Source organism: Aeromonas rivuli (assembly GCF_000820045.1).
Lineage (GTDB): Bacteria > Pseudomonadota > Gammaproteobacteria > Enterobacterales > Aeromonadaceae > Aeromonas > Aeromonas rivuli.
Window position 1 is genome coordinate 1 of the sequence record NZ_CDBJ01000032.1, and the last position, 56261, is coordinate 56261.

The 56261-nt window shown below is 58.8% G+C and carries 56 protein-coding genes (1 of these 56 running past the window's edge); 34 read left to right on the forward strand and 22 right to left on the reverse strand.

All coding sequences use genetic code 11. The features are described 5' to 3' along the window. Positions 1–540: 540 nt before the first annotated feature. From erpA to clcA, 3 genes are all read right to left on the reverse strand, one after another. Positions 541–891, reverse strand: a complete 351-nt coding sequence (erpA, locus tag BN1130_RS06995; RefSeq protein WP_042041083.1) for an iron-sulfur cluster insertion protein ErpA — start codon at positions 889–891, stop codon at positions 541–543. Positions 892–967: 76 nt separating this feature from the next. Further along, the gene (locus BN1130_RS07000; protein WP_042041084.1) at positions 968–1669 is read right to left on the reverse strand and encodes a DUF6776 family protein; all 702 of its coding nucleotides are present in this window, start codon (positions 1667–1669) and stop codon (positions 968–970) included. 52 nt (positions 1670–1721) lie between these two features. Then, positions 1722–3116, reverse strand: a complete 1395-nt coding sequence (clcA, locus tag BN1130_RS07005; protein WP_042041085.1) for a H(+)/Cl(-) exchange transporter ClcA — start codon at positions 3114–3116, stop codon at positions 1722–1724. Between the two features lie 209 nt (positions 3117–3325). Here clcA and hemL point away from each other — a divergent pair, with 209 nt between their 5' ends. Beyond that, a complete protein-coding gene (hemL, locus tag BN1130_RS07010) occupies positions 3326–4615 on the forward strand; it encodes a glutamate-1-semialdehyde 2,1-aminomutase (protein WP_042041086.1) in 1290 nt (429 codons plus the stop codon). A gap of 258 nt (positions 4616–4873) precedes the next feature. Then, a complete protein-coding gene (locus BN1130_RS07015) occupies positions 4874–5689 on the forward strand; it encodes a hypothetical protein (RefSeq protein ID WP_042041171.1) in 816 nt (271 codons plus the stop codon). Positions 5690–5979: 290 nt separating this feature from the next. Here BN1130_RS07015 and BN1130_RS07020 read toward each other — a convergent pair whose 3' ends face one another. The 5 genes from BN1130_RS07020 to hrpB all read right to left on the reverse strand — a co-directional run bounded on the left by BN1130_RS07020 (position 5980) and on the right by hrpB (position 14850). Then, a complete protein-coding gene (locus BN1130_RS07020) occupies positions 5980–8394 on the reverse strand; it encodes a hypothetical protein (RefSeq protein ID WP_052448204.1) in 2415 nt (804 codons plus the stop codon). 375 nt (positions 8395–8769) lie between these two features. Further along, positions 8770–9408 carry an START domain-containing protein gene (locus tag BN1130_RS07025; RefSeq protein WP_232301950.1) on the reverse strand — a complete coding sequence of 213 codons (639 nt, stop codon included), beginning with the start codon at positions 9406–9408 and terminating at the stop codon, positions 8770–8772. 119 nt (positions 9409–9527) lie between these two features. Next, on the reverse strand, positions 9528–9926 hold the full coding sequence (gloA2, locus tag BN1130_RS07030; RefSeq protein ID WP_042041088.1) for an SMU1112c/YaeR family gloxylase I-like metalloprotein: 399 nt from the start codon (positions 9924–9926) through the stop codon (positions 9528–9530). Positions 9927–9970: 44 nt separating this feature from the next. After that, positions 9971–12286, reverse strand: a complete 2316-nt coding sequence (gene mrcB / locus BN1130_RS07035; protein WP_042041089.1) for a penicillin-binding protein 1B — start codon at positions 12284–12286, stop codon at positions 9971–9973. Between the two features lie 119 nt (positions 12287–12405). Next, positions 12406–14850, reverse strand: coding sequence for an ATP-dependent helicase HrpB (gene hrpB, locus BN1130_RS07040; protein ID WP_042041091.1), 2445 nt, complete (start codon positions 14848–14850; stop codon positions 12406–12408). Positions 14851–14938: 88 nt separating this feature from the next. Between hrpB and thpR the strand changes: the two genes are divergently transcribed. From thpR to BN1130_RS07085, 9 genes are all read left to right on the forward strand, one after another. Then, positions 14939–15472 carry an RNA 2',3'-cyclic phosphodiesterase gene (thpR, locus tag BN1130_RS07045; protein WP_042041092.1) on the forward strand — a complete coding sequence of 178 codons (534 nt, stop codon included), beginning with the start codon at positions 14939–14941 and terminating at the stop codon, positions 15470–15472. Then, complete coding sequence (gene sfsA, locus BN1130_RS07050) at positions 15462–16220, forward strand: DNA/RNA nuclease SfsA (RefSeq protein WP_042041093.1); 759 nt, start codon at positions 15462–15464, stop codon at positions 16218–16220. Before thpR ends, sfsA begins: the two co-directional genes overlap by 11 nt. A 101-nt stretch (positions 16221–16321) precedes the next feature. Further along, a complete protein-coding gene (dksA, locus tag BN1130_RS07055) occupies positions 16322–16771 on the forward strand; it encodes an RNA polymerase-binding protein DksA (RefSeq protein WP_005897845.1) in 450 nt (149 codons plus the stop codon). Between the two features lie 132 nt (positions 16772–16903). Next, complete coding sequence (gene gluQRS / locus BN1130_RS07060; RefSeq protein ID WP_042041094.1) at positions 16904–17800, forward strand: tRNA glutamyl-Q(34) synthetase GluQRS; 897 nt, start codon at positions 16904–16906, stop codon at positions 17798–17800. An 82-nt stretch (positions 17801–17882) separates the two neighbouring features. After that, positions 17883–19361 (forward strand): polynucleotide adenylyltransferase PcnB, encoded by a 1479-nt coding sequence (pcnB, locus tag BN1130_RS07065; RefSeq protein ID WP_042041175.1) that lies wholly within the window; start codon positions 17883–17885, stop codon positions 19359–19361. Then, positions 19361–19861, forward strand: coding sequence for a 2-amino-4-hydroxy-6-hydroxymethyldihydropteridine diphosphokinase (gene folK / locus BN1130_RS07070; RefSeq protein ID WP_084218162.1), 501 nt, complete (start codon positions 19361–19363; stop codon positions 19859–19861). Before pcnB ends, folK begins: the two co-directional genes overlap by 1 nt. Positions 19862–19872: 11 nt before the next feature. After that, a complete protein-coding gene (gene panB, locus BN1130_RS07075) occupies positions 19873–20667 on the forward strand; it encodes a 3-methyl-2-oxobutanoate hydroxymethyltransferase (RefSeq protein WP_042041096.1) in 795 nt (264 codons plus the stop codon). Positions 20668–20770: 103 nt separating this feature from the next. Further along, complete coding sequence (gene panC / locus BN1130_RS07080) at positions 20771–21628, forward strand: pantoate--beta-alanine ligase (RefSeq protein ID WP_042041097.1); 858 nt, start codon at positions 20771–20773, stop codon at positions 21626–21628. 13 nt (positions 21629–21641) lie between these two features. Beyond that, positions 21642–21995: a putative quinol monooxygenase gene (locus BN1130_RS07085; RefSeq protein ID WP_042041098.1), complete on the forward strand. Its 354-nt coding sequence runs from the start codon at positions 21642–21644 to the stop codon at positions 21993–21995. A 57-nt stretch (positions 21996–22052) separates the two neighbouring features. On the opposite strand, the gene BN1130_RS07090 is transcribed toward BN1130_RS07085, so the two are convergent. From BN1130_RS07090 to hpt, 3 genes are all read right to left on the reverse strand, one after another. Then, positions 22053–22826, reverse strand: coding sequence for an ABC transporter permease (locus BN1130_RS07090; protein WP_042041099.1), 774 nt, complete (start codon positions 22824–22826; stop codon positions 22053–22055). 100 nt (positions 22827–22926) lie between these two features. Continuing rightward, entirely contained in the window at positions 22927–23844 is a 918-nt protein-coding gene (locus tag BN1130_RS07095; protein WP_042041100.1) for an ABC transporter ATP-binding protein, read from the reverse strand. A gap of 89 nt (positions 23845–23933) precedes the next feature. Further along, positions 23934–24464: a hypoxanthine phosphoribosyltransferase gene (gene hpt, locus BN1130_RS07100; protein ID WP_005897830.1), complete on the reverse strand. Its 531-nt coding sequence runs from the start codon at positions 24462–24464 to the stop codon at positions 23934–23936. A 199-nt stretch (positions 24465–24663) separates the two neighbouring features. Here hpt and BN1130_RS07105 point away from each other — a divergent pair, with 199 nt between their 5' ends. Continuing rightward, a complete protein-coding gene (locus tag BN1130_RS07105; protein ID WP_042041101.1) occupies positions 24664–25275 on the forward strand; it encodes a TetR/AcrR family transcriptional regulator in 612 nt (203 codons plus the stop codon). Positions 25276–25374: 99 nt separating this feature from the next. On the opposite strand, the gene BN1130_RS07110 is transcribed toward BN1130_RS07105, so the two are convergent. Both BN1130_RS07110 and mpl read right to left on the reverse strand, forming a co-directional pair. Continuing rightward, the gene (locus tag BN1130_RS07110) at positions 25375–25983 is read right to left on the reverse strand and encodes a flavin prenyltransferase UbiX (RefSeq protein WP_042041102.1); all 609 of its coding nucleotides are present in this window, start codon (positions 25981–25983) and stop codon (positions 25375–25377) included. Next, the gene (mpl, locus tag BN1130_RS07115; protein WP_042041104.1) at positions 25980–27350 is read right to left on the reverse strand and encodes a UDP-N-acetylmuramate:L-alanyl-gamma-D-glutamyl-meso-diaminopimelate ligase; all 1371 of its coding nucleotides are present in this window, start codon (positions 27348–27350) and stop codon (positions 25980–25982) included. The genes BN1130_RS07110 and mpl overlap by 4 nt, the downstream gene beginning before the upstream one ends. Before the next feature lie 285 nt (positions 27351–27635). Between mpl and ppa the strand changes: the two genes are divergently transcribed. Beyond that, positions 27636–28166 (forward strand): inorganic diphosphatase, encoded by a 531-nt coding sequence (gene ppa, locus BN1130_RS07120; RefSeq protein WP_042041105.1) that lies wholly within the window; start codon positions 27636–27638, stop codon positions 28164–28166. Positions 28167–28316: 150 nt separating this feature from the next. Here ppa and BN1130_RS07125 read toward each other — a convergent pair whose 3' ends face one another. Then, a complete protein-coding gene (locus BN1130_RS07125) occupies positions 28317–28652 on the reverse strand; it encodes a hypothetical protein (protein WP_042041106.1) in 336 nt (111 codons plus the stop codon). A 152-nt stretch (positions 28653–28804) separates the two neighbouring features. On the opposite strand from BN1130_RS07125, the gene BN1130_RS07130 reads away from it, so the two are divergent. The 8 genes from BN1130_RS07130 to BN1130_RS21595 all read left to right on the forward strand — a co-directional run bounded on the left by BN1130_RS07130 (position 28805) and on the right by BN1130_RS21595 (position 37581). Further along, positions 28805–29683 carry a hypothetical protein gene (locus BN1130_RS07130; RefSeq protein ID WP_042041176.1) on the forward strand — a complete coding sequence of 293 codons (879 nt, stop codon included), beginning with the start codon at positions 28805–28807 and terminating at the stop codon, positions 29681–29683. Between the two features lie 185 nt (positions 29684–29868). Then, positions 29869–30411, forward strand: coding sequence for a YtfJ family protein (locus BN1130_RS07135; RefSeq protein WP_042041107.1), 543 nt, complete (start codon positions 29869–29871; stop codon positions 30409–30411). Positions 30412–30772: 361 nt separating this feature from the next. Continuing rightward, positions 30773–31399, forward strand: coding sequence for a DUF2796 domain-containing protein (locus BN1130_RS07140; RefSeq protein ID WP_042041108.1), 627 nt, complete (start codon positions 30773–30775; stop codon positions 31397–31399). 4 nt (positions 31400–31403) lie between these two features. After that, complete coding sequence (locus BN1130_RS07145; RefSeq protein WP_042041109.1) at positions 31404–32093, forward strand: ABC transporter ATP-binding protein; 690 nt, start codon at positions 31404–31406, stop codon at positions 32091–32093. Next, the gene (locus tag BN1130_RS07150) at positions 32087–33334 is read left to right on the forward strand and encodes an ABC transporter permease (protein ID WP_042041110.1); all 1248 of its coding nucleotides are present in this window, start codon (positions 32087–32089) and stop codon (positions 33332–33334) included. Before BN1130_RS07145 ends, BN1130_RS07150 begins: the two co-directional genes overlap by 7 nt. Before the next feature lie 23 nt (positions 33335–33357). Beyond that, entirely contained in the window at positions 33358–33831 is a 474-nt protein-coding gene (locus tag BN1130_RS07155; protein ID WP_005901309.1) for a DUF3299 domain-containing protein, read from the forward strand. Positions 33832–34013: 182 nt separating this feature from the next. Beyond that, the gene (locus tag BN1130_RS07160) at positions 34014–34865 is read left to right on the forward strand and encodes a TIGR03899 family protein (protein ID WP_042041111.1); all 852 of its coding nucleotides are present in this window, start codon (positions 34014–34016) and stop codon (positions 34863–34865) included. A 640-nt stretch (positions 34866–35505) separates the two neighbouring features. Further along, the gene (locus tag BN1130_RS21595; protein WP_042041112.1) at positions 35506–37581 is read left to right on the forward strand and encodes a pentapeptide repeat-containing protein; all 2076 of its coding nucleotides are present in this window, start codon (positions 35506–35508) and stop codon (positions 37579–37581) included. Positions 37582–37869: 288 nt separating this feature from the next. On the opposite strand, the gene cysC is transcribed toward BN1130_RS21595, so the two are convergent. The 5 genes from cysC to cysG form a co-directional block, all read right to left on the reverse strand. Next, positions 37870–38460, reverse strand: coding sequence for an adenylyl-sulfate kinase (gene cysC, locus BN1130_RS07170; RefSeq protein ID WP_042041114.1), 591 nt, complete (start codon positions 38458–38460; stop codon positions 37870–37872). A gap of 161 nt (positions 38461–38621) precedes the next feature. Then, positions 38622–40346 (reverse strand): SLC13 family permease, encoded by a 1725-nt coding sequence (locus BN1130_RS07175; RefSeq protein WP_042041115.1) that lies wholly within the window; start codon positions 40344–40346, stop codon positions 38622–38624. A gap of 4 nt (positions 40347–40350) precedes the next feature. Further along, positions 40351–41772, reverse strand: a complete 1422-nt coding sequence (gene cysN / locus BN1130_RS07180; protein WP_042041116.1) for a sulfate adenylyltransferase subunit CysN — start codon at positions 41770–41772, stop codon at positions 40351–40353. Positions 41773–41783: 11 nt separating this feature from the next. Continuing rightward, positions 41784–42728, reverse strand: a complete 945-nt coding sequence (gene cysD / locus BN1130_RS07185) for a sulfate adenylyltransferase subunit CysD (protein ID WP_224432938.1) — start codon at positions 42726–42728, stop codon at positions 41784–41786. Between the two features lie 67 nt (positions 42729–42795). After that, positions 42796–44235, reverse strand: a complete 1440-nt coding sequence (cysG, locus tag BN1130_RS07190) for a siroheme synthase CysG (RefSeq protein WP_042041118.1) — start codon at positions 44233–44235, stop codon at positions 42796–42798. 194 nt (positions 44236–44429) lie between these two features. On the opposite strand from cysG, the gene BN1130_RS07195 reads away from it, so the two are divergent. Next, positions 44430–45344 (forward strand): SPFH domain-containing protein, encoded by a 915-nt coding sequence (locus tag BN1130_RS07195; RefSeq protein ID WP_042041119.1) that lies wholly within the window; start codon positions 44430–44432, stop codon positions 45342–45344. Further along, complete coding sequence (locus tag BN1130_RS07200; protein WP_042041121.1) at positions 45341–45796, forward strand: NfeD family protein; 456 nt, start codon at positions 45341–45343, stop codon at positions 45794–45796. The genes BN1130_RS07195 and BN1130_RS07200 overlap by 4 nt, the downstream gene beginning before the upstream one ends. 97 nt (positions 45797–45893) lie before the next feature. Here the strand turns inward: BN1130_RS07200 and BN1130_RS07205 are convergent, their stop codons facing one another. After that, on the reverse strand, positions 45894–46304 hold the full coding sequence (locus BN1130_RS07205) for a CBS domain-containing protein (RefSeq protein WP_042041122.1): 411 nt from the start codon (positions 46302–46304) through the stop codon (positions 45894–45896). Positions 46305–46544: 240 nt separating this feature from the next. Here BN1130_RS07205 and BN1130_RS07210 point away from each other — a divergent pair, with 240 nt between their 5' ends. Genes BN1130_RS07210 through BN1130_RS07220 form a run of 3 tightly spaced genes read left to right on the forward strand, consistent with a single transcriptional unit; the run spans position 46545 to position 49757 of the window. Continuing rightward, complete coding sequence (locus BN1130_RS07210) at positions 46545–48458, forward strand: ABC transporter ATP-binding protein (protein WP_042041123.1); 1914 nt, start codon at positions 46545–46547, stop codon at positions 48456–48458. Positions 48459–48462: 4 nt separating this feature from the next. Then, positions 48463–48894 carry a DUF2390 domain-containing protein gene (locus tag BN1130_RS07215; protein ID WP_042041177.1) on the forward strand — a complete coding sequence of 144 codons (432 nt, stop codon included), beginning with the start codon at positions 48463–48465 and terminating at the stop codon, positions 48892–48894. Continuing rightward, entirely contained in the window at positions 48888–49757 is an 870-nt protein-coding gene (locus BN1130_RS07220) for a 23S rRNA (adenine(2030)-N(6))-methyltransferase RlmJ (protein ID WP_042041124.1), read from the forward strand. The genes BN1130_RS07215 and BN1130_RS07220 overlap by 7 nt, the downstream gene beginning before the upstream one ends. Before the next feature lie 73 nt (positions 49758–49830). Here the strand turns inward: BN1130_RS07220 and BN1130_RS07225 are convergent, their stop codons facing one another. Further along, positions 49831–50037 (reverse strand): hypothetical protein, encoded by a 207-nt coding sequence (locus tag BN1130_RS07225; protein WP_042041125.1) that lies wholly within the window; start codon positions 50035–50037, stop codon positions 49831–49833. A gap of 180 nt (positions 50038–50217) precedes the next feature. On the opposite strand from BN1130_RS07225, the gene BN1130_RS07230 reads away from it, so the two are divergent. The 8 genes from BN1130_RS07230 (at position 50218) to BN1130_RS07270 (ending at position 55394) form a co-directional block, all read left to right on the forward strand. Next, positions 50218–50580, forward strand: coding sequence for a DUF2061 domain-containing protein (locus tag BN1130_RS07230; protein WP_042041126.1), 363 nt, complete (start codon positions 50218–50220; stop codon positions 50578–50580). A gap of 401 nt (positions 50581–50981) precedes the next feature. Further along, positions 50982–51410: a VOC family protein gene (locus BN1130_RS07235; protein ID WP_042041127.1), complete on the forward strand. Its 429-nt coding sequence runs from the start codon at positions 50982–50984 to the stop codon at positions 51408–51410. A 275-nt stretch (positions 51411–51685) separates the two neighbouring features. Continuing rightward, on the forward strand, positions 51686–52024 hold the full coding sequence (locus BN1130_RS07240) for a hypothetical protein (protein ID WP_042041128.1): 339 nt from the start codon (positions 51686–51688) through the stop codon (positions 52022–52024). Positions 52025–52174: 150 nt separating this feature from the next. Next, entirely contained in the window at positions 52175–52522 is a 348-nt protein-coding gene (locus tag BN1130_RS07245; protein ID WP_042041129.1) for a hypothetical protein, read from the forward strand. A 121-nt stretch (positions 52523–52643) separates the two neighbouring features. Further along, on the forward strand, positions 52644–53150 hold the full coding sequence (locus BN1130_RS07250) for a hypothetical protein (protein WP_042041130.1): 507 nt from the start codon (positions 52644–52646) through the stop codon (positions 53148–53150). 392 nt (positions 53151–53542) lie between these two features. Beyond that, positions 53543–53974 carry a MerR family transcriptional regulator gene (locus BN1130_RS07260; RefSeq protein WP_042041132.1) on the forward strand — a complete coding sequence of 144 codons (432 nt, stop codon included), beginning with the start codon at positions 53543–53545 and terminating at the stop codon, positions 53972–53974. Between the two features lie 54 nt (positions 53975–54028). Then, positions 54029–54634 carry an NAD(P)H-dependent oxidoreductase gene (locus BN1130_RS07265; RefSeq protein WP_042041133.1) on the forward strand — a complete coding sequence of 202 codons (606 nt, stop codon included), beginning with the start codon at positions 54029–54031 and terminating at the stop codon, positions 54632–54634. 169 nt (positions 54635–54803) lie between these two features. Then, positions 54804–55394, forward strand: coding sequence for an MliC family protein (locus BN1130_RS07270; protein ID WP_042041134.1), 591 nt, complete (start codon positions 54804–54806; stop codon positions 55392–55394). Between the two features lie 60 nt (positions 55395–55454). Here the strand turns inward: BN1130_RS07270 and putP are convergent, their stop codons facing one another. Further along, positions 55455–56261 carry the 3' portion of a sodium/proline symporter PutP gene (gene putP, locus BN1130_RS07275; protein WP_042041135.1) on the reverse strand. The gene runs 702 nt beyond the window's last position, so the window shows 807 of its 1509 coding nt (coding positions 703–1509); the start codon falls outside the window, past its right edge; the stop codon is at positions 55455–55457.

Here is a 56261-nt window from a genome sequence, read left to right on the forward strand (position 1 = left end):
ATCAAACTCTTCAATTTAAGTTTGTTTGCATCGCTACCGAAGTAGTTCAGCGGCTCAATGAATTGCTGAAATAAACTGTTCGGCTTGTTATTGCTAACAAGTCGTTTTGGTCACTTCACCAGACATTGAAAATCAAAAATTAATTTTGATGCTCGATGCTGTGAGTGCCCACACAGATTGCTTGATTCAAATTGTTAAAGAGCAGGGTCTGAAACTATAACCCTCACCGGATTGCTTTGCAAGCCGAACCAGCCGCGCACTGCGCCGTGCTGATGGGGTCGCATTATAGGGGGCAAGTCTGTGATGACAAGCATAATTTACATGTTTTTTTGATAAAGCCTAAAATCGTTTAAATCATCACCTACCAGTGTCTGCATTTACGCCACAGGGTGTCAATGGAGCATCATTGTTGGGGCTGTGACCATCATTGTCGAGAGAGCGCTACAGCGCCACTCCTTCTTACTCCTCCTTAAGTTTCCCTCTATTGAAGAGCCGCAATAGAAAAGGGCCCTTGAGGGCCCTTATCATCATGCTTAATGCTTATATAGAGAAACTGGAGCCGCAACCACAAGTGGTGGTGGCGTTAGGGTTGGTCACCAGGAAGCGAGAACCTTCCAGACCTTCGCTGTAATCGACGCTGCCGCCGACCAGGTATTGCAGGCTCATGGGATCGATCACCATAGTGACACCGCTCTTCTCAACCACGGTATCGCCATCATTGATCTTCTCATCGAAGGTAAACCCATACTGGAAACCGGAGCAGCCACCGCCCGTGATATACACCCGCAGCTTGAGCTCGGGATTCTCTTCTTCGGTGATCAGGGTCTTCACCTTGTTTGCTGCCGCATCCGTCATCTGGATTGGCAACTGGGCCTCTGCTACTGCACTCATCACTGACCTCACAACCATTGGAACTGCGAAATTATCTAATACCCGACCATTTAGTTCAAGTATTCACCAAGCTAGGCTACCCGGATGTGGCGGACGGCGCCAGCTCAGTCGGAGGCGCCAACATGGGTTTCAGGACCTCGTTCCATTCAACCAGCAGCTCCTGTGCAGGCTGACGCCCCTCTTTGGAGATGGTGACCCGGATCCGGTCGGGCACAAACCCATCTGGCAGTTGCCAATCTCCCTCCAGAAGCTGGAAGTAGCGCAAGGAGTAGCGGCCCGCGCCGGCCTTCATCTGCAGATCCCGTCCGTTCAGGATCTTCGGTTTGTCATTCTGGCTTCCTTCAACCCGGATCTGTACCTGGCCGCGAAACAACTCGCGCTGTTTGGCTGGCTGAGTCAGCGCCAGTCGATAGTGATAACGGTTTGGAACGCTGCTCCCCTGTACCGTAAGATTGTCGATGACCACACCACTCTGCTCCCCTTCAGGGCGCATGATCCGCTCAAAGAAGGCGAGCTGGCGTTTCAACTCCTGAGATTGTGCCTCCTGGGACTTGAGCTGTTGCTGCAACTGTTCAAAAGCCGCTTGCTGAGTGGCAATCTGGGTCTGCTTGACCCCAAGTTCAGATTCGAGTTTGCCAATGGCCTCGGCCTGACGTGCCAGGGTCTGTTGCTGTACCTCGAGCAAGCTGCCCTGAGCCAGCTCCTGACGATTGCCAACAACGTATCCCGCCAGCGCTCCCAGAGCCAAGACGGCGAGCAGTATCCATTTCTGTTTCATGCGCGCACCACCTCGCCCAGTTGATTCATGTTCTGACTATATATAGAGATATTCAGGCCGCCGCACTGTTTTCACCACGGCGTTGTCGTGCCGCCAGACGCAAGGTCCGCTCCAGAATTTGTGAATAGATGGGGCGGCCGCCCAACCACTGAGCCACTATCGTCGCCCCTATGGTGGTGATCATCATCGGCAGGATGAGCTGATAGTTGTCGGTCATCTCGGTAACCAACACTATCCCCGTCACGGGGGCTCGCACCGTCGCGGCGAATAGTGCCCCCATGCCAGCGATGGCGAAGGCCCCTGGTTCTATGCCTAGCTCGGGGAAGGCGGCGTGGAAGATATAGCCAAATACCAGGCCAAAGAGAGTCCCCAGAGCCAGGGTCGGTGCAAACACCCCCCCAGGAGCCCCTGAGCAGAAGCAGATCAGGGTTGTCACCAATCGCACCGAGAAGATGAGAAACAGGGTGGCCATGGCATAGTCCCCTGACAGCAGATGAGGGATAAGCTCTGTGCCGCCCCCCGTGACCGATGGCACGAAAATCGCCAGCACCCCGAAGGTACCCGCTACCAGCATGCCGATCGCCACGAAACGATGGCGCTTGTTTTGATGCAGGGCCAGATAGCCATCCTGGCAGGCCAGTACCAGCTTGTTGAACACGAAACCCAACACCCCAAACGCCGCCCCCATGAAGAGAAACAACCAGAGTGCCTTCAGATCCGGCGCATCATAGTGCGGCAGGGCGATGACAGGGTGCTGCCCCTTCATGTTCTGCAGGGTCAGGGTCGCCATCACGGCCGAGATGCTGACCGCCTTGATGGCAAGAAAGGAGTAGCGAAACTGGGGGCGCATCTCTTCCATCACGAAGAGTATGCCGGCCAGCGGCGCATTGAAGGCGGCCGCCAGTCCACCTGCGGCACCTGCGGCCAGCAAGGCGTGACCATGCTCCTTGGGGAGGCGGAAGATGTCGGCCACCATCTTGCCGAGGTTTCCCCCGATCTGCACCGAGGGGCCTTCGCGGCCAAGCACCATGCCGGAACTCAGGGTACAGATACCGCCGAAGAACTTGACCGGCAGCACTCGCCACCAGCGCACAGGGCGCAGATCGTCCATGGCCCCCTCTATCTCGGGAATGCCGGATCCGCCCGCTTCGGGGGCGAAGGCATGGGTCAGGAAGTAACCCACCATGCCAAGCAGCGCACTGATGCCAAACCCCATGAACAACAGTTGCCACCAGGGGCGATCGGCCAGAAAGGTGCCGCGCTGCATGACCACCCAATTCACACCGCTTTCGAACAGGCCACACACCAATCCGGCCAATATGCCGACCACGGCCGCCAGCAAGAGTACCCAGAGCGGCATCTTGTCTTGTTGAATGAGTCGTCGCACCATCCAGCTATGGGAGGATGCCCCTGCCGAACCCGCCGCAGAATGAGTGTCTTGTGCCATGAGAGAAACCATCGTCAGCCGTTAGATGAAACCCGGGGCTGCTGCCCACCAATGGGGCTTTCTGCTATAGTCGGCCCGTTTAAATGTCACTGGGCCGCCAAGTGCGCCGGGTACGAGAGTCATGAGCATACCTTGCCAGGGGCAGACTGCCGAGTCTGGATCCGCCTCTCCCCCCTCAGTGACGGTCAAAATCCCATTAAGGATGATCCATGTCAAAATCAGATCAGCTGTTTGAACAGGCCTGCCAAACCATCCCGGGCGGCGTCAATTCACCGGTGCGCGCCTTCAACGGCGTAGGCGGCACCCCCCGTTTTATCGAACGCGCCGACGGTGCCTATCTCTATGACGTGGATGGTCAATCCTATGTCGACTACATAGGTTCCTGGGGCCCCATGCTGCTCGGCCACAATCATCCGACCATCAAGGCTGCGGTCATCAAGGCCGTCGAGAAGGGTCTCAGCTACGGCGCGCCCACCGAGATTGAAGTGCTGATGGCCCAGAAGGTACGCGAGCTGGTGCCCTCCATGGAGCAGGTGCGCATGGTCAACTCCGGCACCGAAGCGACCATGAGCGCCATCCGTCTGGCCCGTGGCTATACCGGCCGCGACAAGATTGTGAAGTTTGAAGGTTGCTACCACGGGCACGCCGACTCTCTGCTGGTCAAGGCCGGTTCCGGCGCCCTCACCCTGGGCCAACCCAACAGCCCGGGCGTCCCTGCGGATTTCGCCAAGCACACCCTCACCTGCGTGTTCAACGATCTGGACTCGGTTCGCGAAGCCTTCAACCAGTACGGCAGCGAGATTGCCTGCATCATCGTGGAGCCAGTGGCGGGCAACATGAACTGCATTCCGCCCCTGCCCGGTTTCCTGCAGGGGCTGCGCGCCATCTGCGACGAGTTTGGCGCCTTGCTGATCCTCGATGAGGTGATGACAGGGTTCCGTGTCGCCCTCGGCGGTGCCCAGGCCCACTACGGCATAGATCCGGACCTGACCACCCTTGGCAAGATCATCGGTGCCGGTATGCCGGTGGGCGCCTTCGGTGGCAAGAAGAAGGTGATGCAGCACATAGCGCCGACCGGCCCTGTCTACCAGGCTGGCACCCTGTCTGGCAACCCGGTTGCCATGGCCGCCGGTCTCGCCATACTGGATCTGCTGCAAGCCCCTGGCCTGCATCAGCAGCTGGCAGAGAAGACAGCCGCCGTCGCCGAGGGCCTCAAAGCCGCAGCGGCCAAACACGGTATCCCCCTCGCCATCACCTATGTCGGCGGCATGTTCGGTTTCTTCTTCACCGAAGAGACCGAGATCAGCCGTTTTGAACAGGTGACCCGCTGCGACATGGCACGCTTCAAGCGCTTCTATCACCTCATGCTGGATGAGGGCGTCTATCTGGCGCCCAGCGCCTATGAGGCTGGCTTCCTCTCCATGGCTCACGGTGAGCAGGAGATAGCACACACGTTGGCGGCGGCGGATCGCAGCTTCGCCAAGCTGGCGCAGGCATAAATCCGGCCACATGATGCAAGGGGCCCACCGGGCCCCTTTCTCTTTGATGGCCCAAGACCCAAGCAGCACATCCCCGGCCCTGCGCCTGCCCTCTTTGCACCAATCTGGTGCCAAAGCCGCCCCTTTCCCCAAGTTGCCTCACGATTTCATCATCAAACTGCCACCAGGGGGTCATTTCTACCCGTCAGTCTGGGCCCATAACTTGCAAGACTAGCTGGCAATATGCGCCATCCATTCGGCATCACCCTGGAGGTCCCCATGGCTAACATGAGCCCTATCGATCTCATCCGCCGCTATCAGGAGTACGAGCCCGAGCTGCGCCTGCTGTTGCTGGGCTTGATCCAGCATTCGGACAAGGCGTTGGCACGCTACCCCTTCGTGCTGAGCACCCGGCCGCAGAGCGGCCCCATTGCCATTTTCCCTCCCTACCCCACCGCACAGGGGGAGTTGCACCTGCACGTACAGGGGGAAGGCATCCTCATCACCCTTAGCCTGCAGGAGCTGATCGCCTGGTTGATGGGGGACAAACAGCGCCGCAAACTCACGCCATGGTTCAAGGGGGTCTATGTACTGCTCAGCCTGGCGCTGTTTCTCATCGTTGCCAGCCTGATCTGGCATGGATTGCATGAGCTCTACCTGCTCGCCTGCGGCGAGAGCAGCAACCGGCTTGGGGCCTTCAGCGCCATCATCTTCCTGACCCTGGCATTGGCGGTATTCGATCTGGGTAAAACCATCTTGGAGGAGGAGGTGCTGCTCCATAAGGACATCTTTCGCCACAGCGCCATTCGCCGCACCATCACCCGCTTCATTGCCGCCATCTTGATCGCCGTCTCCATCGAGGGACTATTGCTGCTGTTCAAGGGATCCCTCGGCCAGACCGAACTGCTCTGGCCCGCGGTGGGCGTGATGGTCTGCGCGGTGGGGCTACTGGTGGGCCTTGGCTTATATGTCTTTCTCGGTGCTCGCGCCGAAGCGGCCCTGGTTCAGGCCAGCCAGCGTCCCTCTCCCCCCCATGAAACCTCTGACGGCAGGCGCTTTGTCCAACGCCATGACGCGCGCCGCCACGACCCCTAGCAGAGAGGCCACTCATCCTTCCTTGGGGAACATAATGCAGAGAAGAATCCGAACGGCTCTGCTATTACTTGTTGTCGGGGGCCCGTCCCTCGTCTCATCGGCTTAGCCCTGGTCATTTCGCGACGACCAATGTCACCGATGAGCGCTAAACCCAAAGCGAGTCGGTCTATGCCGACTCGCTTTTTATCACAGCCCCAGGCGACAGAATAAATAGCAGGGTGGGGATCCTGTTGCACAGAAAAAGCCCCGGCATGAGCCGAGGCAAAGGATATGAATGGGCTAGCAACAGATCACTCTGTGGTGATCTGGACTGTCGCATCCGCACTGACGGTACTGCCCTCCTCATCGGCAAATTCAATGATCACCGCATCACCACTGGTGATGTCAGCCGTAAAGGCATTGAACTGCTCAGGGGTATAGATCGGTGCGAATTCGACGCTGAACGCGCAGCTAAACTCAGCATCCGGCGCCAGAGTCAGGCTATAGGCAGGTTCCGGGCAAGCCCCCGGAACGAAGACTCCAAACTCTCCACCAGCATTTCTGATGAGGAAGCCGGTCGCCCCGATGAGGGTACCATCCTCCACCGTCATTCCCAGCAGTTTGAGGGAGGTCAGGTGAATGTCTTCGAAGGTAGTATTTTTCACCTTGATGAAGACTGTGGCCTTCAGGGCAAAGTTGGCTGCCATGGCTGGCGGCACGTTGAGGAAGTTGACCGTGGCCATATCCTCGTTGGAAGCTACCTCCTTGTCATTGGGGGCCTTGGCCTTGACTTGCGCCGTATTGATCAAGGTTGCCTCACCCGTGGCATTGCCGGTGACATCCGCCACCAGGGTACATGAGTAGGGTGCACCATATGCCACCACAGTCGTGAAGTCGCACTCGTCACTGCGCTGGGTCGCCGATTTACTGGCGCGAGCACTGGCAAAGAGCACGTCATCGCTGAAGTCGCTGAGCGTCAGCGCCTCCTGAGTCACGTTATTGGTGTTGGTAATGGTGAAGCGATAAACCACCTTGGCACCGGGTTCGTTGACATTGGCCTCCTCTGCAAATCCCGCCACCGCATTGAGATCATTGCCTGTGACAGCCGCCACCTCTTTGACCAGCACGATGGATGGTGTTGCCAGAGTGATCGCCGCCATGGCGCTGTCTCCAGCCGGCCGCTCCTCGTTATCCTTGCCTGCCACCGTCACAGTGTTGGCATAGGTATCCCCCTGTCCAATCGAGACATTGGTGACGTATTGGCAAGTGAAGCTATCCCCTTTTGCAAGGGTCTTGCCGCTCCCATCGCTACAGGCAGGGTTGCCCGAGTTGTCAGACAGCAGGTCCGCAATGGCAGTGTCTACTAGCGAACTCAACAAGACGGCATCGACCGGGCTGTTGTTGGTGATGACGACCTCATAGGTCACATTCCCCGATTCATCAATGAACCAGGCCCCTCCTACTTTATGCAGACCTGGACCCGACATCGGGACCTTGGTGATCTTCAAGACCGGGTCTACGTTGAGCATCTTGACAGTGACGACACCGGAGCAGTTACCGCTGTCATTGCTCGGGTCAGCATCCGTCATATCACACAGACTGTTACCTATGGGCGTACCCTGGATATCCTGAGTATTGGCACGGATAAAGTCCTGGTAGAGCTCGGGTGAGCCATCGTCTGGCAAATCTTCATCTGCCACCTTCATGACCAGCACACAGGATAAACTGGGTGAGGCCGTGGTCAGGGTTCGAGGTAGCGCCAGATCGTCACAGGTGTTGTCTGCATCGGTGCCCAGCAGGGTCAGAGTATCGACAGTGACATCCGTGGTACTGCTCAGATTGAAGTCGGCAAAAATCGCTGCGTCCGTGCTGGAGCGCACGATGTCATGCAGGCTAGTCACCACCAAATCCGCCGGCCCCGAGTCCTTGGTCATGGTCAGCTCGTATTTGAAGGTGCCTTCCGGCTCACTCCCCTGATCCGACCCTAGCAGTGTCTTGCTGAGGGTAGGAGGCTTGGGTTTGATGAAGACCGCTATGTTGAAGGAGTCACAATTACACTTGGATTTGTTGTTGGGCACCTGGCCCACCACAGGATCCGCCGCCAAGGTACAGTTATTGCGGGAGATGTTGTCCCAGGCCGCGCAGTAACTGAAGTCGGCTCGGTTATCACCATCCGCATCCGCGCACTGCATAGTGATCGGCTCGTTTTGCAGGACATATTTACCATTGACCAGCCCCGCCTTCTTGATGTCGCCACACTGGTCGCCATCGAGCTGGGACGCTCCCTCTTCACCGGGTTTAGGGATAACCAGACTGCAATTCTGTGCACCGGCCCCCTGCACCAACTGCGGGCTAGTGTTATTGAGCGGCAGATAGAAGGTGGTGTCCCAACGCTCGGAGGCATTGGCACTGACAGTCACATTCGCATTGAAGGTAAACACCTCACCCAGGGTACATTCCTGAGCAGGATTGACAGGCACCACCTGCGTGATAACCACATCGTTTGCCGTACAGTTGAGAGATTCGCCCAACGCATTGGACAATCCCTTTCCACCTGCCTTGATATAGGCATCGGCCATACACACCTGTTTATTGAGATTAACCCCTGCGGCTGTCACCTCGGCATCACTGTTGGTCCAGATATTGGCAGTGACGGGATAGCACATCAGCAGGGCTGCGGCACAGGTGGTCCGCAGTAGGGTGAACGATTGGGTTAAACCCTTCATAACTAGGTCCTTGACGACTGTCTGTACCAAGCGCAGGAGAGTACATAGACAATAGGCCCCCCCGACCGTGATCGGGGAAACAACGTTATGACAGGCGATCTTCACTGGCCGCCTTGCGACCCGACTTGCATCAGGCCAAGGAGGAGAGGTGACTGACCATAGCGGTACAACCAAGACTCCTCCATGCCGGGACTTGCCCGAGCATGGTAAGCACTCTAGGTCAGAATCGCAGGAGGGTGAGTCAGCTCGCTAATCTCTTTGAGTCTTATTCTGAATAAATGACTTAGGATTCAATTTATTAACATGGATGCAATATTATTGCATCAGTGGTTAGCTTTTTATATTCAAACGAATTAAGTGATAAAAACCACATCATCATTGATAGTCAGCACAATAAGCTTCAATTGCATTCATCTGTGACTTTTTGGACCGCTCCATGAGCCCCTTGATCGCCGTGAAACTGTCAAAGGCGGCCTGGGCGGCAACCCGGTTGACCACCCAGCCCGGCAAATTGCCACCGGGATGGGTGTAAGTTTCGAGGCTAATTCGACTCTCTCCCTGCTTGAGCGATTCGGCCCGCCACACCCCATGGCTGGCGCGGATCCGCATCAGCCCCTTGTTCGGCGGCAGAGCATCGGGTTCGGCCCATACCCGCAGGGTGAAGCCGCACCCGGACAACCAGCTCAGTCGGGAACGGGTGATGAGCTCTCTGTCCTCGGCAGGCCAGGGCGCCGCCAATCGGGTGTAGACCAGATCCTCCTCCGGACTGGGGCGAGCAAGCAGCCGCACCTCGCGACTGCCCGGCAACCAGAGTGTGTGACGCGCCGTGTCACGTAGCACCGCCAGCAACGCCACGGGTCTGGCTTGAACCTGCATGTCCAGCTTGAATGCCTGGAAGGGGCCCGGTGGATTGGGGCGGCTCCAGAGCGTGACGCCCCCCTGCTCCCGCTGTAGCGCCCAGTCAGGCTCGGCGCAGGCAGCGCCGCTCAGCAGAAGCAGCAACAAGGCACCCACTCCATCTCTTGATGTCCATCTCATCATCCGCTCCTCCCGAGCTACGGCACTGTTGTTACTCCAGTGTGGGGGTCCCTCGCCCATTCGCCCCAAGCATTGGCTCAAGGCTCATTGCATTGTCAGCCCGGTTCAACCAGTTCGAGGGGCAGGCCATCGGGGTCTGCGAAGAAGGTGAAGCGACTGCCGGTCAGCTCGTCCACCCGCACCGGCTCCACGGCCACCCCGTGCAGCTCCAGATGGGCGATGACGGGATCGAGCGCCGCCACCCTGAACGCCAGGTGGCGCAGGCCGCATGCCTCGGGGCGGTTCGGTCTGGCTGGCGGCGCCGGGAAACTGAACAGCTCAATCTGGCTGCCGTCCGGCAATGCCAGATCCAGCTTCCAGGATTGGCGCGCCTCCCGCAGGGTCTCCGCGATGATGGGCAGCCCCAGGATCTCATGATAGAAACGCCGGGAAACCTGATAGTCGCTGGCGATGATGGCCAGATGATGGATACCGCCAAGCAGGGCAGATGTCATGAGCACTCCGAAAAAAATGGGCTGCCATTGCAGCCCATCACAGGTTAGTTGAAGAAACCGCTGAACCACTGATCCAGGGCATTGGCCGGGTTGCCGCCGCCACAGCTGGCGGGGGGAGGCAGGCCAGCCGTTTTAGCTGGCACCTGCAAGCTGCCGGGACAGTTGGCAGATACCCGGGTGCCGCTGGTACGTGCGAAGCTGGCCCAGCTCACCCCTTTGGGCATGTTGAGGGTCAGGCTGTTGACACCACGCTGGTTCAGATAACCGCTGAACAGCTGGAGTGCGCCGCTCGAACCGGTCAGGCCAGCCGAGGTGTTGTCATCGCGACCGACCCAGATGCTGACCAGTTCACTGTTGTCCATGCCGGCAAACCAGGAGTCGCGCAGCTCGTTGGTGGTCCCCGTCTTGCCCGCCATGACGATACCCGGGAAACGCGCGCTCAGGGAGCGCGCCGTACCCTCGCTGACCGTCTTGGTCATGGCGAACAGCGTCAGCCAGCTGGCATCCTGATCCGCAACCCGTTTGGCGCTCTGGCCATGCTGATAGATCAGTTTGCCATCGCCCCCGACCACGGCCCGGATAGCCGATAGCGGCTGGGTCATGCCCTGGTTGGCGATCGGCAGATACATCTGGTTCACCTCCAGAGGGGAGAGTGCCACCGCCCCCAGCACCAGGGAGGGATAGGGCTGGATCTCCTGCTCGACGCCAAGCTTGTGCAAGGTGTCGACCACCTTGTCCAGCCCCACCTGCAACCCCAGATTGACGGTCGGGACGTTGAGGGAGTGGGCCAGCGCCTCCATCAGCGGCACGCTCTGGCGGAATTTGCGGTCATAGTTTTGCGGCGTCCACAGTTGGCCATCCTGGCCACGAATGCGGATAGGCTGATCCTTGAGCGGCGTACCCAGGGTCAGGCCATTGGAGAGACCGGTGAGGTAGACCGCTGGCTTGACCAGGGATCCTATCTGGCGACGGGCATCGATCGCCCGGTTGAAGCCGGCAAAACGGGGATCCCGCCCGCCCACCAGGGCAACCACTTCGCCCTTGTGCCAGTCGGAAACCACCATGGCGGCCTCCAGCCGCTTCTTGCCACGCTGCTTCTCTATCTGGGTCAGACCAGACTCCACCGACTGCTCGGCGGCGTGCTGGGCGATAGGATCCAGGCTGGTGAAGATCTTGAGACCGGACTGGCTGAGCAAATCGGCACCAAAGCGGGTCTGCACCTCGCGCTTGAGCAGATTCATGAAGGCCGGGGTACGGCCATAACTCATCTTGCCCCGGGTGATGATGCCGAGCGGCTGCTTACTGGCCAGCTCGAATTCCGCCTGGGTCAGGCTGCCGTGCTCGCTGAGCAGCTTGAGCACCAGATCCCGGCGCGTCTTGGCCCGCTCCGGGTAACGCCAGGGATCATAATAGGAGGGCCCTTTCACCAGACCGACCAGCAGGGCAACCTGATCTATCTCCAGCTCGTTGACCGGCACGCCAAAGTAGAAATAGGAGGCGAGCCCGAAGCCATAGACCCCTTGCGAGAAGTTCTGACCGAGATAGACCTCGTTGAGATAGGCCTCCAGGATCTCATCCTTGCTGTAGCGATAGTCGATGAGCACCGCCATGTAAGCCTCTTGCAACTTACGCCACAGGCTGCGCTCCCGGGTCAGGAAGAAGTTCTTGGCGAGCTGCTGGGTGAGGGTACTGCCCCCCTGCACAGTGCGCCCGGCCAGCACGTTCGCCGCCATGGCGCGCATGATGGCCACCGGGCTGACGCCGCCGTGCTGATAGAAGTCGCGATCCTCTGTGGTCAGCAGCGTCACCAGCAGGCTGTCCGGCACCTCGGCAATCCGCACCAGCAGGCGATCCTCGCGCCCCTCGGGATTGAGTCTGTCCAGCAATACGGGGTCCATCTGGGCATAACCTAGCTGGCGCTGATTCTCCATGGACTGGATCTTGTCCAGGCGCGGTCCGTTGAAGGTGAGCCGCATGGCCCGGGCCTTGTCGGCACCGTCATAGAAGTCAAACGGACGACGCACCAGCTCTATGCTGCTGCCATCCACCCGATATTCACCAGGGGAGTGAGGTTGGCGCACCGGCTTGTAGCTCAACATCTTGAGCTCGCGCATCATCTGATCACGGGAGAGTCGCTGCCCCGGGTAGAGCTCCAGGGGACGGCTATAGACCATGACCGGCAGTTGCCACTTCTCGCCATCGAAGCGATCGCGCACCTTGGTGTCCAGATAGATGCCAAACACCACCAGGAAGGCGGCGGCCACCAGCGAGAGTTTGACTCCCAGCCAGAACAGGGTGCGCCACAGGGTGCTTTTGGGCGCAGCCTTCTTCGGGCTACGCTTGCGTTTTTGGGTTGCCATGAATCCTCATTCTTCTTATCACCAGCCCTCACATCCGGGGTATGGCGCCTGTCTGTCACAGGCCCGCTGGGCGGGCCCCGTTGAGATTATGTTACCAGCCTCCTCTCTCATCGGAGGGGCTACTGCTGCATTCGCTTCTTGGTGACGCTGGTCGGCATCGCCTCCAGCGGGTTATCCGGCCAGTAATGGCGCGGGTAACGGCCCTTCATCTCTTTCTTCACCTCCCCATAGGAACCCACCCAGAACGCCGCCAGATCGGCGGTGATCTGCAGCGGGCGACGCGCCGGGGAGAGCAGTTCCACCACCAGGGCCACCCGCCCCTCGGCGACCCGGGGCGTGCTGGCCTGGCCAAACATCTCCTGGATCCGCACCGGTATGACGGGCGCCTGACCCGGCTCATAGCGAATGCGCACCCGGCTGCCGGTCGGGGCGGTGAAGTGGCTGGGTAGCGCATCATCCAATCGCTTGGGCAGGGGCCAGGGCAGAGCCTGACGTAAAATATCGTTCAAATCCAATTTCTTGAGTTGCTCAAGCCGCGTCATACCATTGAGGGCTGGCAGCAACCACAGCTCCAGCCCGGCCAGCAAACTGGCCTCGTCCATCGCGGGCCAACCCGCTTCGGGCAACCAGTCGGCGGCGCAGCGCAGCCGGGCCAGCAGGCCTTCACTCGCCTCATTCCAGGGCAATACATGCAGCCCCTTGCGCCGGATCCCCTGCAGCAGGCAGCGCCCCTTCTGCTCATCGGACAGCTCGGTCAGCGGTCGCTGGCCGAGTACCAGCTCCCCGATCACCTGTTGCCGTTCGGCTCGCACCCGCTCCTCACGCTCATCCCAGTCGAACCAGTCCCGGGTCGAGACCAGCTCGGGCAGTTGGCGCGCCAGCTCATCCAGATTGACCGGCTCGGCAATGAAAATACGACTGCCCCGCTCGTTCTGACCCAGCTCGACGGCAACGAGCGCCGCTTGCCCCTGGCAGGAGTGTCCCTCGACCAGATCGCAGCTCAGGCCACCACTTAATTGATAGCGACTGCCGGATCGCAATTTACCGATGCGATCCGGCCAGGCCAGGGCGCAGAGCAGACCCAGCCATTGGCCCTGGGCGCTGGCGGGCCGCAGCTCCAGTCGCTTGAACCAGCGCTCGGCCTGGGATCTCAGTCCCCCCTGGCGGCGCGCGAACAGTACGGACAGGCGTTCGGATCCTCGCAGATCTTCCTCCAGCAGCGCTACCAGATATACCGCATCGGCGACAATCCCTGACAGACCATCCGCCGCCAGTGCCTTGGCGGCGAGCAGCATCCGAGCCAGACGAGGATGGCAGCCCAGGGCGGCCATGGCGCGCCCTGCCGGGGTGAGCTGTTGCTCACCCGGTTTGAGTGCGCCCAGGGTCTCCAGCAACCGCTGGGCTGCCGCCAGTGCCGAAGGCGGCGGCACATCCAGCAGCGGCAGGGCTTCGACCCTGGCTCCCCACTGGGCCGCATCCAGCAGCAAACCGGTCAGCTCCTGGGTCAAGATGTCCGGGGGGCTCTGCTCGGGGAGACGCTCCTGCCCTTCGCTGCTCCACAGTCGGTAGCAGATCCCGGGACCGAGCCGGCCGGCCCGGCCCGCCCGCTGGGTGGCCGATGCCTTGGCTATCTGCCGGGTCTCGAGGCGGGTGACGCCACTTCTCAGGTCGAAGGAGGCGCGCCGCTCCAGTCCGCTGTCGATGACCATCTGGATACCCTCTATGGTCAGGGAGGTCTCGGCCACATTGGTGGTGAGCACCAGCTTGCGCTGACCGGCCGGGGCCGGGGCAATCGCCGCCTGCTGCTGCGCCATATCGAGCCGACCATAGAGGGGGGCAAGACGCACTCCATCTGGCACCCTCTCGGCGAGCCAGAGCGCCAGTCGCTCTATCTCCCCCTGTCCCGGCAGGAACACCAGGGCGCTGCCCGGATGGGTCGCCAGGGCTTCCAGCACCACGGTGCCAACCTGGGGTTCCAGCCACTGCTGACGGCTGATGGGTCGGTAGTGATACTCGATGGGAAAACCCCGTCCCTCAGAGCGAATGACAGGGGCATCCGGCAGCAGGGTCTCCAGTGCCAACCCGTCCAGAGTGGCCGACATCACCAGCAGCTTGAGATCCTCCCTGAGCCCCTGCTGACTCTCGATGGCAAACGCCAGGGCGGTGTCGGCATGCAGACTGCGCTCGTGGAACTCATCGAAGATGACCAGCGAGATCCCCGTCAGCTCGGGATCCTGCTGCAACATGCGCGTCAATACCCCCTCGGTCACTATCTCCAGCCGGGTCTGCTTGCTGACCCGGCTCTCTCCCCGCACCCGCAGGCCGATACGCTCACCGACCTGCTCGCCGAGCTGGGCGGCGAGGAAACTGGCGATGTTGCGCGCAGCCAGGCGCCTGGGTTCGAGCATGATGATGCGCCCGGACAGCCGATCCTGGCGCACCAGCTCCAGTGGCAACAGGGTCGACTTGCCCGCACCGGGAGGGGCCTGCAGTATCACGCTGTTGTGCTCGCCAAGGGCGGCAAAGAGCGCGGGCAACACTGAAACGATGGGGAGTTGAGACAAAGCGACGAAAACCTTCTGTAACTGGCTTAAAAACGCCGCCTATTCTGCCATAGAATGGGGCCCTGGCATCAGCGTGAAACCCAAATGCATGTCCCGACTCTTCTTTGCCCTGCCCCTGGATGAACTGGCACCCCGGCTCATCACCTGGCGTGACGGGCGTCCCTGGCCCGGCCAGGCCGTGCCACAGGCCAATCTGCACCTGACCCTGGCCTTCCTCGGCGAGGCCGATGAGCAGCAATGCGCCCACTTGCTGGCCATGGCCGAACGTCAACACTGCCCGCCACTGAGCATCACCCTGGATCGTACCGGCTGGTTCGGGCGCGCCAAGGCCGCCTGGGTCGGCCCTGACGCCTGGCCCAACGAACTGACCGTGCTGGCACGGGCGCTGCGTCGCCATGGTGAACGTATCGGTCTGGGTAATGGTGAACAGGGGTATACCCCCCATATCACGCTGTCGCGCAAGGCGAGCGAGGCACCTGCCGCCACCCCGGCCCCCGCCTTCCTCTTGCAGGCCACAAGGTTCTGCCTCTATCAATCGGTCAGCACTGAGCAAGGGGTTAGCTACCAACCCCTGGCCTGCTGGCCCCTGACACCGAGAGTGAAAACCACTGATGGAATTTAATCCGCCCCTGCAATCGGGCCTGCTGCTGCGCCGCTACAAGCGCTTTCTCACCGACATCCAGCTCGATGATGGCAGCGAACTCACCATCCACTGCGCCAATACCGGCGCCATGACCGGCTGCGCCGATCCCGGCACCCGGGTCTGGTACTCCACCTCGGACAACCCCAAACGCAAGCTCCCCCACAGCTGGGAAATCGCCCAGAGTCCGGCGGGTCACTTCATCTGCGTCAACACGGCGCGGGCTAACCAGATAGCGCGGGAGCTGATCGAAGGGGGCGCCATTTCTCCCCTCTCGGGCTATGACACCCTCAGACCCGAGGTGAAATATGGCGAAGAGAACAGCCGGATCGATTTCTTGCTGCAAGATGCCGCCAAGGCAGATTGTTACGTCGAGGTAAAATCGGTCACCCTGCTCGATGAGCGAGCGGGTGCTGGCATGGGGTATTTTCCCGATGCGGTCACGGCGCGCGGCGCCAAGCATTTGCGTGAATTAATCGCCATGAGGGCGGCAGGACATAGGGCAGTGCTGCTATTTATGGTGTTGCACTCCGGTATTGCCAGCGTTGCAGCAGCAGCCCACATAGATCCGCACTATAGTCAGCTTATTGAACAGGCACAGCTGGCAGGGGTTGAAATATTATGCTATCGCCCCCATCTTGGGGTGCAGCGCATGGAGCCACAAGGATTCATCCCGTTTGAATCCTGCTCATGCGACCCGACTGCGGCTGATAAAAGTGGGATTGGATAACATATTTGGCACTGCTTGTTTGCCTAGCCGTTACCCTTCTGCTATAGATGTCGCCCTCAATTTATGGATGGCACCATTAGGTGCTAAATAGGAGACAGGGCATGCCAACAGGCGAAATCAGGAAATCTCTGGGCCCCCTGGCCGTTGCGGGAGTTGCGCCTTACCAGGAAAAACCCGGTGAGGAGTACATGAATGACCAACAAAAGGCTCATTTCCGCAAAATCCTGGGAGCCTGGCGCAATCAATTGATGCAGGAAGTCGACCGCACAGTTGATCACATGAAGGACGAGGCAGCCAACTTCCCGGATCCCGTGGACCGCGCAGCACAGGAAGAGGAATTTGCCCTCGAACTGCGTACTCGCGACCGTGAGCGCAAGCTGATCAAGAAGATCGAGAAGACCTTGCTGCTGCTGGACGACGATGACTTCGGTTATTGCGAACATTGCGGCATCGAGATCGGCATCCGCCGCCTCGAAGCACGTCCCACCGCCGATCTTTGTGTGGACTGCAAGACGCTGGCCGAGATCAAAGAGAAACAGATGGCCGGTTAATCCGCCATTTGAACCACTCGGGGCCATTCCCCCGAATTGGTAGAAAAGGGAGCACTCAGCTCCCTTTTTTATTGAGCTTTGGCGGGCCCAGGGCGAGAATGGCGCTTCCATGTCCATCTCGTCTCTGCCGTCATGCCCCTGAACAGCCCTACGCCCTCCCCTTATGTGGGACGTTTTGCCCCCTCCCCGTCCGGTCCGCTGCACTTTGGCTCCCTGATTGCGGCCCTGGGCAGCGTGCTGCAGGCTCGTTCCCGGGGGGGACGCTGGCTGCTGCGCATCGAAGACATCGATCCACCGCGGGAGATGGCCGGGGCAACGAGCCTGATCCTGCACGCCCTGGAGGCCTATGGCCTGCACTGGGATGGGGAAGTGGTATATCAGAGTCGGCGTCATGCTCGCTATGATGAGGTCATCGCCGCGCTCTACCAGGCGGGAGATCTCTACTGGTGCCGCTGCACCCGACGCGAGATAGCAGCGTGCGGCGGCCTCTATAATGGCCACTGCCGCACATTGGGGCTGACCCCTGCGGGCTGCGCCGCCCGGCTCCGCCAGCGTCATCCGGTATACGGCTTTGAGGATGGCCTGCTCGGCGCCATCACAGTGACCCCGGCCCTGGCGGAGGAGGATTTCATCATCCACCGCCGCGATGGTCTCTATGCCTACAATCTGGCGGTGGTGGTCGATGACATGGATGCGGGTATTACCGAGATAGTGCGTGGGGCCGACTTGCTCGAGCCAACGGTGCGCCAGGTGGCCCTCCACAGAGCGCTGGGCAGTGAGCCTCCCGCCTGGGTTCATCTGCCCCTGGCGGTGTTGGCCGATGGCAACAAGCTCTCCAAGCAGAACCATGCGCCAGCCCTGAGCCTGACCGAGGTACGCCCCACTCTGCTGCAGGCCTTGCACTTTCTCGGCCAAGGGCCACCAGATGAGCTGGCAGCCTGTTCCATCACTGAGATAATCCAGTGGGCCATCGCTCACTGGCGGCTGGACAGGGTGCCCAAACAGCCGCAACCGGCACCGGGCTGCTAGCCCCCGACCACATGGTTTTTCATTTGGTCAAGGCTGAGCTATGATAGGCCGCTATTTTTTGGCCTCCCGTCAATTTGAAGTCATGAAGAGGTGTACCATTTTTTCCCAGATCGCAAACTTTTGCCGCAAGGTGCTCGGCAAGGAAGAAGGCGACGAGTCGATGACGACTCAAGAGCCTGTCCACACTGCCACCCAGCGGAGTGCCGGACCAAGACGCACGCTGAGCCGTGACCAGCACCCCATCTCGCGCAAAGAGATCAGTGAGAATGCCCTCAAGGTTCTCTATCGCCTGAACAAGGGCGGCTATGACGCCTACCTGGTCGGCGGGGGTGTCCGGGATATTCTGCTTGGGAGGACGCCAAAGGATTTCGACATCGCCACCAACGCGACCCCGGAACAGATCAAGGCGCTGTTTAGCAACTGCCGCCTGATCGGCCGCCGCTTCCGTCTGGCCCACATCGTCTTCGGACGCGACGTGATCGAGGTCGCCACCTTCCGTGGCCATCACCATCAGGTCAACAACAGTCGCCATGTCTCCGCCCAGAGCGATGAAGGCATGCTGCTGCGCGACAACGTCTACGGCACCATTGAAGAAGATGCCGAGCGCCGTGACTTTACCGTCAACGCCCTCTATTACAGTGCCAAGGATTTCACCCTGCACGACTTCGAGGGCGGTATCGATGATCTCGCCGAGCGCAAGCTGGAGCTGATCGGCGACCCCGAGACCCGCTACCGGGAAGATCCGGTGCGCATGCTGCGCGCCGTGCGTTTCGCCGCCAAGCTGGATATGCACATCAGCCCGCGCAGTGCCGCCCCCATCAAAGAGCTGGCCTCGCTGCTGCAAGATATCCCGGCCGCCCGGCTGTTTGAGGAGACCCTCAAGCTGTTCCTGGCAGGCGACGGCCTGGCGACCTACAAGCTGCTCCGTGAATACGGCCTGTTCCAGCAGCTGTTCCCCCAGGTCGCCACCCTGTTCACCCCGCACGGCAACTCGCCGTTCGAGCAGTTCATCGAGCATGCCCTGACTGACACCGACACCCGGGTGCGCGAAGAGAAGCGGGTCACTCCCGCCTTCCTGTACGCCGCCCTGCTGTGGGGCAGTGTCGAGGCCCGTGCCCGCGTGCTGGAAAACGAGAGCGGCCTGCCCTGGCATGACGCCTTCATGCTGGCCATCAACGAGGTGCTGGATGCCCAGGTGCGGATCATCGCCGTGCCCCGTCGCTTCACCACGGATGTGCGCGACATCTGGGCCCTGCAGCAGCGCCTGACCCGCCGTCAGGGCCGCCACCCCGAGCGCGCCATGGAGCATCCCAAATTCCGTGCCGCCTTCGACTTCCTGTTGCTGCGCAACCGGGTTGAGCGTGGCCTGGGCGAGCTCGCCGGCTGGTGGGAGCGCTATGTGGAGTCCAATCCGGATGTGCGCCCGCAGCTGCAACGGGAAGCGACCCGTGGCGGTGACAGGCCGCAAGCGGACAAACCTCAGGGTGAAGGCGAGAAACGCAGCAGCAACAGCCGTAACCGCCGTCGCCCCCGTCGTCGCAAGCCCAAAGCGGCCGAATGATGACCCAGGAGGTCTTCGTTGCCATCGGATCCAATCTGGCCGACCCGCTAGGCCAGGCTCGCCGCGCCGTGGTGGCGCTGGCGGCCTTGCCTGGATCTGCGCTGCAACAAGCCTCCTCTTTTTACAGCAGCCGCCCCATGGGCCCTGCGGATCAGCCTGACTACGTCAATGCCGTGGTCAGACTGACGACCCGGCTCGCGCCCCTGGCCTTGCTGGATCAGTTGCAAAGAATCGAGTTGGAACAAGGACGTGTGCGCAAAGACGAGAGATGGGGGCCCAGAAGTCTGGATCTGGACCTGCTGCTCTATGGGGCAGAGTGCCTGCAGAGCGAGCGCCTGACCGTCCCCCACTACGGCATGAAGGAGCGGGAGTTCGTGCTGCTGCCCCTGTTCGAGATTGCGCCCGCTCTGGTGCTGCCTTGCGGCACCCCGCTCAACGATCTGGTTGCCCGCTGCCCCCGCAATGATCTCGCCATCATAGCGTCGGCCGCGAGCCTGTAGGAGCCATCCAAGTGAGCAATATCACCACCGCCAGCCTGCTGAAGATGAAGCAGGACGGCCAGAAATTTACCGCCATCACCGCCTATGATGCCAGTTTCGCCAAGTTGTTCGACGACGAGGGCGCCCATGTGCTGCTCATCGGTGACTCCCTTGGCATGGTACTGCAAGGGGGCACTGACACCCTGGGCGTGACCATGGATGACATGGTCTATCACACCCGCAGTGTCGCCCGCGGCACCGAGAAGGCGCTGGTGGTGGCCGACATGCCATTCATGAGTTATGCCACCCCGGAACAGACCTATGCCAACGCCGCCCGGCTGATGGCCGCCGGTGCACGCATGGTCAAAATGGAAGGGGGCGACTGGTTGTGTGACAGCATCCGCCACCTGACCCGCAATGGCGTGCCTGTGTGCGGACACCTCGGCCTCACCCCCCAGTCGGTGCATGTGTTTGGTGGCTTCAAGGTGCAGGGGCGCGATGAGTTCCATGCCCAGGAGATCTATCGCCAGGCACTCGAACTGCAAGCGGCGGGCATCCAGTTGCTGGTACTGGAGTGCGTTCCTGTTGCCCTGGCAGAGCGCATCACCAAGGCGTTGCGCATCCCGGTGATCGGCATAGGGGCTGGCCCCTCGACCGATGGCCAGATCCTGGTGATGCACGATGCCTTTGGCATCACCTCCGGCTATGTGCCCAAGTTCACCAAGAACTTCCTGGCCGAGACCGGCGATTTGCACGCCGCCGTGCGCCTCTACATCCAGCAGGTCAGCGACGGCAGCTTCCCCGGTCCCGAGCACTGCTTCAACTGATCCGGGTCGCATGATGACAACGGGGGCCCTGGCCTCCGTTTCCGCATCCATGCCTAACTGATTTAGCATCTATCTCTTTGATTCATCTGAGGGTAAACCGTCGATGTTGGTTGTTAACAATCCCGCCATTCTCCGTGACCAGATAAGCCAGTGGCGCCGCGAAGGGTTGGCCATTGCATTCGTCCCCACCATGGGCAACCTGCACCAGGGTCATCTCACCCTGGTCGATAAGGCCCGCAACCATGGCGAAAAAGTCGTGGTCAGCATCTTCGTCAACCCCATGCAGTTCGACAAGGCCGAGGATCTCGCCAACTATCCCCGCACCCTGGAGCAGGACTGCGCCGCGCTGGAAACTGCCGGTGTGGACATGGTGTTCACGCCGACGCCGGAGATCATGTACCCCCAGGGGCTCGCCAGCCAGACCTTCGTCGAGGTGCCCGGCATCTCTTCCCTGCTGGAAGGGGCGCTGCGCCCGGGTCATTTTCGCGGGGTCAGCACTGTGGTGACCAAGCTGTTCAATCTGGTTCAGCCGGACGTGGCCTGTTTCGGCCAGAAGGATTACCAGCAACTGGCGCTCATTCGCAAGATGGTGAGCGACATGGCCATGCCCATCGAGATAATCGGGGTACCGACGGTACGGGCCGAGGATGGCCTGGCTCTCTCATCGCGCAACGGCTATCTCAATGCCGAGCAGCGCGCTCTGGCCCCCGAGCTTGCATGCACCATGCACTGGATAGCCGAGCAGATTGCCCAGGGAAACCGGGATCTGGCCGCCCTCATCGCCACCGCCAGTGCCCGCCTCGACGCAGCCGGTTTTCGTACCGATGCCATCGACATCGTCGATGCCGATACCCTCGAGCCTGCGACCGACACCAGCCAGCAGCTGGTGATCCTGATGGCTGCGTATCTGGGCAAGGCTCGCCTCATCGACAACTGCGTCGTCCCTCTCACTCACCCCTGATCAGGAGAACCCCATGTCCAAGAAGGTCTATTGCATCGCCCAGTTCCTGCCCAAGCCCGGCCAGGAGCAGGCGCTGTTTGCGGTGTTGCAGGGGCTCGAACCCAATACCCTGCGCGAAGATGGCTGCCTGCAATACATTGTCACCCGCCAGCTGGCCAGCCCCTTCGCCGAGGGGGAGAGCTTTCCCATCGCCTTCAACGAGATCTGGCGCGACAACGCCAGCTTCGAGGCCCACTGCCAGCGCGCCGAGATCAAGGCCTTCTTCGAGCGCTACTGCCTCGCCGAGGATGGCCTGGCGGCCAAGTGGAATGTCTGCATCTACAGTGACGAGCCGGCGGACTATGACGCCCCAGCCCTCCGAGGCTGAACGCTCGCACATGAAAAAGGCGCCCGAGGGCGCCTTTTTGTTGCCAGGAACTGCGCCTCAGTGGCGCAGACCCGTACCGCGGGAGATGAGCCACCAGGCCAGCCCGTAGAGGGCGACAATGAAGGCGATAATGATGAGATAGGCGGTGCCGAGCGGCACGTCGGAGATGCCGAGGAAGCCGTAACGGAAGGCGTTCACCATGTAGATGATCGGGTTTACCTGGGAGACCCCCTGCCAGAAGGGCGGCAGCAGGCTGATGGAGTAGAAAACGCCCCCCAGATAGGTGAGCGGCGTCAGGATGAAGGTCGGGATGATGCTGATGTCATCGAACGACTTCGCGAACACGGCGTTGATCAGCCCCCCCAGGGAGAACAGGATCGAGGTCAGCAGCACGGTGAAGCAGACGCTGAACAGGTGGTGGACCTGCAGCGGCACGAAGAACAGGGAGACCAGGGTGACGATGAGACCGACACAGAGACCGCGGGCCACACCGCCGCCCACATAGCCGGCGATGATGATGTAGTTCGGCACCGGCGCCACCAGCAACTCTTCCACGTTGCGCTGGAACTTGGCGCTGTAGAAGGAGGAGGCGACGTTGGAGTAGGAGTTGGTGATGACCGACATCATGATGAGGCCGGGCACGATGAACTCCATGTAGCTGAAGCCCCCCATGTCGCCGATCCGCGAGCCGATCAGATTGCCAAAGATGACAAAATAGAGGCTCATGGTGATGGCTGGCGGCACCAGGGTCTGGATCCAGATCCGGGTAAAACGGCTCACTTCCTTGGCCAGGATGCTCTTGAAGGCGATGTAATAGGTCATGGGATTCATGCTCTACGACCCTCTTCTACGATCAAGGCGATATGATTGTTCTTGCAAGTCATGCTCTTATAACCCTCTGCAACCAAGGGAATGCAATCGTTCTTGAAACTCATGCTTTGCGGCCCTCTTCTACCAAATTGACGAACAGCTCTTCCAGCCGGTTTGCCTTGTTGCGCATGCTCAGCACCTCTACTCCTTGGGCGGAGAGCTGACTGAACAGACTGTTGAGGGACTGGCTCTTCTCCAGCTCCACCTCCAGGGTGTGCTCATCCTGCATGCGGCCATTGAACTCGGGTAAGTCCGGTACCTGGCTGCCTGGCACCAGATCCAGCAGGAAGGTCTCCCGTCCCAGCTTGCCGAGCAGGTTTTTCATGCTGGTATTTTCGATGAGGCGGCCCTTGTCGATGATGCCGATATTGCGGCACAGCATCTCGGCCTCTTCCAGATAGTGAGTCGTGAGAATGATGGTGACGCCCTGCTCGTTGAGCTGCTTGAGGAACTGCCACATGGAGCGGCGGATCTCGATATCCACCCCGGCGGTCGGCTCATCCAGGATCAGCAGCTTGGGCTCATGCATCAGGGCGCGGGCTATCATCAACCGGCGCTTCATGCCGCCGGAGAGGGTACGGGCGGCCATGTCACGCTTGTCCCACAAGTCGAGCTGGCGCAGGTATTTCTCGGCGCGCACCTTGGCTTCGGCCCTGGGCACCCCGTAGAAACCGGCCTGGTGGGTGACAATCTGGCTCACCTTCTCGAACTGGCTGAAGTTGAACTCCTGGGGCACCAGGCCGAGCTGAGCCTTGGCCATCTCCAGACTGCTGTCTATGTCGTGGCCAAATACCTTCACCTTGCCGGCGCTCTTGTTGACCAGGGAGCTGATCACGCCGATGGTAGTGGACTTGCCCGCCCCGTTCGGGCCGAGCAGTGCGAAGAAGTCCCCCTGTTTGACGGTCAGATCGATGCCTTTAAGGGCTTCGACGCCCCCCTGATAGGTCTTTTTCAGTCCGCTGATTTCCAGTGCGTTCATGACAACCCCTGATGGCCCATCGCCACCTCGAATCTATGAGACAGAAAAGGCGGCCGAGGCCGCCTGCTGGCATGAGCAATGTAGCTACATCACTCCTGCGGTACCACCTTGCCGATGAAAGGCAAGTTACGATACTTCTGGGCGTAATCGATGCCGCAGCCTACCACGAATTCGTCAGGAATAGAGAAGCCGATCCAGTCTACCGGTACGTGCACCTCACGGCGGGACGGTTTGTCCAGCAGGGTGCAGATGGCCAGGGACTTGGGCTCGCGCAGGGAGAGAATTTCGCGCACCTTGTTCAGGGTGTAGCCGGTATCGATGATGTCTTCGACGATGACGATGTCCTTGCCCTTGATGTCATCATCCAGGTCTTTGAGGATACGCACGTCACGGGTGCTGTGCATGCCGGAGCCGTAGCTGGATGCGGTCATGAAATCCAGGGTGATGGGCAGTTCGCACTGACGGCAGAGATCCGCCAAGAAGACGCAGGAACCACGCAGCAGGCCAATCATGACCACCTCATCCGAACCTTGATAACGGGCGGTGATCTCTTCACCCAGCTTGGCAATCCGGGCGGCCACTTCGGCCTCGGAAATCATCACCTCGACGTTGTGTTTCATCACATACTCCATAGTGGTCAGCCATGGCTGACCATTCATTGATTACAAAACCCTTGATTCTACCACCCAGGGCGGGAGGCGTCAGGCATACGTGATGCTTTTATCGGCTTATTTTAATTGTTAGAGTTAGCAGGCCCTCGGGCATTATCGGTGACCATACTATAAACACCATAATCAATAACTATTAGATGAAAAAATCATGGAACCACGCGCAGAAATCAGACGGAGAACCCGGCTTTCACCGGAGGCCCGTCGTACTCAACTCATGGAATGTGCCATTGAGGTATTCTCCCGTCGCGGCATTGGCCGTGCGGGTCATGCCGAGATAGCAGAACAAGCCAAGGTGTCAGTTGCCACCGTTTTCAACTATTTCAACACCCGTGAAGAACTCGTGGATGAGGTGCTCACCGAGATAGAGCAGTTCGTGCACCAGATGCTGGAACAGGCCTATGCGGGCAATCGCCCGGTGCGTGACTGCATTCACAGTCATGTGCAGCTGTTCGTGGATGCGGCCTATGACAGGCCGGATCACGCCAACATCTGGCTGGAGTGGAGCTCCTCGGTACGGGAAGAAGTCTGGCCCCGTTATGCCCTGCTGCTCGACAAGGCACTGGAGCGTATCACCCCTGTGCTGCAGACCGCCATGGACAAAGGGGAAATCCAGAGCGTGCTGAGCGCCCAGGATCTGGCCCGCTCCCTGACCGGTTTTGGTTACGTCATGATGCAGATGATCAACTCGCCCCAACGCCCGGTGCGCGACGAGGTGACTGAGTTTCTGTTCAAGTACGTGACGGCGCCCCTTCAGCCCTGAGCACAACTCACTACGAAAAAACGGCGCCCTGGGCGCCGTTTTGTTGTGGTGAACATTCAGATCATCGAGGGGCAAGCCGCAGCGCCTCTCATCGGATATTCACGGATTACCGTAACCCCAGCGGGCGGTCAGGGTATGTTCAATGGCCAGATGGTCCAAAATGCGCGCCACCATGAAGTCCACCAGATCCTCGATGCTTTTCGGCTCATGATAGAACCCCGGTGCGGCGGGCATTATGGTCACGCCGAGGCGGGCAAGGCTCAACATGTTCTCCAGATGGATGGCGGAGAAAGGGGTCTCGCGGGGCACCAGTATCAGCTGGCCCCGCTCCTTGATCACCACGTCCGCCGCCCGCTCCAGCAGGCTGTCGGACGCCCCATGGGCAATGGCCGAGACGGTGCCCATGGAGCAGGGACAGACCACCATCTGCTTGGGGGCCGCCGAACCGGATGCCACAGGAGAGAACCACTCATCCTTGCCGCAGGCGACAATCTGCCCCTCTTTGGCACCGAAGTCGCTGCACAGCTTGAGGGAGAGTGCCTGGGGAGAGGCGGGCCAATCGGTGCCCTGCTCCGTCTTGAGCACCACCCGCGCCGCCGAGGACGCCAGCACAAACACCTGATAGTCAGCCTGCACCAGACACTCGAGCAGGCGCAAAGCATAAGGGGCACCGGAGGCACCGGTCAGGGCCAGGGTGATGCGCTTCATGCTTGAGCCTGCCGCGCATGGAGACGGGCCAGCAACTTGTCGTGAATGCCGCCGAATCCGCCGTTGCTCATGATGAGGATATGGTCACCGCTCTGGCTCATGTCCAGCAAGGCATCGAGCAGTGTATCGATCTGGTCAAACACCCGGGCCGGCACCTGCATGTGGGCCGTCACCTCCCCCAGATCCCAGCCGATATTGGCTGGCTGGAAGAAGAGCACCTCATCCGCCCCCTCGAAACAGGCCGCCAGCTCCTGCTTGTGGACACCGAGTTTCATGGTATTGGATCGCGGCTCCAGCACCGCCAGGATGCGCGCCTTGCCTACCTTGGCGCGCAGCCCCCCCAGGGTAGTGGCGATCGCGGTCGGGTGATGGGCGAAGTCATCATAGACGCTGATACCCGCGACCATGCCCTTCAACTCCATCCGCCGCTTGGGGGATTTGAACTGGCAGAGGGCGGCAATGCCGTGCTCGACCACGACCCCCGCATGGCGGGCGGCGGCGATGGCCATCAGGCCGTTGTTGACGTTGTGATCACCGATGCACTCCCAGTGCACTTCGCCCTGCTTGACGCCATCGAGCCAGACCTCGAACACGGAACCATCTGCCGCCAGTTTGACCGCTCGCCACTTGGCGTCGTCCTGACCCACCAGCTCCACTTCGCTCCAGCAGCCCATGTCGCGTACCGCCGTCAGGTTGGCATCGGCCTGGGGGAAGAGGACGCGGCCGTTACAGGGCACCATGCGCATCAAGTGATGGAACTGGCGCTGGATCGCGGCAAGATCCGCAAAGATGTCGGCGTGGTCAAACTCCAGGTTGTTCATGATCAGGGTACGCGGCCGGTAGTGAACAAACTTGGAGCGCTTGTCGAAGAAGGCACTGTCGTACTCGTCCGCCTCGATGACGAAGAAGGGAGCCGAGCCCAGACGAGCCGAGACCGGGAAGTTACCGGGCACACCGCCGATGAGAAAGCCGGGCTCGAGCTTGGCATATTCCAGCACCCAGGCCAGCATGCTGGCGGTGGTGGTCTTGCCATGGGTACCAGCGACGGCCAGTACCCAGCGGTCCTGCAACACATGCTCCAGCAACCACTGGGGGCCTGAGATATAGGGCAGATTGCGGTTGAGCACATACTCCACGCAAGGGTTGCCGCGGCTCATGGCGTTGCCTATCACCACCAGATCCGGGGCGGGTTCGAGCTGGGACGGATCATAGCCCTCGGTCAGCTCTATGCCCTGCTGCTCGAGCTGGGTGCTCATGGGGGGATAGACGTTCGCATCGGAACCCGTGACCCTATAACCCAGCTGCTTGGCCAGTACAGCCACGCCACCCATGAAGGTGCCGCAGATACCGAGGATGTGAATGTGCATACCGCTTCCCGTTCCAGTAGAGAGAGCGAGCATTCTAGCAAGATGACGCCAATTTGGCAGAGGCAGGCGCAGATAGTGCGACAAGCCCGAGCACCCAAGGTGAAAAATGGCGATTCTGGCTGCGAAATGTGCGCTCAGTGGTCCCCTGCCGGGGATGTATGAGTGGGGAATCGGGTCCCCAACCGGTCAAACTGGCCGCAATGGCGCGCATATATGGTCATTTGACGGGACATCGCTATAATATCGGCCTGCAAACTTGACTCGAATATCATTGAAGGAACCCTCATGAGCCTGAACCTGGTACCGGCCGGCAAGAGCCTGCCCGAAGATATCTATGTTGTCATCGAGATCCCCCAGAACGCCGATCCGATCAAATACGAAGTCGACAAGGACAGCGGTGCCATCTTCGTTGACCGCTTCATGTCCACCCCCATGTTCTACCCGTGCAACTACGGTTACGTGAATGCGACCCTGTCCCTGGATGGGGATCCGGTCGATGTGCTGGTTCCGACTCCTTACCCGCTGCTGGCTGGCTCCGTGATCCGTTGCCGCCCGGTTGGCGTGCTGAAGATGACCGACGAGTCTGGCGAAGATGCCAAGATTGTTGCCGTACCGCACTCCAAGCTGACCAAGCAGTACGATCACATCAAGGATGTGAACGACCTGCCCGAGCTGCTGAAAGCCCAGATCCAGCACTTCTTCGAGCGCTACAAAGAGCTGGAAGCCGGTAAATGGGTCAAGGTTGAAGGTTGGGGCGACAAAGCCGCCGCCGAAGCCGAGATCGTCACCTCTGCCGAGCGTTACGCCGCTCAATAAGTCGCGAATCACGCAGCTTATGCACGAAAAAGGCGCCCAGCGGGCGCCTTTTTGTTTAGTGATATCCGTTCAGCACAACACTGGTGCTATCCGCCTTCATGACGGGGATTGCTCTGGCTGGTCAGTGACCCATCCCTGTGGCTTGTCGACTCAGGGGGTCTTGCCCCTCTGGCCAGCACCAGCCCCCCTATCTTGAGGATCGCCCTTGATATAGATATCACGCCCGTTCTGGTGATAGGCGCGATAGTAGTCATCCCCACAACGATAACCGCCCCCATGCTGGCGAGAGAGTTCACAGTTGACCGGTAACACCTCCAGCCATTTCAGCGCCTCCTGATAGCGCAACCACTCCTGCCACTCGTGCTCCCGAGCCAGCTGATCGCGCAGAGCAAACGCATCTATCTTCTCATCGCCCTTGGTGATGATTATCTGACCGGCCCAGAGCGGCAGGCTGCACAACCATAACAATCCCCATAATCGGCTCATGACAGTTTCCCTTGTGACTTATTTTCGCAATTAAATTTAAAACTCAATCAAACTGTTAGCAAAAGTTCATCTTAAAACTTCCCCGAACATAGCTCAAAAACGTATCAAGTCACCTAGTTGTTAATCAGGGTCAACCGACGGGGTGCATCATGATGAAATCCATACCAAAGCTGGTACCTTGCATGATGCTGGCTGGCTCCTTGCACGCGGGAGAGGTCAAACTCGACTGGCAGTGGCAATCCGCCGACGGCAAGCAGCAACATTTCCAGCTGCAAACCGATGACAAGGCCCTGGCAAAGAGCCAGCACGAGATGGTGCTGCTCGATGCTTCCCTCAATCATCCGATAGAGACGCTGTACGCCTATATCAGCCCCAGGCTCTACAACAGCCTCAGCCAGATCAACCAAAATAGCCCCGACACGGCCACCAAGTTCCTCAGCCTGGAACAGGCCTTCACAACCCGGGATAACAGCCCTGAATCGCGGGAATTCTGGCAAGCTTATGAACAATATCAGGAAGATGCCTTCGAGAAGATGATGGTGCTGCCCTGTGTCCATCCCGCCAACATCAAACTGCCCTGTGTGAGGCCCAATTACTCCCAGCTGTTTTACCATTTCAAGGATTCGCTCAAGCCCCTGGCGAATCAGTTTGCCGCACCGGAACTTGCCGCCTCAGTCAGACTCATTCAGGAGTGGCTCAACGTTATCCCCAGCCCATCAGAGCAGATGGATCACTTCAATCCTCCCCTGCAGGCACTCAAGGGCAACCAGGCCGACAGCGATGAGAAGGCGCTGTTGATGGCCAGCCTGCTCACCGAGTTGGCCCCTCAATTCATGCTCAGCATCATCTATCCCGATACCAGCATCGGCAGCGTCTCCCCCGCGTGGCTCGCCATCACGGCAGACAGTGGCCTGCCGGGGGATGTGGTGGTCATCAACAACCAGAAACATGTGCTGCTCACCGGCTCCCCCATGATGGTGCAGCAGATGGCGATGGCACGTATTCCACTCGTCAGCGAACCACTCTACTGAGCAAGAGATCCAACCAGTCTGGATGAATCCCGCCGCTATCATGACTCTGGTGCGTCCTAAGGGCTCACAGCGCTAACTCTTCGATTATTTAACACTTTTTAAACAGATCCGATCAGTTTAGGATGAGGAGAACCCATTTCCTCAGCCATAAAATCGTTATAACATAACAAAGGAGTGTCATCCGGATGAAACATCTCGTGCTTACTCTGGCGCTGCTGCCGACCCTGGCCCTGGCTCATAACCTCAAAGAGGCGACCCCAGTCCCTCTGGTGCAGATCGCCGAGCAGGGTGAACTGCTGGTCAGCGGCCAGGACATCGTCTATCGGCCCTGGCAGAGCAAACAGCTGGCCGGCAAGGTGTTCCTGATCCAGCACATCGCGGGTCGTTCCAGCGCCAAGGAGCTGAACGCCCCCATGATAGAGGCAATCAAGAAGGCCAGACTGCCCCATGACAGCTACCAGACAGTGACCATCATCAATAGCAATGATGCCATCTGGGGCACCTCCGGCTTTGTGAAGAGCAGTGCCGAGGATAGCAAGAAGGAGTTCCCCTGGTCAGCCATGGTGCTGGACAGCAAGGGCATGGCTCGCAACGCCTGGGAGCTGACACCGGAGAGCTCAGCCATCGTGCTGCTGGATAAAGAGGGCAAGGTGCTGTTTGCCAAAGATGGCCAGCTCACTGCTAATGAGATCACCACAGTGATGGAGCTTATCAAGTCCCATCTCTGAATCAGACGGGGCCCCTTGGGCCCCTTATCAAGGGTTTATGGGTCGCGTTACCATTAGAGTCTGGATACTGCTGTTTAGCTGGTTGTGGCTACAACCCGCCCTCGCCCAGCACCCGCTCGAAGCCGACCTGCCGAATCACAGTCACCACTGCCTGATCTGCGCCCTGCACCTGGATGGCAAACTTGCCATACCCGCCAGCCCGCTCGCACTCATCCCATCGCCCCCTGGCACCGAGTACACTCCCCTTCCCATCCTCAACCCCAGCCTGCCATCGGCACCAACCCAGCCCATTCGCGGCCCACCCTCATCCTTTTTCTGTTAAGCCATAACCCTCTTATCTTATTGTTTTAAAGGATGAATAATGAAAGCTGTAACTTTGTTGCTGGCGCTGGCCACCTTTGGCGCCCAGGCCAATCACGAACATGAAGAGAGCCACAGCCATGGCGCCCATGAACATGGCCATGGCCTGCTCAATTTTGTCGTCGATGGCAATCAGCTGATGATTGAGCTGCAAGCCCCGGCCGCCGACCTGGTCGGTTTTGAGCACGCCGCCACCACGGCCGAGGAGAAGGCGCAATATGCCAAGGCCCTCGCCCAGCTCAAGCAGCCGGAGACCCTGTTTGGCATAGCCCCGGCCGCCGCGTGCCAGTTGGCGCATCAGGAGATCAAGGCCCCCCAACCGGAAGAGGATCATGAAGGGCATGACCATGACGCCGCCCACGACGAGGATCATGCAAACCACGACCATGATGCAGACCACGAAGAGCATGAAGGTCACGACCATGACGCCGCTCATAAGCACGATGGCCATGCCGATCTCGGCGCCATCTATACCTACAACTGCACGGCCCCGGCTCGACTCAATGGCCTGACTGCCAAGCTGTTCTCGGTATATCCCAGCCTCAGCAAGCTGACGGTGCAGGGCATCTTGCCCAGCGGCCAGACCGCCGCCGAGCTGACTCCTACCGCCAACACAGTGAACTGGTGATCCCATGACGACTGCCGTGGTTGAGATCAAAGATCTCGCATTCGCCTGGCCGGGTCAGGATGCCGTACTCGAACTGCCCTCTCTACGGATAGAACAGGGGGAGCGTGTCTTCATCAAGGGCCCCTCAGGTTCGGGAAAATCGACCCTGCTTGGCCTGCTGGCGGGGATCCAGATAGCCAACCAGGGCAGACTCGAGGTGCTGGGCCAGCCATTGGCCCAGCTCTCAGGTCGGGCGCGGGATCGCTTCCGCGCCGACCATTTGGGTTATATCTTCCAACAATTCAATTTGTTGCCTTTTTTGAGCGTGCTGGACAATGTCACCACAGCACTCACTTTCTCGCCACAGAAGCGCGCCAGACTCCAGGGTTCGCCCGAACAAGAGGCGCGTCGCCTGCTCGGTGAACTGCAACTGCCCGGCGATGCCCTGACGCGACCTGTCCATGCCCTGAGCATCGGCCAGCAGCAGCGGGTTGCCGCCGCTCGCGCCCTGATCGGCTCACCCCAGCTGGTGATCGCCGACGAACCCACCTCGGCGCTCGATACCGACAACAGGGCCGCCTTCATCCGCCTGTTATTCGAGGAGTGCGACAAGCAGGGCAGCACCCTCATCTTCGTCAGTCACGATCCCCATCTCGAACCCCTGTTTCCCCGAGTGGAAGATCTGCATCAGCTCAATCGGAGGGCCTCATGCTAAAACTTGCCCTGCAAAGTCTCTGGGCCCGGCGGCTGACTGCCGGTCTCACCCTGCTGGCGGTCGCCATCAGCGTCACCCTGCTGCTTGGCGTGGAACGGGTGCGGATGCAGGCTCGCGAGAGCTTCGCCAATACCGTTTCGGGCACGGATCTCATCGTCGGCGCCCGCTCCGGCCAGGTTAACCTGCTGCTCTACTCGGTATTTCGGATCGGCAATCCCACCAATAATGTCGGCTGGGACTCCTACCAGGCCATCAAGGACAGGCCCGGCATCGCCTGGACCATCCCCCTCTCCCTCGGCGACTCCCACAAGGGGTTCCGGGTATTGGGCACCAATGGCGACTACTTTAAGCACCTCAAATACGGTCGCCAGCAAGCCCTGGTGATGCGGGAGGGGCGCCCCTTCCAGACTCCGTTCGAGGCCGTGCTCGGCGCCCAGGTGGCGGCCAAACTCGGCTACCACCTGGGCCAGTCCATCGTCATCGCCCATGGCGCCGGCAATACCTCGTTCAGCCAGCATGACAACCTGCCCTTCACCGTCGTGGGCATACTGGCGCCGACGGGTACCCCCATCGATCGCACCGTGCATGTGCCGCTGGCGGGCATAGAGGCGATCCATCTGGGCTGGGACACGGGTCGTCACAGCAAGAATGTCACCGCCGATCAGGCGCTGGAGCAGGATCTCACCCCCAAGACCATCACCGCCTTCATGGTGGGGCTGAGCAACCGCATCCTGGCATTCCAGCTGCAGCGCGCCATCAACACCTACCCGAGCGAGCCGCTGATGGCGATCCTGCCTGGGGCAGCCCTGCAGGAGCTGTGGGCCATGATGAGCGTGGCCGAGACGGCGCTCTCCGTCATCGCCGCCTTCGTGGTGGTTGCCGGGCTCATCGGCATGCTCACTACCTTGCTGGCCGGGCTCAACGAACGGCGCCGCGAGCTCGCCATACTGAGATCCCTTGGCGCAGGCCCGGGGCACCTGTTTACCCTGCTGACCATGGAGGCCATGGCCCTGACCAGCTTAGGGATAGTGCTTGGCGTCGCCGCCCTCTATCTGGGCCAGGGGCTTGCCTCGCCCTGGCTGCTCAGCCACTATGGCCTGCAACTTGGCCTGGCACTGCCAAGCGCCTATGAGTGGCAACTACTGGGGCTGGTCTGGCTGGCGGGGGTGGTCATAGGCCTGCTGCCTGCCGCCCGTGCCTATCGCTACAGCCTGAGCGACGGCATGAGCATCCGCGTGTGAAGAATCGAGAAGGACAGAAGATGATGTTGAGACTCATGGTCATGTTGGCAAGCCTGCTGGTGTTGCCAGCCCAGGCCGCCGAACCATTCAAGACCCTGGATTGGGATGCCCTGCTGCCGCCGGGCCAAAGCGTGCTGCCGCCCCCGCCAGTGCCTCACGATGGCGACATGAGCTCGGTGCCGCAGCCTGTCGGGGAGGTCAACCAGGCACTGGACGGCCAGGAGATCCGCCTGCCCGGCTTCGTGGTGCCACTGGAAGGGGATGCCAAGAAGGTCACCGCCTTCCTGCTGGTGCCCTATTTTGGCGCCTGTATTCATGTGCCGCCCCCGCCCACCAACCAGGTGGTCTATGTCAGCTATCCCAAAGGCGCCCCCGTGGATGACCTCTGGGATGCAATCTGGGTCAAGGGCAAGATCAAGACGGTGAGCACCAGCCAGGATATGGCCAACACCGGCTACAGCATGGAGGCGGTCGAGGTTGCCGTCTACGAGGAGTAATCCAGGGAATATGCTGTCGAGACGGATCTGAATCCTCGACCATCACCATCAACCAATAGTCACCAACGCGGCCCCTCCGGGGCCGTTTTGCTAACTGAGTCCCAACCTGTCGCACGGGGGTATTACCGGTCGGGGCAACTAGAGTAACATCTGACCCCAGTCCCCCTGTGCATGGAGCCGCCATGGCCGATCTGCCCCCACCCAAGAAAGAGAGTGCCATCCTCAGCAGCCAGGAGCAGACCCTGCGCCTGGCCCGCAGCCGGGGCATAGACGGCATGCTGACCCGCAACACAGACAGCACCTTCGAGCAGAGGGCCAGTTTTCGCCAACTCGCGGATCAGGCGGCTCGCCAGCGCAATCTGGAAGCCATCATGGTGATGGCGTCACGCCACTGCGAAGAAACCGCCGCCGGCGGCGAGATGGACAGCGACTGGCTGACCCGTTTCCTGCAACTGGCCGAGGACATCAGCATGGTGCCCATGCAGCAGTTGTGGGGCCGCATCTTCGCCATCGAGGTCGCCACACCGGGCCGCTTTTCAATACGTGCCCTGGCCACCCTCAAGGAGATGACCCAGCGCGAGGCCATGCTGTTTCAGCGAGTCTGCGCGCTCTCCTGCCACTATGCGGGCAGCGATGAGCAGCGTCTGCTGCTGGGCCTTCACAAGGGCGCCAGCCTGCTCACCCGCGCCAAGGTGACCCGCCTTGGCCTTGGCAAATACCGGCTCCCCTATGGCGCCCTGTTGCAGCTCTTTGAACTCGGCCTGTTGCACAGGGGGGAGCTGGAATCCGGCCCCCTGCCCGCCGACGGGGTGGAACTGGCGTTTGGCAACCAGCAGTGGCGCCTGCAACGTAAGCAGGCCAACATCACCCTGCTCTACTACCGCCTGACGCCTGTGGGCAATGAACTGGCCCAGCTGCTGACGGAAGCGCCGCTTGAGGAGTACCTGCAAGATCTGAAAACCGTGCTCGGTCAGGGGCTCACCATGGAGGTGAGCGTCACCACAGCCCCGACCCAGGAAAACGAAGGGGTCTGATGGCCCCTTCTTAAGAGCTCGACCAAGCGCCTCGCCGCTTGCTGTGGCTGCGCTCAACATGGCGACGGCCCCGATGTCACCTCCCTGATTTCCCCCTGCTCTGATGCACGTTCAGTGTTGAGATGCCCCATCACCACCCCGTTATGGATTACTTTCTTGATCTTGCTCAGAAAGCTATCACCTCCTGCTTCCCTAACCAGCTCCGTTCGGTAACATGACCATCAGAGCCCCCTCTCGTCGGAGTCAACCATGAACCAGACCAGAGCCACACCACAGGGAAAGAGCAGCAAACTGGAGGCTGGAATTCAGGGGCGGTAGCGTGTTTCTTGCCGGTTGGTTCACAGCGCAGCGACGCCCAACAGACGAGCATGATCACGTCAACCAGAGCAGGATAAAGATGGATTGGGCCGAGCGATAAACACATTTTCCCATACATTTCGCGGTAAACCTTGGACTTCACTTCGTTCAGCACCGACCTACGATGTTTAGCCCAACATACGAGATAAATTTTCTTATATGGAGTACGGTATTAACTACTTAGCACACCCTCCATATGATGACTTAAATAGAAAACATTATTTTTCATTACATCACATATCATATTTATCTGAATTTTATCCTTAGCAACCCTTGGGGTACCATGGAAACAACTAGCTTTATTTCTACAAAAGTGGCGACTAAATTATTAAAGGCTTTAACTAGCGTATTAAAAAACAACATTGACAATAGAAACAGCGAATTAATTAGAATTAATGATATTTTTGGCGATTGTCAAGAACTTGCTAAGTTTTATATTCAACCTGACTGTCAACAGGTTAACCCTGCAGATGAGCTTGAGGATGAAACCATATCATCAATAAGAGCTGGCATTTTTGAAACTATAAACAAATTTTTTAATCGAGATATATTAACTAGAGATGGCGCTAGTCAGATGTTTATCCTCGCTGATGCTGGTATGGGGAAAACGTCCTTGTTGATGATGATCAAGCTTAGCCATTTAATGGCTTTCTGGCCAAAAAGTTACCAATGTAAACTGCTTAAATTAGGAAGCACAACCTTAAGTGACATTAGTCAAATAGAAAACAAAACTCAAACTGTTCTCTTATTGGATTCGTTGGATGAAGATACTCAGTGCAAGCAAGGTGGTACAATTAATCGATTAACTAGGATACTTGAAGCAACTAGTTGTTTTTACCGTGTTATAATTACTTGCCGCACACAGTTTTTTCCTGAAACGGCAGAATCTGCATTCAATACTATGGGTAAGATATCTTTCAATAATTATGATTGCCCGTTAGTTTATCTTTCTTTATTTACAGATGAACAGGTGGATGCATATTTGGAAAAGCGTTACCCCAGAAATTTTAAATTCATATTTAATAAATTTAAAAACCCAAAATTACATGACGCCAAACAATCGATAAAAAATATAGGCTCACTTCAATTCAGACCTTTTTTATTGTCACATATAGAAACCTTGTTGGAAAGTCACCGACAGGGAGCAACCGAGTATGAATTATATAAAGGTTTAGTAGACACATGGTTAAATCGTGAAGTCATCAAGTTAAGAACACATCACAATAAACGCCTTAATAAGGAGGACTTGCTTAAAGCTTGTGTCTGGTTAGCTGAAACGATGCAGCGACAAGGCACTCATACCGTAGCTTTAAAGCATATCCAGCAATTATGTCATCGTGAATCTCATATTATTTTATTAAATGATCCAGCTGAGCGAGTCATTGAGGGGATCGACCATATAGATATTGGTACAAACTCACTACTAAATAGAAACTCATACGGTGAATTTAGATTTTCGCATTTAAGCATTAGAGAGTTTCTGATCGTTTATGGCGTTGAACTTGGTGTTCTTACCGATAAAGGAGACCCATTTAATAAGACTGACAATATTCTTAAATTCATTAAGACTGTAAATCAATACAAAGTAGGATTATTCTTCAATGAAAAAAATGGATATTTATTAACAGGATTAAAGCTTTTAGATAACAATCAACTAACAAGCTTAAATTTAAAACATGCATCTTTAGAATACAGTGATTTAAAGAAAGCATCATTTAATCATTTAAATTTGGAAGGAGCTAACCTTCAAGGGGCAAACTTGGATGAAGCCAACTTAAAAGGAGCAAATCTAAAAAGAGCTAATCTTCAAGGGGCAAGTTTGCGAGGGGCCAACTTGCAAGGTGCAAACTTAGATAAGGCAAATTTACAAGGTGCTTGTTTTAATGGCGCAATTCTTGATGATGCAAGTTTTAATAACGCTATCCTCATTGATGCACAATTAACAACCTTAACTCCAGCTATACATAACCAGAATAATACCAGCCTAAGGAATGTGAACTTCCAAATGGCAGACTTAAGTAAAGCAAACTTAGAGGGCTCCGATTTAACTGAAGCACATTTAACAGATGCCAAGCTTCATAATTCACTACTTTCTCGAGCAAATTTAAGAAATGCTCGACTTAATGGCGCTGACTTTAAGGGCTCATTTTTCATTGAAGCCAACCTTGAGAATGCCGACCTTACCCAATCAGATCTTGGGGGGGTTGATTTTACAAATGCAAATTTACAAGATGCCAAACTGACTGGTAGCGATCTAACTCAAGCTCGCTTGACTGGCTCTAATATAACTGATGGTCAACGAAATTCGGCAATTTTTAGAAAATATGAAAATGAAAAGAAACATGAAATAACGCTGTGACAACTTTTTCTTTTTATTTTTCAGCCCGAAGGTTCGAATAGCACAGCGTATTCGGAAAATCGCGAATAACCCAGCCACAGCATAAGCAAGGATCGGAAGATCCCTTGCGGGGTTATATCGGCAGCCTCGAGATAGATCAAGACTCGCAGGCGGAGCGGGCAAAGATGGCCTGTGCCCTTGCTACCCACGCCTGCACTCTATTTGCTACTTACGGCTTGCTGCCAGAGTGATTACCCGGTTGCCGGGATAACAATCCGGCAGCATTTGTAAGACGGCGCAACTCCACAACTACAGGTAGTTCCCCTGCCGCAGGGCGGTCAGCAACTCCTCCACCAGCACTTCCACCGGCTTGCCGGCGTTCAGTAGATGGATCTCCGGCTGCTCCGGTGCCTCGTAGGCGGAGTCGATACCGGTGAAATTGCGAATTTCCCCGGCACGCGCCTTCTTGTAGAGCCCCTTGGGGTCGCGCTCTTCACACACACTAAGCGGCGCATCGACAAATACCTCGACAAACTCGTCGGCGCCGAGCAGATTGCGCACCAGCGCCCGCTCGGCCCGGAACGGTGAGATAAAGGCGGTGAGCACGATGAGGCCCGCATCCACCATGAGTTTCGCCACCTCGCCGACCCGGCGGATATTCTCCTGACGGGCGGCATCATCGAAACCAAGATCCCCACACAGGCCGTGGCGCACATTGTCCCCATCCAGCAGATAGGTGTGCTTGCCATCGGCGGCCAGCGCCTGTTCCAGGGCCCCCGCCAGGGTGGATTTTCCCGCCCCGGACAGGCCGGTAAACCAGATGACTTGCGGCTTTTGCCCCTTCAATTCAGAGCGGCTCTGCTTGCTGACGGCATGGTCGTGCCACACGATATTGCTCATCTAAAACTCCTTGTTTGGCATTGACGCTGCCACGCTGAAACTCTTCTGACTTCCCGCAACCAAGCCTCTGCCCATCAATGGGCGGCTTGCCGCTGCCCACTGCTGCGCATCTCAATGCCTTGCATCGCTTCCCATGATCCTGCCGGTATCACCCGCCCCCATCAAAACGGAAACAGCAGGGGCACCATGATGATCACCCCGATGCTGTAGGCCAGGGAGACCGGCAGGGCCAGCTTGAGGTAGTCCGGCATCTTGTAGTTGCCCGCCGCATAGACCATCAGATTGGTCTGATAGCCATAGGGCAATATAAAGCTGGAACTGGCACCAAACAGCACCGCCAGGATGAACGGCATGGTGGAAACATCCATGCTGAGCGCCAGCTGATAGCCCATGGGGAAGGCCAGGGCAGCGGCGGCGTTGTTGCTCATCAACTCGGTCAGCACCAGAGTGAAGAAGTAGATGCCGATAAAGGCGATGATGGGGCTGACACCATTGAACTCCCCCATCAAGGCGTCGGCAATCAACTTGGCCAGACCACTGCTCTCCAGCTGATCGGCGATGGCGAGCGCGCCCCCCACCACCAGCCAGATATCCAGCGGAAAGCGGCGGCGGATCTCGTCCAGGGTCAGGATACGGGTGAACAGCAGCGCCACCAGCATCAGCAACAGTCCCTTGAACAGGGGCACTAGATCCAGCACCGACAGCGCCAGCACTCCGAGAAAGCCCAGCACCACGGCGGCGCTGCGCTTGCCATCGAGCCGGGTGGAGGCTTCCAGTCCGCTCACCACCACAAACTCCCGGGAGAGGGACTTGTTGCTGGCAAACTTGGGGCCGGGGGCCAACAGCAGGGTATCGCCGGCATGCAATTCAATCTGGCCCAGACCGCCGGTGAGCTGAGTCTCGCCCCGGCGTACCGCCAGCACCACCGCATCGAAGTGGGTGCGAAACTCCGCATCCTTGATGGACTGCCCCACCAGCCGCGAGCTGTGGCTGACGATCACCTCCACCAGATGCTGGCCGTTGAGCCGGTGCTGGCCATAGAGTTCCAGCCCCTTGAGCTCTTGCAACACGCCGACGCTCTCCACGTCGCCGCAAAACAGCAACATGTCCCCCTCGTGCAGCTCGTGCTCCGGCTGCACCGGGCAGATCACCTGATCCCCGCGAATGATTTCGGCCAGATAGAGGCTCTTGAGGCTGCGCAGCCCATTCTCCTTGACGCTGCGCCCGGCCAGGGGCGAGCCTGCGCCCACCTTGGCCTCGAGAAAATAGCCAGATTCCCGGCTCATCTCGGTATCCTGCTCCGGCAGATAGCGGGCAAACAGCAGCACGGCGATAAGGCCGGTCAGCAGGGTCCCCGCTCCCACCATAAAGAAGTCGAACATGCCAAGGGGCTCGGCCCCCATCTTGATGAGGAAGCTGTTGACGATGAGGTTAGTGGAGGTGCCGATCAGGGTCAGTACGCCACCGAAGGTCGCCGCGAAGCACATCGGCAGCAGCAAGCGGGAGGGTGCATGGTTGGGATTGCGTTTGACCGCCCCCAGCATGGAGGCCACCACCGCCGTGTTGTTGACGAAGGCCGACAGGAAAGCCGTGGAGAACCACAGCTTCACCAGCACCTTGTTGAACGACCCCGTGCCCACCAGATTGGCGAACCAGCTCATGACCCGGGTCTTCTCCACCGCGAGCGACACCAGCAGCAGCAACACCAGGGTCAGCAAGGCACTGTTGGTGTAACCCGCCACCACGGCGTTGATGTCCGCCAGCCCGCTCAGATAGGTGATGAGCACGGCGCCCGAGAAGAGCAGCGCCGGGCGGAGTTTACCCTGGATCAACAGGACAATGAGGGCAGCCAGCAGACCCAGCACCAGGGATTGTTGCCAGGTCATGGACTTACTCCTTGCCGTTGGCGATGGTCAGCGCCTGCCAGTGCGGGAAGTGCTTGCGTACCAGGGCATTGAATTCAACTTCAAACTCGCTGTACTGGCCTGCCACCGCTTTTGCGGCCAGTCCTTCCACTATCATGCCTGCGCCGACGGTGACGTTGGTCAACCGGTCAATGAGGATGAAGCTGCCGGTGTCGCGGATATCCGTGTAGGGGTCGAACGCCACCGGGTCGGTCAGGCTCAGCTCGCACAGGCCGATCTCATTGAGCTTGAGCTCGGAAGCCGCCAGCTCGTCGAGCTTGTTGATCTCGATGCGGTGGCGCACGACCTCGACCTGACCCCGAGTCTTCTTGGTGGCCAGCTTGATGTCGTAGACCCGGCCCGGCTGCAGGGACTCCTCCCCCATCCAGACGATGTGGGCCAGCACGTTCTGGGTCACCCGGGGCTGCCTCGCGGCATCCACCAGCAGGTCGCCGCGACTGATGTCTATTTCATCGGCAAAGGTGACTGTGATGGCCTGACCCGGCAGGGCATATTCCAGATCGCCGTCGAAGGTGACGATGCGCTTCACAGTGCTCTGCTTGCCGGATGGCAACACCGCCAAGGTGTCGCCGACTCGCAGGATGCCGGAGGCCAGGGTACCCGCGAAGCCGCGAAAATCGAGGTTGGGACGGCTGACATACTGCACCGGCAGGCGCACCGGGTGGCGTTCCAGCTCGCGCTCCACCTCGGCGCTCTCCAGCAAGGAGAGCAGGGTCTCGCCCTGATACCAGGCCAGCTTGTCGCTCGCATTGACCACGTTGTCCCCGTCCAGGGCGGAGACCGGCACTAGCTGAATAGAATCCACAGCGAGCTTCTTGGCGAATTCGCGGTAATCGCTACTGATGCGATCGAACACCTCCTGGCTGAACTCCACCAGATCCATCTTGTTGACCGCCACCACGAACTGCTTGATGCCGAGCAGGCTGGCGATAAAGCTGTGGCGACGGGTCTGATCCAGCACCCCCTTGCGGGCGTCGATCAGGATGATGGCCAGATCGCAGGTGGAGGCACCGGTCGCCATGTTGCGGGTGTACTGCTCGTGGCCCGGGGTATCCGAGATGATGAACTTGCGCTTGGCGGTGGAGAAATAGCGATAGGCGACGTCTATGGTGATGCCCTGCTCGCGCTCCGCCTGCAAACCATCCACCAGCAGCGCCAGATCGAGTTTCTCGCCTGTGGTGCCGAGCTTCTGGCTGTCGGACTCCAGGGCTTTGAGCTGATCTTCATAGATCTGCTGGGAGTCATGCAGCAGGCGACCGATGAGGGTGCTCTTGCCGTCGTCCACGCTGCCGCAGGTGAGAAAGCGCAGCAGGCTCTTGTGTTGCTGGGCGTGCAAGTAGGCTTCAATGCCCTGTTCGCTGATGGCGGTCTGAATATGGTTGTTCATGATGCGATTCCTTAGAAATATCCCTGACGCTTCTTCTGCTCCATGGAGCCGGCCTGATCGTGGTCAATCAATCGTCCCTGCCGCTCGCTCGAGGTGGTGAGCAGCATCTCCTCGATGATCTCCGGCAAGGTGGTGGCATCGGACTCGATGGCACCGGTCAGCGGGTAGCAACCCAGGGTGCGGAAGCGCACCAGCTCCTGCTTCACCTCGTCATCCGGGCCTATGGGCATGCGCTCGTCATCCACCATGATCTTGATGCCACTGCGCTCCACCACGGGGCGCATGGCGGCAAAGTAGAGCGGCACTATGTCGATGTTCTCGAGATAGATGTATTGCCAGATGTCCAGCTCGGTCCAGTTGGAGAGCGGGAAGACCCGGATGCTCTCCCCCTTGTTGACCTGGCTGTTGTAGACCCGCCACAGCTCCGGCCGCTGGTTTTTCGGATCCCAGCGGTGGGACTTGTCACGGAAGGAGTAGACCCGCTCCTTGGCCCGGGATTTCTCTTCGTCCCGGCGCGCACCACCGAAGGCGGCATCGAAACCGTACTTGTTGAGCGCCTGCTTGAGCCCCTCGGTCTTCATGATGTCGGTGTGCTTGCCGCTGCCGTGCACGAAGGGGTTGATGTCCATGGCCAGGCCATCCGGGTTCTTGTGGACGATGAGATCCAGCCCGTACTTCTTGGCGGTCTCGTCCCGGAACTTGATCATCTCCTTGAACTTCCAGTTGGTGTCCACGTGCAGCAAGGGGAAGGGGATCTTGCCCGGATAGAAGGCCTTGCGGGCCAGGTGCAGCATGACGGAGGAGTCCTTGCCGATGGAGTACATCATCACCGGGTTTTCAAATTCGGCAGCCACCTCGCGGATGATATGGATGCTCTCGGCTTCCAGTTGCTGCAAATGAGTCAATCTTTCACGGTCCATGTCGGGTCCTCTGGTCTGGCTAACGCGCTTGGTCAGAGCGCGGTTCGGGTTCAGTTCGATAAGGCTCGCGCCTCACCGGCAAATCAAATCGGGTCTGTCAGGGTCAGGCCAGGCTGACCAGTTTCAGATCGTTGCCACTTGGCTCATCGTTTGTCTCTGCACTTTTCTCACCACTTTTCTCGCCAAACCAGGCGAGTCGGTCGCGCAGTGACACCACCTCGCCGATGACGATGAGGGAGGGGCTTGCCGCCCGCTGAGCCAAGCAGGCCAACTCCCCCAGGGTGCCGGTCAACACCTTCTGCCGGGCCTGGGTGCCGCGCTCTATGATGGCGATCGGCGTCTGAGCCTTGCGGCCATGGTCAATCAGCTGCTGCTGAATGTGTTCGGAGCGCATCAGCCCCATGTAAATCACCAGGGTCTGGTTGGTGGCCGCGAGCTGCTGCCAGTCGGGCTCCTGGCCCGCTTTCTGGCAGTGACCGGTGATGAAGACGGCGCTCTGGGCATGGTCGCGGTGAGTGAGCGGTATGCCCGCATAGGCGGTGGCGCCGGCGGCTGCCGTGATGCCGGGCACCACGGAGAAAGGGATCCCCTCGTCTGCCAGCACTTCCAGCTCCTCGCCGCCGCGACCGAACATGAAGGGATCGCCACCCTTGAGCCGCACCACCCGGTTGCCCGCCTTGGCGTATTGCACCAGCAGGCGATTGGTCTCCTCCTGGGGCACGCTGTGATCGCCCGCCTTCTTGCCCACCGAGATCAGGGTGGCATCACGGCGCACCAGATCCAGGATCTCGGGGGAGACCAGCTGGTCGTAGAGCACCACTTCCGCCTGCTGGATCTGCTGCAAGCCCTTGAGGGTGAGCAGGCCAGGATCGCCGGGGCCGGCACCGACCAGCACCACCTCGCCCAGCTCCCGCTGCGCCTTGTCCAGCCCCTCATTGAGCCAAGCCTCGGCACTTTGCCAATCCTGCTTCTCGATAAGCCCCGCCAGGGCATTGGAGGCGAAGGCCCGCTCCCAGAAGCGGCGGCGATCCGAGAGTGACCCAAGCAGCTGCTTGGCACGCTCACGCACTCGGCCAGAGAGCTCGGCCAAGCCACCCAGATGGCGGGGCAGCAGGCTCTCGAGCCGCTCGCGCAACAGACGCACCAGCACCGGGGCCTTGCCGCCGCTGGAGACGGCCACCATGATGGGAGACCTGTCTATGATGGAGGGGAAGATGAAGCTGGAGCGGGCGGGGTCATCGACCACATTGACGAACAGACCCAGCTCGGTGGCGCTCTCATAGACGAGGACGTTGACCTCGTTATCGTCGGTGGCGGCCACCACCAGCAGTTGCCCCGCAAGATGGGCGGGCTCAAACCGCACTGGCAGATGGTTGAAACGGCCCGCCAGTTCATCAAATTCAGTGGCGAGAAGAGGGGAAACCAGCGTCACTCTGGCACCCGCGGCCAGCAGCAGGCGCGCCTTGCGCAGGGCAACCTCGCCCCCACCCACCAGCAGTACCGGGCGGCCTTCCAACTTGGCAAACATAGGTAAGTAATCCATCTCGACGCATCCCTCAATACTGCTTAACTCAGGGGACTATAGGCAGGCTTACTTATCCCTCAAAATAATAAAAAATGCTTTTTAAGACGTTTTGGTAATTAAAACGACAGCTGGGCGAGTCAGAATAAACCTAAGCTTGTGGTGTTTCAGGCGAAGGCATAGGCTAGCGCACTGTGTTTCATAAGGAGCTGATAATGAATGAGTCACTGATAGTCCTAGGGATTTTTGTCTTCTTGGTGATAGCGACCCTGGGGGCTGGCATCAAGATAGTGCCCCAAGGCTTCAACTGGACCGTGGAACGCTTCGGCCGTTACACCCGCACCCTCTCCCCCGGCCTCAATCTGCTGATCCCCTATGTGGACCGCGTCGGCCACAAGATCATCATGATGGAACAGGTGCTCGACATCGCCGCCCAGGAGGTGATCTCCCGGGATAACGCCAACGTCACCATAGACGCCATCAGCTTCGTGCAGGTCGTCGATGCCCGTAAGGCGGCCTATGAGGTCAACGATCTCACCAGCGCCATCCGCAATCTCACCATGACCAATATGCGGACCGTGCTCGGTGCCATGGAGCTGGACGAGATGCTCTCCCAGCGCGACACCATCAACGAGAAGCTGCTGCGCACCATGGATGCCGCCACCGCCCCCTGGGGCATCAAGGTGACCCGGATAGAGATCAAGGATGTGCGTCCCCCCATGGCTCTGGTCGAAGCCATGAATGCCCAGATGAAGGCAGAACGCCAGAAACGGGCCGAGGTGCTTGAAGCCGAAGGGGTGCGTCAGTCCAAGATCCTGAAAGCGGAAGGGGAGAAGCAGTCCCAGATCCTCAAGGCCGAGGGGGAACGCCAGGCCGCCTTCCTCGCCGCCGAGGCGCGGGAACGGGCCGCCGAGGCGGAAGCCAAGGCAACCCAGATGGTCTCCCGGGCTATCGCCGAGGGGGACATGCAGGCGGTCAACTACTTCGTCGCCCAGAAATATACCGAGGCCCTGGCCCGGATCGGTGAAGGCCCCAACAGCAAGATCATCATGATGCCGCTGGAAGCGGGCAGCCTGATAGGCTCGATAGCCGGCATGGCAGAGCTGTTCAACAAGGGCGAGAAAAAATGATCGAACTGCTGGCAGGCCTGACCCATTGGCACTGGCTGGGGCTTGGCTTCGCGCTGCTCGCCATCGAGGTGCTGGGTTCGGTCGGCTTCCTGCTCTGGACAGGCATAGCCGCGCTTGAGGTGGGGATCTTGTTGCTGCTCTGGCCCTTCGGCTGGCAATGGCAACTGCTGCTGTTCGCCCTGCAATCCCTGATCACCACCTGGGCCTGGTGGCGCTGGCAGCACAAGCGCGACCGCTCGAGCCGCGATGCGGCCGCCCCCATCAACGAACGGATGCAGAGCTACATGGGGCGGGAGCTGACGCTGCTCGATGATGTCAGCCAGGGGATGAGCCGGGTGCATCTGGATGACACCGTCTGGACGGTGCGCTGCGCCAGCAACCTGGCCGCGGGTAGCCGGGTCAAGGTGGTGGGCACAGACTCCCACATCTTGCTGGTCGAGCCCCTGCCCTGATCGCCGGGATAAATGACAAGACAATAAAAAGGGCTCCACGGAGCCCTTTGTCATGCTGACTGTTGAGCCAGTGCCCAGTTGGCCAGTGGCGACAGCGCTAGAGGCTGCCACCCTCGAGCGCGGCCTTGAGCAGATCCTTCCAGCTCAGCACCCCGACCAGTTGCCCCTGATCCAGCACCGGCAGGCAGGAGACCTTCTTGTCCAGCATCAGCCGGGCCGCATAGGCCAGGGTCTGGTGGGAGGAGACAGTGACCGGATCCCGGGTCATGATCTGGTGGGCGCGGCGATTGAGGGTCTCGGTATCGCGGCTCTGCTCCGCGGCAGAGTCCAGATAGGGGCTCAGTGCCTGAAGCAGATCCCGATCGGAGATGATGCCGATCATCTGTCCCTCTTCGATGACCAACAAATGGCGAAAATTGGCCTGCTCGAAGATCTCCTTGATGACGCTCAGGCGGTCGTCCATCTCAACGGTCACGACCCGGGTCGTCATTATGGTTTCAACCTGCATGGCAGACTCCTTATCCTGGGCCGGGATACCTGTCCCGACAGCGGGGCCAGGGGCAAGGCTGCCCAGGCTCCCCTTTTATGACATCTTTATCGGCTGCGCACCAGTCGGCTCAAGTGCAAATCCCCCTCATTTCACGTAACATCCCGTCAGTTTTATCCCGGTTCCCGCACGCGCAGATCCCTGTCATGGTAATATCTGCACCGGTTTTATTCTTCATTCTCGAGCAAGCAGATCCCACCCATGATAGTTGCCAGTCAAATCGAACTGATCCGCGGCGGCCGCAAGCTGCTGGACAACGCCTCCGCCACCATACATCCGGGCCACAAAGTGGGCCTGGTGGGCAAGAACGGCTGTGGCAAATCCACCTTCTTCGCCCTGATCCGCGGTGAACTCACCATAGACAGCGGCAGCTTCTCGCTGCCGGTCGGCTGGCAGATAGCCGGTGTCGCCCAGGAGACCCCGGCGCTGGACTGCTCGGCCCTCGACTATGTGATCGACGGCGACAAAGAGTTTCGCGCCCTCGAAGCCCAGCTCGCCAAGGCCGAGCAGGATGACGACGGTCTGCTGGTGGCCGAGCTGCACGGCAGGCTCGACACCATAGGCGCCTACAGCATCCGCGCCCGCGCCGCCGAGTTGCTGCACGGCCTGGGCTTTAGCGATGAACAGCTCGGCTCGCCGGTGCGCAGCTTCTCCGGTGGCTGGCGCATGCGCCTGAACCTCGCCCAGGCCCTGCTGTGCCGCTCGGATCTGCTCTTGCTCGATGAACCGACCAACCACCTGGACTTGGATGCCGTCATCTGGCTGGAGAAGTGGCTCAAGGGCTATCAGGGCACGCTGGTGCTCATTTCCCACGACCGGGATTTTCTCGATTCGGTCATCAATCGCATCATCCACATCGAGAATGGTCGCCTGAACGAATACACCGGCGGCTACTCCGACTTCGAGTTGCAGCGCGCCGAGCAGCTGGCCCAGCAGCAATCCATGTATGAGAAGCAGCAGCGGGAGATGTCCCACATGCAGGAGTATGTGGACAGATTCCGCTACAAGGCCTCCAAGGCCCGCCAGGCCCAGAGTCGCCTCAAGGCCATGGAGCGGATGGAGAAGATCCTGCCTGCCCACGCCGATTCCGAATTCAGCTTCGAATTTCGCGAGCCCTCGGCCCTGCCGACTCCGCTCATCGTCATGGAGAACCTCAGCGCCGGTTATGGCGACAAGGTGATCCTCGAGAAAATCAAACTCAACCTGGTACCCGGCTCGCGCATCGGCCTGCTGGGGCGCAACGGCGCCGGTAAATCGACCTTCATCAAGATGCTGTCGGGCTCCAATCCGCCACTGTCCGGCAAGCTCGAAGTGAGCGCCGGGGTCAGCATCGGCTACTTCGCCCAGCATCAGCTCGAGACCCTGCGTCTGGACGACACCCCCCTCGATCACCTGGTTCGCCTCGCCCCGGACAAGACAGAGCAGGAGCTGCGCAACTATCTGGGCAGCTTCGGCTTCCATGGCGACAAGGCCCTGGACAAGGTGGCCCCCTTCTCCGGTGGCGAGAAGGCCCGACTGGTGCTGGCCCTGGTCACCTGGCAAAAGCCGAACCTGCTGCTGCTCGATGAACCGACCAACCACCTGGACTTGGAGATGCGCCACGCCCTGACCATGGCGCTGCAAGGCTTCGAAGGCGCCATGGTGGTGGTTTCCCACGACCGTCACCTGCTGCGTACCACCACCGATGACTTCTATCTGGTGCACGGCGGCCGGGTCGAAGCGTTCGACGGCGATCTCGACGACTACCACAAGTGGCTCGGCGAACAGGAAAAAGAGGCCAATGCCAAGCCCGGCGATGGGGTGGTGACCGCCAACTCGGCCCTGGGTCGCAAGGATCAGAAACGGCGTGAGGCGGAGTTCCGGCAAGCGACCCGCCCCCTGCGCCAGAAGCTGGAAAAGCTCGAGGCGAGCATGGAGAAACTGCAGAACAAGCTGGCCGCCGTGGAGGAGCAACTCGCCGATCCCGCCATCTACGAAGAGAGTGCCAAGGCACGGCTCTCCGAGCTGCTCAAATCCCAGGGCCCCATCAAGGAGGAGCTGGAAGAGGTGGAGATGGCCTGGATGGCGCTCAGCGAAGAGCTGGAAACCATGGAGTCAGCCTTCCTTGAGCAATGATCTGATGAGCGACGGCAGCGGCCTGCCCAGTCCGCTGCGCTTCTGGCACTGGAGCGGCAAAGTCTATGGCCAGCGCAGCCAGGACTGGCTCACCGTGCAGAACCAGGGGGGCAACGTCAACCTGGCCCTGCTGCTGCACTGGCTGGATCTTGCCGAGCTCAGCGTGGATCTCACCGATCTGCAACCGGCGCTGATGCAGACCGAGGCCGTGCTCGCCCCCTGGCGCGCCCTGCGCCAAAGCGCCAAGGCGCGGCTGGATGAGGATGAGTATCAGGCCATGCTGGCCCATGAACTGGAGCTGGAACAGTTGCAGCAGGGTGTGCTGCTGCAATGCCTGCGCGCCTCGCCCCCACGCCGGGAGCCTGGCCACAATTTGATGAACTACCTGACTTTATTGGGCGCCGAACAGGGGCCATTGAGAGATCTAATATGCTGAGCTATCGCCACGCCTTCCACGCAGGCAATCATGCCGACGTCCTTAAACATGCCGTACAGGCCCTGATCATCGAGTCTCTCAAGAAGAAGGACAAACCCTTCATCGTGCTCGATACCCATGCCGGTGGTGGCCTGTACGATCTGCGCGGCGACTGGTCCCAGAAGAAGGCCGAGTATGCCGACGGCATAGGGCGGCTGTGGGCAGAGCGAAGCGACTGGGCGGCCATGGCCCCCTATCTTGGCGTCATCGAAGAGATGAACCCCGCTCAAGAAGGAAACAGCGGCGAGCTGCACTACTATCCGGGTTCCCCCGAGCTGTCGCGCCGCCTTATCCGCGAGCAGGACAAGCTGGCCCTGATGGAGCTGCACAACAACGAGGTGGAGGATCTTCGCGCCAACATGGGCTATGACCCTCGCGTCGCCGTCCACCATCGCGACGGCTTCGAGGGACTGGTCGCCCTGCTGCCGCCGACTCCGCGCCGAGGCCTGGTGCTGATCGATCCCCCCTATGAGCTGAAAGAAGACTACTTCGCCGTGGTCGAGACCCTGAAAAAGGCCCAGAAGCGCTGGGCCACCGGCATCTATGCCCTCTGGTATCCCATCCTGGGGCAGGAGGCGGACAAGTCCCGCGACATGCTCAGGGCCATCAAACGGGAGAACTTCGGTAACGTCCTGGTCGCCGAGCTGGAAGTGGCCGGTCAGACCAGCGACTGGGGCATGAATGGCTCAGGGATGCTGATCGTCAGCCCCCCCTGGATGCTGGCCGAGCAGATAGAAGCCTTCTTGAAACCCTTGTGCGCCAAGCTGGCCCAGGGCGCCGGCGCCCAGTACAAGGTGGAGTGGCTCAACAAGGCCGAGGATTGAGTCCTCACCGATCGCAAGCATGACAAAGCCCCGAAAGGGGCTTTTCTCTGTCTGCCGTTGCAGGGATGACGACTCAGGCCCGGACCGGCATATCTCGCCAGAGCGCCAAAATGAGCAGCGCCAGCAGGGCGAAGGGTGGTGCAAGGCAGAGCAGCACGCACAGGAAGGTGATAAGCACAGGATGGCGACTCTTGCGCCGCGCCAGTCGCCAGGCCACGACGCCGACGACGATCATCAGCAGCAAGATGAACAGCACATAAATGTTGGCATTGATGGTCATGAAAGCTCCTTTTTCATGGCAAAGGCACACTCTATCGTCGCCGTAGCCCCAGGCAAGTCCCCAATCTGGTGGTCTCGACCTCGGTCGATAGGCTTTTTCTATCCAGTTGATAGATGAGAATAGTTTTCATTTGATGTGATTGTGGTGGATACTGCACTCATCGCCAGAGGAGACACCATCATGAAAAAAACCATCAGCTTTGCCATCCTGCACTTCGGTGTCGCCTTCACCGTGGCTTACCTGCTGACCGGTGAGCTGCTCACCGCCAGCCTGATCGCCCTGATCGAGCCTGCCGTCAACACGGTCGCCTTCTACTTCCACGATCTGGCCTGGAACAAATTCAAACCGGGCCACAGCCTGAATGCCAAGACCAGCAGCTTCGCATTGGTGCACTTCTCGGTGGCCTTCGCCGTCGCCTACCTGCTGAGCGGCGAGTTGCTCACCGGCGGCGTGATGGCGCTGATAGAGCCCGCCATCAACACCGTCGTCTTCTTCTTCCACGAGCGGCTGTGGCGCGCCCGCCAGCAACTGGCACTGGCGTAAGGGAGGGCGACCAGCCCTTCCCCCTCACGAGCGGCTATAGCTGCCGCCAACCCCTGCTGCTGGCTAAAGGAGGTCAGCAAAACCGCCCCATGAGCCCAATGAGGGGGCATAGCCCCCTCTCACAGACTCGCTACGCCGACACATCCCTTGCCATAGCGACTCATTCTTTGATCCCGCCCAGAAATCCATCACCCTGCCCTTCCCCTCAGCGCCATACCCGCTAACATATCCGATTGGCAACATACGCCTCGTCGGAGTCACCCATGAGCCATGCCATCCCTCAAGCGCAGCCAAATAGCAGCACACTGGAAGCTGACATTCAGGGGCGGTAGCTTGCCCAAAAGCGATAACCAGCAATCAAACCGGTTTCTTGTCCAAGAATTTCTGAGTGGAGGCTGTGCATGGAAACGCAAACACTGCATCGGGGTCGACTGATCGACCATCTCCAGCTGGTGGTGAAGGACCTGGCTGCCAGCCAGCGCTTTTACAGCGCCACGCTGGCCGCCCTCGATATTCCCATAGGCGGCGCGGGTGAGGGCTATTTCTGGGCTGACGAGCTCTTTGTCACCTCAATCGACAGCCCGGCGGCGCTGGGGACACTGACCGGTCGCCATCATCTCGCCTTCCAGGCGCAAGACAGGGCCATGGTGGATCGCTTCTATCAGGCGGCCCTCGCCCACGGCGGCCAGGACAACGGCGCCCCCGGTGAGCGGGTCTATCACCCCGGCTACTACGCCGCCTTTGTCCTCGATCCGGACGGCAATAATATCGAAGCCGTGTATCACGGCGAGGCAAAGCGCAGTGCGGAGTCGGTGGAAATTCGGTTTTAGAAATAAGGTGGAGCCCCGCAATGCACCTCGAGATGACTGCTTTTTGTTCAAAATGATAGCGTCGTAATTTTCTTATTAAATTTTGTACAGCGCTAAAATTTGAGCACGATACTGCAGCGAATACAGAAAGACTCCAGAGTCAAACCGGTAATATTATGATTATAAATAAGCTTCCCATAACACTGATAAGGTGGGCGGTGTTATATGGAAGACCAGATTGTCCGATTAGTACCTTTTATATCTAGTCAATATTATGCATACAATGAGGAATATTCATGACAAAGAAAAACGTAAAAAAAGAATTAGAAATCCTAAAGAGCGATTTTTCTGAACTAATGGATTTATTTGATAACTCACATGAAAATTTATCTTTGATATCTAAAAGGTATTCTGAGATCAAAGTACAGGTAAATGAGAGACTGAATTTTCTGGAAAAAGAATATAAAGCTAATAAATTAAATGAAATTGAGCTCTGTTTTTTACTGCCAGCTATCAGAGAGGTCAGTCTGCACTGTACAGCTAAAATTGACTCAAAAAACATTGAACAGTTGAGCGCTTCTATTTATGACGGTGAAGACTATTCTTCTTACTGGCTGACTGCGCTAGATGCATAAAAAATATGAAAAACTATCAACATTCTGCACTTATAGGCCCTTTGAACCACAATGGTTACGACAGTTGTATTTAGTGTCAGTGCGTTATCAGTCACTTAAGCGGGCATTATTTTAAATACAAGTAACAAATAATTAGTATGGAGACATGCAATGAAATATGAGGAAATTGCTAAAAAATGCGAAGGACTTAGCTACCGAGATAAATTTAGGCTTGCCCAACTTCTAATTCAACTAGCAAGAAAGCAAGAAGAAGAGGAGTATCCTGTACAAAGGAAGCATGAAGAACCAGGCAACGATGTAAACAACATAACCTATGTCGCTGAACGTCTGCTGAAGCTAAAGCCGGCAAAGAAAAGCACCCTCCTCAACTCCATCGGCGCAATGTTTCAATTCCAAGGAGGAATCTCTGATGCAGATAAAGAGAAAATTGCTATAGAACTCCAAAATAAAAATATAATTAGTATCACCGAAACAGGCAGGGTTTCGTACCCAGATTAATGTACAAAAATCACCCTAACAATTGGTTCAAACCATTTCAGTGCTCACTGTGACATTGAAATTGCGGCTAGTTCTCTATCTAATTAACGCAATATTATTCATAATGAAGGAATTTGAACCTGTGCCAAAAATCACCGAAATGAAAGAAGCCGCGCGAGAATTTAGAAATTTACTTGATAGGTGTGACAAGAGAAGTACGAAGCTGCTAATTGAGTGTTTTCCAATTATGAGTTGTAAGTTATCTTCTATGCTTTTGTCCTATCACTTTCTTATGTTATGGCCAGACCTTGAGATAAAAGGTATAAGTGCAGCTACAGGGAGAAAAAACGATATAACTCATTACTGGCTAGAGATCAATGATATTGCAATTGACATAACTGGAGACCAATACAACATTATTAGTGACATCGAATTAAATGAAAAAATTATAATGAACCGACCATTTGAGGCTGTTCACGTTTCAAATAAAAACAAAAGCTACCTATACAAACTATTCAAGGTCATAGAAAGTGAACCTCTCATATATGGATTTCCTACAATTGCGGAAGATTTTATTGAAGACATGGAACTGAGTTACAGTCAGATCACTCACAAATCTGGGTACTACGTAACTCGTAGGCTCGAATAGCTCAGCGTATTCAAACCATCGTCTATAACCCAGCCACGACATAAGCAAGGATCGGGAAATCCCCTTGGAGTGCTTTTTTCGGCCACCTAGTGGCCCTGTCTGGCTCGCCGGAGCCACTATAAGCTGAATTTATGGGTTTTCCGATAATGACCCAATATTTGCTTATAATGGCGATCACCAGTCCACCAGCGCCTGTTGCGGGCCCATAACGGATCCACTCAGCCATATCCCACTCCTGCGGCATGCCAGGGACGCGGCTATGCAGCCACAGAACCACACAGCTATCCTCTCTGCACTGCGCCAGCGGTGCGCCCCTCCCCTGTGGGGATTTAATCCCCCCAGCCACTGACCTATAGTGAGCCCCTACTCGAACAACCTTTGCGAGCAGCACCATGTATATCGGCGAATTTGCCCGGCTGGCGGGCACCACTCCCAAGGCAGTCCGTCTCTACGAGCAGCTCGGGTTGCTGCCCGAGCCCAGGCGGCGCGGCAAATATCGCGTCTACCGGGCCGAGGATCTGGAGTGGGTCGGCTTTATTCGCCAGGCTCAGCAGCTCGGCTGCAAGCTGAGCGAGCTGGTTCCCTTGCTGGCGGGCCTCACCAGTCTCGCCGAGTTTCCCTGGCAGAAGGTGGAGCAGCTTATCGCGGGCAAGCTGGCGCAGATAGAGGCAGAGATGGCCAGGCTGCGAGGGCAACACCAATCCCTGACCCAGTGCGCCGCGCTGCTGGCGCAGCACCCCTGCCGCTATGGCGCCCCCGGCCAGAGCGAGCCGCTCCCACAGGTTGAGCAAGGGCTTGCAGGACGGGCGCACAAGGTGGCTTGACTCTGTCCCATGGGACAAGGGGTGTAATGGGGGCTCACTTCAAGGAGCCACGCCATGACACCCAAACTGCTTATCATCAACGGCAACCCCAAACCCGACAGTCTCTGCCATGCCTTGGCCCGGGAGTATGCCCGCAGCGCCGAGGAGGGCGGCGCAGAGGTCACCCTGCATCACGTGGGGGAGCTCGCCTTCGAGCCGGATCTGCACCATGGCTATGACGAGGCGCAGCCCCTCGAGCCCGATCTGCTGGCATTGCAACAGAGCCTGAAGCAGGCCCACCATCTGGTGATCGTCGCCCCCCTCTGGTGGGGCCACCTGCCGGCCCGGCTCAAGGGCTTGCTGGACAGAACGCTGCTCTCGGGCTTCGCCTTTCGCTATCAGGAGGGCAAGGTGCACCCGGATCGCCTGCTGGCGGGCAAGACGGCGCGCCTGCTGCTCACCATGGACAGCCCGCTCTGGTACTACCGCTGGTGGCTGGGTTCCCCGGTCGAGCGCACCCTCGACAAGCCCGTGCTGGGGCTGTGCGGCATCAAGCTGACTCATCGCCAGCATCTGGGGCCTGTCCATACCGCCAGCGAGCGGGAGCGACAGCGCTGGTTGGGCCGGGCGGCGGCCGCGGCCCGCCAGGATGCGCAGCGGCTGGCGCGGCGGCGCACATAAGCGCAGACGAAGGCCACGGCAGCCTGCCTGTTGTGGGCCCTGGTGACTAGGGTTGTCGGAAGCGGGGCCCAGAGAGACGGGCAAGGGAGCCTGGGGTAAAAAAGTCCTCGGCGGCCCGGCGCCCTTGTGCTGTAGTAAGTGGGAATCCCCTCTTGCTGGAGCCTTTTCGATGAACAAGATGTTGCTTGGCACCCTCGCCTTGATGCCGCTGCTGGCCAGTGCCGCTACCCCTTCCTTTGACTGCGCCAAGGCCCACGGCACCACCGAGCAGCTTGTCTGCCAGGATGCCGGGCTGGCGGCGCTGGATAACGAACTCGCCGCCCTCTATCCCAAGGCGCTGGCCAAGCTGTCGGCCGAGCAGCAGAAGACCGAGAAGGCGATGCAGCGCGGCTGGATCAAGGGGCGCAACGAGTGCTGGAAAGAGAACGACTCGCGCCAATGCGTGGAGGAGAGCTACCAGTTGCGCATCACAGAGCTGCAGATAAAAGGCGGCCAGCTGATGGTGCCGACGCCGGTTGACTACCAGTGCGACGGCGAGATCCGGCTCTCGACCTACTTCTACAACGAGGCCAAGCGGCCCGCCGTCGTGATCAACCTGAGCGAGGGGGCGCAGCAGTCGCAGGTGCTCGCCTTTGAAGCCCCCAGCGCCAGCGGCGCCCGTTACGAGGGGCAGAATCTCACGCTGCTGACCAAGGGAAACGAAGCCAGGCTGGAGCGCTATGACCAACCCGCCCGCCAGTGCCGGCTCAGCGGCCAATAGGCCCGCGCCGCCATGAAAAAGCCCCGCAGTTGCGGGGCTTTTTGTTGGCTGTCACTGAGGTCATTTCACCGGGATGGCATCAGGCATGGGGGCCTGGAACTCCCGCTCGGCCTCATCGAAGCGCTCCACCATGGCCTTGGAGGGCGCCTTGCCCAGCAGACTGAACAGCACGATGGCGATGCTGGCAAAGACGAAGCCCGGGATGATTTCGTACAGACCCAGCCAGCCGAACTGTTTCCAGACGATGACGGTGATGGCACCGACCAGCATGCCCGCCAGGGCACCGTTGCGGGTCATGCGCGCCCAGAGCACGGAGAAGAGCACCAGCGGGCCGAAGGCGGCACCAAAGCCTGCCCAGGCGTAGCTGACCAGCCCCAGCACCCGGTTTTCCGGGTTGCGGGCCACCATGATGGCGATGACGGCGATGAGCAGCACCATGCAACGACCGACCCAGACCAGCTCAGCCTGAGTGGCATTCTTGCGCAGGAAGGGCTTGTAGAGATCTTCGGTGATGGCGCTGGAGCAGACCAGCAGCTGGCAGCTCAGGGTACTCATCACCGCCGCCAATATGGCGGAGAGCAGGATACCGGCAATCCAGGGGTTGAACAGTATCTTGGAGAGCTCGATGAAGACCCGCTCCGGGTTGGCACTCACTCCGGCTGCCTGCTCGGGGAAGCTGGCGAAGTAGGAGAGGCCGAAGAAGCCGACACCGACCGCGCCGCCGAGGCAGAGCACCATCCAGGTCATGCTGATGCGACGGGCATTGACCATGGTCTGATGGGAACCGGCCGCCATGAAGCGGGCCAGAATGTGGGGCTGACCGAAGTAACCCAGGCCCCAGGCCATGAGGGAAATAATGGCGATCAC

Bases quoted from the DNA above. Each gene is read 5' to 3' on its own strand.
- BN1130_RS07090 (WP_042041099.1), bottom strand. From the start codon at position 22,826: ATGAATCCCATGACCTATTACATCGCCTTCAAGAGCATCCTGGCCAAG.
- BN1130_RS07140 (WP_042041108.1), top strand. From the start codon at position 30,773: ATGAAAGCTGTAACTTTGTTGCTGGCGCTGGCCACCTTTGGCGCCCAG.
- folK (WP_084218162.1), top strand. From the start codon at position 19,361: ATGACCCAGGAGGTCTTCGTTGCCATCGGATCCAATCTGGCCGACCCG.
- BN1130_RS07095 (WP_042041100.1), bottom strand. From the start codon at position 23,844: ATGAACGCACTGGAAATCAGCGGACTGAAAAAGACCTATCAGGGGGGC.
- clcA (WP_042041085.1), bottom strand. From the start codon at position 3,116: ATGGCACAAGACACTCATTCTGCGGCGGGTTCGGCAGGGGCATCCTCC.
- BN1130_RS21595 (WP_042041112.1), top strand. From the start codon at position 35,506: ATGGAAACAACTAGCTTTATTTCTACAAAAGTGGCGACTAAATTATTA.
- thpR (WP_042041092.1), top strand. From the start codon at position 14,939: ATGTCCCGACTCTTCTTTGCCCTGCCCCTGGATGAACTGGCACCCCGG.
- BN1130_RS07085 (WP_042041098.1), top strand. From the start codon at position 21,642: ATGTCCAAGAAGGTCTATTGCATCGCCCAGTTCCTGCCCAAGCCCGGC.
- BN1130_RS07195 (WP_042041119.1), top strand. From the start codon at position 44,430: ATGAATGAGTCACTGATAGTCCTAGGGATTTTTGTCTTCTTGGTGATA.
- BN1130_RS07175 (WP_042041115.1), bottom strand. From the start codon at position 40,346: ATGACCTGGCAACAATCCCTGGTGCTGGGTCTGCTGGCTGCCCTCATT.
- BN1130_RS07145 (WP_042041109.1), top strand. From the start codon at position 31,404: ATGACGACTGCCGTGGTTGAGATCAAAGATCTCGCATTCGCCTGGCCG.
- BN1130_RS07130 (WP_042041176.1), top strand. From the start codon at position 28,805: ATGAAATCCATACCAAAGCTGGTACCTTGCATGATGCTGGCTGGCTCC.
- BN1130_RS07230 (WP_042041126.1), top strand. From the start codon at position 50,218: ATGAAAAAAACCATCAGCTTTGCCATCCTGCACTTCGGTGTCGCCTTC.
- BN1130_RS07155 (WP_005901309.1), top strand. From the start codon at position 33,358: ATGTTGAGACTCATGGTCATGTTGGCAAGCCTGCTGGTGTTGCCAGCC.
- BN1130_RS07135 (WP_042041107.1), top strand. From the start codon at position 29,869: ATGAAACATCTCGTGCTTACTCTGGCGCTGCTGCCGACCCTGGCCCTG.
- BN1130_RS07245 (WP_042041129.1), top strand. From the start codon at position 52,175: ATGAAATATGAGGAAATTGCTAAAAAATGCGAAGGACTTAGCTACCGA.
- ppa (WP_042041105.1), top strand. From the start codon at position 27,636: ATGAGCCTGAACCTGGTACCGGCCGGCAAGAGCCTGCCCGAAGATATC.
- gloA2 (WP_042041088.1), bottom strand. From the start codon at position 9,926: ATGACATCTGCCCTGCTTGGCGGTATCCATCATCTGGCCATCATCGCC.
- BN1130_RS07105 (WP_042041101.1), top strand. From the start codon at position 24,664: ATGGAACCACGCGCAGAAATCAGACGGAGAACCCGGCTTTCACCGGAG.
- hpt (WP_005897830.1), bottom strand. From the start codon at position 24,464: ATGAAACACAACGTCGAGGTGATGATTTCCGAGGCCGAAGTGGCCGCC.
- BN1130_RS07220 (WP_042041124.1), top strand. From the start codon at position 48,888: ATGCTGAGCTATCGCCACGCCTTCCACGCAGGCAATCATGCCGACGTC.
- BN1130_RS07210 (WP_042041123.1), top strand. From the start codon at position 46,545: ATGATAGTTGCCAGTCAAATCGAACTGATCCGCGGCGGCCGCAAGCTG.
- hemL (WP_042041086.1), top strand. From the start codon at position 3,326: ATGTCAAAATCAGATCAGCTGTTTGAACAGGCCTGCCAAACCATCCCG.
- cysG (WP_042041118.1), bottom strand. From the start codon at position 44,235: ATGGATTACTTACCTATGTTTGCCAAGTTGGAAGGCCGCCCGGTACTG.
- erpA (WP_042041083.1), bottom strand. From the start codon at position 891: ATGAGTGCAGTAGCAGAGGCCCAGTTGCCAATCCAGATGACGGATGCG.
- BN1130_RS07240 (WP_042041128.1), top strand. From the start codon at position 51,686: ATGACAAAGAAAAACGTAAAAAAAGAATTAGAAATCCTAAAGAGCGAT.
- dksA (WP_005897845.1), top strand. From the start codon at position 16,322: ATGCCAACAGGCGAAATCAGGAAATCTCTGGGCCCCCTGGCCGTTGCG.
- BN1130_RS07150 (WP_042041110.1), top strand. From the start codon at position 32,087: ATGCTAAAACTTGCCCTGCAAAGTCTCTGGGCCCGGCGGCTGACTGCC.
- pcnB (WP_042041175.1), top strand. From the start codon at position 17,883: ATGAAGAGGTGTACCATTTTTTCCCAGATCGCAAACTTTTGCCGCAAG.
- mrcB (WP_042041089.1), bottom strand. From the start codon at position 12,286: ATGGCAACCCAAAAACGCAAGCGTAGCCCGAAGAAGGCTGCGCCCAAA.
- BN1130_RS07270 (WP_042041134.1), top strand. From the start codon at position 54,804: ATGAACAAGATGTTGCTTGGCACCCTCGCCTTGATGCCGCTGCTGGCC.
- sfsA (WP_042041093.1), top strand. From the start codon at position 15,462: ATGGAATTTAATCCGCCCCTGCAATCGGGCCTGCTGCTGCGCCGCTAC.
- BN1130_RS07225 (WP_042041125.1), bottom strand. From the start codon at position 50,037: ATGACCATCAATGCCAACATTTATGTGCTGTTCATCTTGCTGCTGATG.
- cysC (WP_042041114.1), bottom strand. From the start codon at position 38,460: ATGAGCAATATCGTGTGGCACGACCATGCCGTCAGCAAGCAGAGCCGC.
- BN1130_RS07200 (WP_042041121.1), top strand. From the start codon at position 45,341: ATGATCGAACTGCTGGCAGGCCTGACCCATTGGCACTGGCTGGGGCTT.
- panC (WP_042041097.1), top strand. From the start codon at position 20,771: ATGTTGGTTGTTAACAATCCCGCCATTCTCCGTGACCAGATAAGCCAG.
- BN1130_RS07020 (WP_052448204.1), bottom strand. From the start codon at position 8,394: ATGAAGGGTTTAACCCAATCGTTCACCCTACTGCGGACCACCTGTGCC.
- mpl (WP_042041104.1), bottom strand. From the start codon at position 27,350: ATGCACATTCACATCCTCGGTATCTGCGGCACCTTCATGGGTGGCGTG.
- BN1130_RS07265 (WP_042041133.1), top strand. From the start codon at position 54,029: ATGACACCCAAACTGCTTATCATCAACGGCAACCCCAAACCCGACAGT.
- BN1130_RS07110 (WP_042041102.1), bottom strand. From the start codon at position 25,983: ATGAAGCGCATCACCCTGGCCCTGACCGGTGCCTCCGGTGCCCCTTAT.
- BN1130_RS07125 (WP_042041106.1), bottom strand. From the start codon at position 28,652: ATGAGCCGATTATGGGGATTGTTATGGTTGTGCAGCCTGCCGCTCTGG.
- gluQRS (WP_042041094.1), top strand. From the start codon at position 16,904: ATGCCCCTGAACAGCCCTACGCCCTCCCCTTATGTGGGACGTTTTGCC.
- cysN (WP_042041116.1), bottom strand. From the start codon at position 41,772: ATGAACAACCATATTCAGACCGCCATCAGCGAACAGGGCATTGAAGCC.
- BN1130_RS07205 (WP_042041122.1), bottom strand. From the start codon at position 46,304: ATGCAGGTTGAAACCATAATGACGACCCGGGTCGTGACCGTTGAGATG.
- BN1130_RS07215 (WP_042041177.1), top strand. From the start codon at position 48,463: ATGAGCGACGGCAGCGGCCTGCCCAGTCCGCTGCGCTTCTGGCACTGG.
- BN1130_RS07235 (WP_042041127.1), top strand. From the start codon at position 50,982: ATGGAAACGCAAACACTGCATCGGGGTCGACTGATCGACCATCTCCAG.
- BN1130_RS07260 (WP_042041132.1), top strand. From the start codon at position 53,543: ATGTATATCGGCGAATTTGCCCGGCTGGCGGGCACCACTCCCAAGGCA.
- BN1130_RS07000 (WP_042041084.1), bottom strand. From the start codon at position 1,669: ATGAAACAGAAATGGATACTGCTCGCCGTCTTGGCTCTGGGAGCGCTG.
- BN1130_RS07160 (WP_042041111.1), top strand. From the start codon at position 34,014: ATGGCCGATCTGCCCCCACCCAAGAAAGAGAGTGCCATCCTCAGCAGC.
- BN1130_RS07015 (WP_042041171.1), top strand. From the start codon at position 4,874: ATGGCTAACATGAGCCCTATCGATCTCATCCGCCGCTATCAGGAGTAC.